We start from the raw sequence: 55,942 nt of genomic DNA, 5'->3' as shown, positions 1-55,942 counted from the left end.
TGCTGATGAACTGGGGCCAGCCGGCGGCGGCCGGTTTTGTGGGTGGGGCGCTGATGGATGTGCTGGTGTCGCTCTACATCCTGGGCTATTTCTGGGCGCGGCCTAGGAGCGTGCGCGGCTGAAATCCATGCCCGCGCCGAGGCGAGTCGCGGCGCCTGGCAAGGCGCGGGCGAGGCGCATGGTCGTCCCCTGCAACGAGCGCGCAACGCCGCCAGGTGCGGCGAATCGCCTCGGCCCTCCGGGTTGGGCCCGCTTGGGCGCCCATGCGTCGTTGCCGCGCTTGCCCGGGCGGCTATCCCGAGCCGCGCACGGCGCCTAGCCTGCGCACCCAAGCGGGCCCAACGCGGGCATGGATTTCAGCCGCGCACGCTCCTAGCGCTTGAGGCCTTCTTGCGGCGCGCCGTTCATCGGCGTGGCTGGCGATGAGTCGGCGCTGCTGTTGATTCGTCGGCTGGGTGCCGGTGCTGTGGCCGGAGCTATTTAACGTAGCCCCATCAAGCCACTCAACACAGGAGCCCAGCATGTCAAGCGCCGTTCAAACCCAGCCTGTTCTGTCTCTTGATGCCCAGCGCGAGGCGTTCGCGCGCCGCCGCTTTCTGGCCATGCCGCTGGCGGGGCTGATCGCCTGGAGCGTGATCGGCCTGGTGGGCAGCGTGGCTTCGCTGACTGTGTCGGTGCTCACGCTGTACGCGGCCACCGGTTCCATCGTTTACCTGGGCATGTTGCTGTCGCGGCTGACGGGTGAGAACCTGATGGACAAGCGCCGGCCCAAGAATGAGTTCGACAAGCTCTTCATGCTGACCGTGGCCATGGCCTTGTTGGTCTACGCCATTGCCTTGCCGTTTGCTGCGCAGGACTACAGCTCTCTGCCCATGAGCGTGGGCATCTTGACCGGGCTGATGTGGTTGCCGGTGTCCTGGTTCATCCAGCATTGGATTGGCATCGCGCATGGCGTGGCGCGCACGGTCTTGGTGCTGGGCGCCTGGTTCGCCTTCCCGGAGCAGCGCTTTGTGATCATCCCCGCCATCATCGTGGCGCTCTATGTGGTGGTGATCGTGGTGCTGGAGCGGCGTTGGCACGCTTTGCAGGCGGCGGAAAAGGGCGAACGCGAAGAGCCCCTGCCGACTACAATCGCGGGCTTGGCTTGAGGTTCATCGCGAGGTGAACCAGCCCAGGGCCAAGGCCCCGGGCGCTTGTTTCCAGCCTCCCCCTTTGTTGTTCGTTCATGCACCGTGCAGCCTCGCTTGGTCGAGGAACCGGTGCATTTGCTCTTTCTTGGCTCATGAGTTCCCTTGTCCAGAAATCCCGGCGTCGCTTGCTGCATGTCGACGCCCTAAAGGCAGTCGCCGCGCAAGCCATCGTGCTGCACCATTTGTCGATTTATGGTCCGATCGCAGTGGCCGTGGAGGAATGGCTGCCGCAAATGATGGCGGTGCTTCAGCACTATGGCCGCATGGCGGTGCAGGTGTTTCTGGTGGTGGGCGGCTTCCTCAGTGCGCGGGGCTTGTCGGTAGCTGGTCAGGCCTTGCAAGGCGCCGTGCCTGAGTTGCTGTGGAAACGCTATCTGCGCCTGGTTCTGCCTTTTATCGCCGCCGTGCTCTTGACGCTGGCCTGCTCCCTGCTGGTGAAGCCCTGGCTGCCGGACCTGGTGCCCAGCGCGGTGAGCCTGCCGCAAATGTTGGCGCATGGCTTGCTGTTGCAGGACTTGCTGGGGTTTGAATCGCTGACCGTGGGCGCCTGGTATGTGGCCATGGACTTGCAATTGTTCGCCCTGCTGCTGGGCCTGATGTGGCTGGCGCGCCGGCTGCAGCCCGCACGCGGTCTGGGCCAAGTGCGGCGCTGGTTGCGCATGGCGATGGCGCCGGCCTTGGTCTTGCTGTTGTGCCTGGCCTCGCTCTTCGTGTTCAACCGCGATGAGCAGTTGGACATCTGGGCGCTGTATTTCTTTGGTGCTTACGGCCTGGGTGCCCTGGTGCATTGGCTGGGCCTGAGCCCGCAGCGCCGCGTGGGCCTGTGGGTGCTGACGGCCCTGGTGCTGGGCGCCTTGGCGGTGGAATTCCGCGAGCGCATTGCGCTGGCCTTGGTGACGGCGCTGGCCCTGGCCTGGTGGCAGGCGCGCCATGATCAAGCGCCCGAGCAGCAGCCCTTGATCCGCTCGCCGCGCCTGGCGCATTGGGTGGCTCAGCTGGGCACGCATTCCTACGCGCTGTTCCTGATCCACTTCCCGGTTTGCTTGCTGCTCAACGCGGTGTTTGAGCATCAAGACATGGCCGGTGGCGGCTGGGGCGTGTTCATGATGCTGGCGGCCTGGGGCTTGAGCAATCTGGCCGCCCTGGCCTTTTACCGCTGGGTGGAAGTGCCCAGCGGCCGGCTGCAACTGGGCAGCTGGCTGCCCCGGCTCTTGCGTGCCTAAACTGCGCGCCTAATGAAGGCCTAGCCCCTCAGGACTTGTCTTTGAGCGAGCAGGTGTTCATGCCGAAGGGCAGGTAGGCTGGGCAGAAGCGGAAGATGCCGGTGAACAACGGCACGATGCCGATATAGCCCCAGGCACCCACGGTGCCGGTGGCCGCCAGGCCCAGCAAGGCCAAGCCGGCGACGATGCGGAAGATGCGGTCGGCTGAACCGACATTAACTTTGAACATGGTGAACTCCTTTTTGGGTGTGAATGCTTCACTGTCGCCGTCGCAGCCCGGCCCGTCTGTGACCTGGGTCACTTAGGGCGTGGTTTGCGCCGCAAACAGGCGCAGCGCCGCCACATTCAGCAACTCGATGCGCTCACGCCCCAGGCTGAGCCAGCCTTCGCGCTCGAAGCGCTTGAGCAGGCGGGTGACGATCTCGCGCACCGTGCCCAGCTCATCGGCCAGGGCTTGATGGGTGATCTGCAAGACCGCGCCATGGCCCAGCAAGGTGCTGGCCAAGCGTTGATCCAGGCGCTGAAAGGCAACGGCCTCGGTCAGGGCCATCAACTCAGTCAGGCGGTCGGCGAAGAGGCCGAACACATAGTTGCGAAAGCCAGCGTCGGCGGCCCAGGCGGCAAAGCCGGCGGGGCTCAGCAGCACCAGCTCACAAGCCTCGGTGCACTGACCCTGCGCGGCCAACTGGTGATGGCCGAACAAGCTGGCCGTGGACGCCACACACAAATCGCCCGGCAAGACCCGGTACAACTCCAGCGAGCGCCCCGTGGCCGCCACCCGGGCCACCCGGATCTCGCCGCTGAGCAGCATGGGAAAGCCCTGGCAAGCCATGCCTTCATTGAAAACCTGGGTGCCGGGCGCGGGCTGCACCCACTGCGCATCCTGGCGCAAGACCGCTTCGCGCATCGCTGCGGGCAGGGCCGCCACGGCGGGGTAGGCCGCCAACAGCCGCGCTTCTTGAATTGGGGTCAGAGTCAATTTGTTCTCTCGTTGCTATTGCTGCGGCCCATCTGCGCGCGCATTTGGCCCAGTCATGCCCATGCAAACTGGCTGAGGTATTGTGTGCCTTAGTTTGCATGTCACTGTTTGGAGTTGCCCATGTTCTTGCAGCAATTGACGCCCGAGTGGCGCGCCTGGCTGGGCGACAACGTGGCGCGCGGCTGCAGCGCCGAGTCCATGCAGGACTTGCTGGTCAAGGGTGGCTATGCCGTGGCCTTGTCAGCGGCGGCGGTGGCCGAGGCGCGTGAGTCGCATCTGAGCCGCGAGCTGCTGCGGGGTCAGGCCTTGCCTGCCGGGCAGACGCTGCAGCGGCCCACCATCGATGTGCAGTCCGCCAATCAGCTGCAGTGCAGCGACGGCCAACAGGTGCGCATCGCCGCCGTGCTCGATCATCCGCAGCTGGTCTTGTTTGAAGACATGCTCAGCGATGAGGAATGCGCCCAGCTGATCGCCCTGGCCGATCAGCGCATGAGCCGCTCCACCGTGGTGGATGAGCAGCTTGGTGAATCGCGCCCGCATGAGGCGCGCACCAGCGCCGGCGGTTGGTTCCAGCGCGGCGAGTTCGCCTTGCTGGCGCGCATCGAAGCCCGCTTGGCCGAGCTGCTGCACTGGCCGGTTGACCATGGCGAGGGCCTGCAAGTGCTGCGTTATGGCGTTGGCGGCGAGTACCGCGCCCACTTCGACTACTTCAACCCCGCGCTGCCGGGCAGCCAGCGCCATCTGCAGGCCGGTGGCCAGCGCGTGGGTACCTGCATTCTTTATCTCGACGAAGTGGCAGCCGGCGGCGGCACCCGCTTTCCCACGCTGGGCTTTGAGGTGCGGCCCAAGCGCGGCGCGGCGCTTTACTTCGCCAGTGTGGATGCGGCAGGCCAGGAAGACCCGGCCACCTTGCATGCCGGTGTGCCGGTGATCGCCGGTGTGAAGTACATCGCCACCAAGTGGCTGCGCCAGCGCGCGTATCAGTGAGGGGAGCAGTGAGCCAGCAAGCGCGCGCTGAATTGATCCATCAATCCAGGCGCGGGCTGAAGTACTGAAAGCTGTTCGGGCAGCTCATGCCGGTGTAGCTGATTGACACGCTGGGTGCTAAGCCGCTGACCTGATGCCACCAGCCCAGCGGCAGGAACAGGGTCTCGCCGGGCTGCACGGTCACGTCCAGCACCCGGGCGCCGCGAAACTGCGGATGGCGGTCCAGCAGGTTTGGCGCGTCCAGATCGATGGGGCTGAAAACATGGTGGCGGTTGTCCATGCGACCCCAATCCAGCGGCGAAATCAGGCGCCAGCGCTTGGCGCCAACGATCTGGGTGTGGAACAACATGCAGCAGTCATGGTGCATGGGCGTATTCGTGCCGCCCGGGCCAATCCACAAATGCGCTTGGCTGGCCAGCTGGGCGCGGTCCACCAAGGGCGGCAGCTCACCCACATCGTCGAGCAGCTCAGCGAACTCGGGCCGGCGCAGCAGATGGTTGTTGGCGGTGAGGTACTGCGCATTGCCCGGCGCGCTGTGCTGGGCGTAGTGCAGGAACTCGGCGAAGCTGACCTGGCGGCGCAAGGCCTCGCTGTTTTCTTCGAAGCGGGCGTCTTGGTCGCGGCCGGATTGGATCTGCACCTCCTGCGCGCCGAAGCGCTCACGCAAGGCCTCGAACTGCCAGCGCTGCAGGGCCGGCCAGTGGCGGGCGTGGCCGCTCAGCAGCAGGGGGCGAAAGCCCTCGATATGGCGGCGCTGAAATTCCTCGGGCTCAATCTGCTCGCGCCGCTCCACCGCCTCGTAATCGGCCGCAGCCTCCCACACCGCCTGCAGATTGCCAACCACCGAGAGCAGCTTTTGATGCTGCTGTTGCAAGCGCCGCGCGGCCGTCAAGATGGGGCTGTGCAGCACCTGCTGGATCAGCGCGGCGGCCGTTGCGGCGTCCTCGCCGGCGCCCACCATGGCCGCTTGCATCGACTCGCTGCTGCAGTCTCGCAAGGCATTGCTGGCGATCCACTCGCCCCAGCGCGGCAGCAGCGAATCGAGGTCGGGAGGGGCAGGCAAGTTCATGCCTCGAGTTTAGGTAGGCGTTATTGTCAAGACGTGACCCTTTTGAGTCAGTGCGCGCCGGGGCTTGGGCACAATCCACCCATGACTTCAAACCGCCTCGCCACCGCGCAACGCTTCACTTTCGACCCAGTGCTGGCTCTGCCATGAGTTGGCGCGCTGAATTGAGCCTGGACCTGAGCCTGGCGCAAGGTCGTAGCGTGGCCCGCTACCGCCACGACGGGCCCTTGCGCATCCTGCAGACCCTCTACCCCGAGGGTGATGCGATCTGCCACAACGTGCTGGTCCATCCGCCTGGCGGCTTGGTGGGTGGCGACACCTTGAGCGTGCAGATGACGGTGGGCGAGGGGGCGCATGGCCTGGTCACCACGCCCGGCGCCACGCGCTTTTACCGCAGCGAGGCCGGCGCCCGAGCGACCCAGCAGGTGAAGGCCAGCCTGGCGCCCGGCGCCCGACTGGAGTGGCTGCCGCTGGAGGCGATTGCCTACCCCGGCTGCGCGGCCCTGAACGAAGCGCGCTTTAGCCTGGCGCCCGGTGCCGAACTGCTGACTTGGGACATCACCGCCCTGGGCCTGCCCGCAGCCGGCGCGCCCTTCGGCCATGGCGAGTTCGCCCAACATCTGGAAGTGGAAGGCGTGTGGTTGGAGCGCGGCCTGATCCGCGCCGACGATGAGTTGTTGATGAACAGCCCCCTGGGCCTGGCCGGCCAGCGCTGCCTGGCCACGCTGGTGTTTGCCGCCGGCGAAGCCATCGCCAAAGAACGCCAGCAGCGTGCGCTGGACGCCGTGCGCGCATTGATCGAGGCCCAGCCGCCCGAGCTGCGCGAGCGCAGCGGCGTGACGGCGGCGCACCCGCAAGTGCTGGTCTTGCGCACGCTCAGCGCCGTGACCGAACCCAGCCTGCTCTTGCTGCGCCAATGCTGGGCCGCGTGGCGGCAAGAGTTGTGGGGCCTGAGCGCGGCGCCGCCACGGCTATGGGCGATGTGAAGCTGCTCTGTCCTTGAACCACTGGACGTAAAAAAGCCCGTGCTGGGCAAGGCCTGCGCGGGCTTTTGTTTTCGCCTTTTGACCAAACCCGTGAGGGCTTGGTTTAGCGAGGCGAGTCGGACTTAGAAGTCCGACTTGCGGCGGCGTGCCACCAGGGCCACGGCACCGATGCCTGCCAGCAGCAGGGCGTAAGTGCTTGGCTCGGGGATGGCGGGGATGGCCGGGCCGGTCAGCGGCGAGCCGGAGACATTGATATTGCCGCCGAAGGAGCCACCCAAGCTGGTGCCGAAAATGGTCAGTGTGTACTGGCCGGGCTTCACATTCAGGGCGCTGAACTCGAAGTTGTCGAAGCCGGAGGGGCGCTTGCTGCCGTCGTCATTGCGCAAGGGGGTGAAGACTTGATCACCCAGGGTGACGCTGCTGATGTCGAAGCCCGTCTTCTTGGCGAAGCTCGAGTACACATTGATGTACAGATCGTTGACATTGCCCAAAGCGGACAGGTCGAGGCTGAACACATTCTGGCCGGTGCTGTTGCCGATGAACGATGCCACGCCGACGCCGTCTTCCCAAGTCAGGGCGATGGGCGAGGCGGCGGCCGAAGCGGCCGTGGCCAGCAAGCTGCTGGCAGCAAATACAGTAGCGATAACTAATTTCATTGACTAAGTTTCTCAGAGAGCACTTCATGACGGGCGAACGCGCAAAGCGCGCGTCTACCCCGGAGGGAGGAGGGCCGACTCTGAGGGGCGCTGCCAGCAGCGTCAAGGATTCAAACGTGGGCCCCCCCGCAGCTTAGGGGGAAGAGTGTTGGCTTAAAGTCCACAAGCCTGCCGCTGCCATGGGTCACAGTTGGTGGCAGATGGCCGCCGCAGATCGGCCCGCCCGCCTGCCAGCGCGCCGTTCAGATCGACACCAGCTGCCGAATGCCTCGCGGCCCCATGTCTGCGCCCTGGCCTTGGGCAATCACCGCGCCGCGCTCCAGCACCAGAAAGTCGTCGGCCAAGTCCTCGGCGAAGTCGTAATACTGCTCGCACAGCAGCACGGCCATGCGCTGGCCGTTCAGGCCCTCGTCGGCCAGTTGGCGAATCACCCGGCCGATGTCTTTGATGATGCTGGGCTGTATGCCCTCGGTGGGTTCATCCAGGATCAGCAGTTTCGGCCCGGCCGCCAGCGCGCGCGCAATGGCCAGTTGCTGCTGCTGGCCGCCCGACAAGTCGCCGCCGCGCCGCTGCAGCATCTGCTTCAGGACCGGGAATAGCTCGAACAAGGCCGGCGGAATGGGCGTGCTGGCGGGCTTGGGCGCCAGGCCCATCAAAAGGTTTTCTTCCACCGTCAGGCGGCCGAAGATTTCGCGGCCCTGCGGCACATAGCCGATGCCCATGCTGGCGCGGGTGAAAGGGGTGGCGCGGGTGATGGTCTGGCCGTCGAAGCGGATCTCGCCGCTTTTGATCGGCACCAGCCCCATCAAGGACTTCAGCAAGGTGGTCTTGCCCACGCCGTTGCGACCCAGCAAGACGGTGACCCGGCCGGCCTGGGCGCTGACCGACACATCGCGCAAGATGTGGGAGCCGCTGTAAAACTGTTGAATATTTTTGGCTTCAAGCATTGTTGTTTTCTCCCATAGCGAGCTGTCTTCGATCTGTCTTCGATCCGGTTTTGGCCGGCTTACCGGGCTGCCCTTTTCCTGGCCTAGCGCCCCAGATAGACCTCGATCACCCGCTCGTCCGCCTGCACCTGCGCCAGCGTGCCTTCGGCCAGCACGCTGCCCTCGCACAGCACGCTCACCTTCTCGGCGATGCGGCCCACAAAGCTCATATCGTGTTCCACCACGATCAGGGTGTGTTGGCCCTTGAGGGTGAGGAAGAGCTCAGCCGTGCGTTCGGTTTCCTGGTCGGTCATGCCGGCCACGGGTTCGTCCAGCAGCAAGAGCTTGGGGTCCTGGCTCAGCAGCATGCCGATCTCCAGCCATTGCTTCTGTCCGTGGCTCAGGAGGCCGGCGGGGCGGTGGCGTTCATCCCCGAGCTGAATCAGCGTCAACAACTCGTCCAGGCGGTCGCGTTGCTGGCCGCTCAGCCGGTGCCACAGCGCGGCGGCTACACCGCGCGGGCCTTTGAGTGCCAGCTCCAGGTTTTCGAACACGCTCAGCGCTTCGAAGACGGTGGGCTTTTGAAACTTGCGGCACAAGCCCATGGCGGCAATCTCGGCCTCGTTGTGGCGCAAGAGGTCGATGGTGCTGCCGAAGAAGACCTGGCCCGAGTCAGGCCGGGTCTTGCCGGTGACGATGTCCATCATGGTGGTCTTGCCCGCGCCATTGGGGCCGATGATGCAGCGCAGCTCACCCGGTGCGATGTCCAGCGAGAGTTTGTTGATGGCGCGAAAGCCATCGAAGGACACGCAGACCTCTTCCAAGTAGAGGATGCGACCGTGGGCCAGATCCAGCGAGCCCGGCTCATGCACGCGCGAGTAGCCGGCGCTGCGGTCGCCGGAGCTTGGCTCGGCGGCGGCGGGCTTGGTTTTTTGCAGGCGCTGCTGGCCTTGCTCCAAGAGTTCGGGGGTCATGCCTTGCCTTTGCGCATTGCCAGCTTGTTGAACAGGCCCGCCAGGCCATCGGGCAGGAACAGGGTCACGGCGATGAAGAGCGCACCCAGGAAGTAAAGCCAGATCTCCGGCGCGCTGACGGTCAGCCAGCTTTTGGCGCCGCCCACCGCAAAGGCGCCGGCTATCGGCCCCAGCAAGGTGCCGCGCCCGCCGACTGCGGCCCACACCGCAATCTCGATGGAATTGGCTGCACTCATTTCGCTGGGGTTGATGATGCCCACCTGCGGCACATACAGCGCCCCGGCCACACCGCACATCACCGCCGACAGGGTCCAGATCGCCAGCTTGTAGGGCAGGGGCGAATAGCCGCAGAACATCAGCCGCGATTCGGCATCGCGCACCGCCTGTAGCACGCGGCCGAACTTGCTGCGGGTGATCCACAAGGCCAGCACATAACAGCCCAGCAAGGCCAGGCCGCTGAGCACGAATAGCGTCATGCGCATGCCCGGGGTGGCGATGGGCAAGCCCAGAATGCGCTTGAAATCGGTGAAGCCGTTATTGCCGCCCAAGCCAGTTTCATTGCGGAAGAACAGCAGCATGGCGGCGTAGGTCAGCGCCTGCGTGATGATGGAAAAGTACACGCCCTTGATGCGCGAGCGAAAGGCGAAGTAGCCGAACAGCCAGGCGATGCAGCCCGGCACCAGCACGATCAGCGCCAGGGTGGCGGCGAAGCTATCGCTCAAGCGCCAGAACCAGGGCAGGGTCTTCCAGTCCAGAAACACCATGAAGTCCGGCAGGGCGCTTTGGTACTGCCCGTCAGCGCCGATCTGGCGCATCAGATACATGCCCATCACATAGCCGCCCAGCGCGAAAAAGAGGCCGTGGCCCAGCGACAAGATGCCGGCAAAGCCCCAGATCAAGTCCATCGCCAGGGCGCAGATGGCGTAGCACATCAGCTTGCCGAGCAAGCCCACGGCGTAGTCGCTGAGGTGGAAGGCGCTGCTGCTGGGCAGCAGCAGGTTCAAGGCCGGCGCCAGGACGCAGACCGCCAGCAAGGCCGCCAGCAGCGTGGCCCAGCCGCGCCAGCTCAGGAGCGAGCGAGAGTGTGTAGTTGTGGGCATGGTGATCATGATTCCGCCGAGCGACCCTTCATCGCGAAGATGCCTTGCGGGCGCTTTTGGATGAAGACGATGATGAAGAGCAGCACCGCAATCTTGGCCAGCACCGCGCCCATCTGCCCTTCCAGCAATTTGTTCACCAAACCGAGGCCCAGCGCGGCGTAGACCGTGCCGGCCAATTGGCCCACGCCGCCCAGCACCACCACCAGGAAGGCGTCGACGATATAGCTCTGCCCCAGGTCAGGGCCGACGTTACCGACCTGGCTGAGCGCGCAGCCGGCCAGCCCGGCGATGCCCGAGCCCAGCGCAAAAGCGTAACGATCCACTCGCGCGGTATTGACCCCGGTGCAGGCGGCCATGCGGCGGTTCTGCGTCACGCCGCGCACGAATAGGCCTAAGCGGGTGCGCTGGATCAGCAGGCTCACGCCCAGCAGCACCAGGCCGGCAAAGAGGATGATGAATAAGCGGTTCCAGGGCAGGCTCAGATTGGGCAGTAGCTGCAGGCCGCCACTCATCCAGGCCGGGTTCTCAACGCCAACGTTCTGCGCACCAAACAGCGAGCGCACGGTTTGCATCAAGACCAGGCTGATGCCCCAGGTGGCCAGCAGCGTTTCCAGCGGGCGGCCATAAAGCCAGCGCAGCACCAGGCCTTCCATCAAGGCGCCCACCGCCGCAGAGGCCGCAAAGGCCAGGGGCAGGGCGGCCAGCAGGTAGTAGTCAAAAAGGCTTGGCGGCAGGTAGTGGCGAAAGCCCAGCTGCACCAGATAGGTGGCGTAGGCGCCAATCATCATCAGCTCGCCGTGGGCCATATTGATCACGCCCATCAGGCCATAGCAAATCGCCAGGCCCAGGGCCACCAGCAGCAAGATGCTGCCCAGGCTCAGGCCGGTGAAGAGCTGGCCCAGGCGCTCGCCCCAGGCCAGGCCCTCGCGCACCTTGCGCAGCGCGGCCTCCAGGGCGGGTTTGACGGCGGGGTCGGTCTCGATGCTGATGCGTTCGTTGAGCAGCAGCTCGGTCGCAGGCGTCTTGGCCAGCGCTAAATCGTGAGCGGCCTGAATGCGTTTGGCCGGCAGCTCGCTGCCCAGCAGGGCGGCGGCGCGGGCCAGTTGCAGGGCGGCTTGGATGGCCGGCACATCTTCTTTGGCCAAGGCCTTGTCCAGCAGGGCCAGGCGGGCTTCGCTGGGCGCTTTGCCCAGTGCCTGGGCGGCGGCCAAGCGGGCGTTGGGGTCGGCGTCGAACAGGCTGAGCGCGGCCAAGGCGGTTTCCAGCTCGCCGCGCAGGCGGTTATTGAGCATCACCTCTTCGGCGTCGGCCGGCAGGGTCAGGTCTTGCCCGCTGACGGCGTTGCGGGCGCGGCTGCCGTCGGCCTGCACCAGCAAGACCTGGCCCCCGGCCAGGCGCACGCTGTCATTGGCCAGGGCTTGCAGCAGGGCGATGCTGGCGGCGTCGGGCGCCAGGATGGTCTGGTTCAGCGCGGCGATGCGCTCATCGGGCTCGCCCTGCACCAGGGCCAGGGCCTCGCTTTGCGTGAGGGCTTGGCTGGCGCTGGTGGCCAAGAGCAGAAGCAGCAGGGCGCAGAGATGTCGGAGCATGGGCGCGTGGAGCCAGGTTGTCAGGAGGGGAGGACAGAGGCCGGGGCCGTGGCCTTGCGTTCGCGGTGCCAACGTCAAGCCACGGCAGCAAGCGAGCAAACAAGCCTGTGCGCTTGCCTGCTTGCTTGATCACTTACTTACTTCTTCACCGGCTCATCGGGCTTTTTGTCATTGCCTTCGATGTACGGGCTCCAGGGCTTGGCCTTGACCGGGGCGGGCGTCTTCCAGACCACATTGAACTGGCCGTCGGCCTTGATCTCGCCGATGAACACCGACTTGTGCAGATGGTGGTTCTTCTCATCCATCTTGGAGGTGATGCCCGAGGGCGCGGTGAAGGTCTGGCCGGCCATGGCGGCAATGACCTTGTCCACATCCGTGCTCTTGGCCTTCTCGACCGCTTGCTTCCACATATGGATGCCGATGTAGGTGGCTTCCATCGGGTCATTGGTCAGCGGCCGGTCCTTGTGGCCGGCAATGCCCTTGGCCTTGGCGTAGTCGCTCCACTGCTTGATGAAGGCGGTGTTGCTGGGGTTCTTCAGCGACATGAAATAGTTCCAGGCCGCCAGGTGGCCTACCAGCGGTTTGGTGTCCACGCCGCGCAATTCTTCTTCACCCACCGAGAAGGCCACCACCGGCACATCCTTGGCCTTCAGCCCGGCATTGCCCAGCTCTTTGTAGAAGGGCACGTTGGAGTCGCCATTGATGGTGGACACCACCGCGGTCTTGCCACCAGCCGAGAACTTCTTGATGTCGGCGACGATGGTTTGGTAGTCGCTGTGGCCAAAGGGCGTGTACTTCTCGTCGATATCGCTGTCCTTCACGCCCTTGGTCTTCAGGTAGGCGCGCAGGATTTTGTTGGTGGTGCGGGGGTAGACGTAGTCGGTGCCCAGCAGCACCCAGCGCTTGGCGCCGCCGCCGTCCTTGCTCATCAAATAGTCCACCGCGGGAATCGCTTGCTGATTGGGCGCGGCGCCGGTGTAGAAGACGTTCTTGCTGAGTTCTTCGCCTTCGTACTGCACGGGGTAGAAGAGCAGGCCGTTCAACTCCTCCACTACCGGCAAAACGGATTTGCGCGACACGCTGGTCCAGCAGCCGAAGATGACGGAGACCTTGTCCTGCGTCAGCAGCTGCTTGGTCTTTTCGGCGAACAGCGGCCAGTTGGAGGCCGGGTCCACCACCACGGGCTCGAGCTTCTTGCCAAGCACGCCGCCCTTGGCGTTGATCTCGTCGATGGCCATCAGCACCGTGTCCTTGAGCACGGTTTCCGAGATGGCCATGGTGCCCGAGAGGCTGTGCAGCACGCCCACCTTGATGGTGTCTGCAGCCTGGGCGCCATGGCTCAGCAGGCTCAGGGCGGCCAGCGCGCTGGCGCTGGCCAAGGCTTTGAGGGTGAAGAAGCGACGGCTTTGCATGGTGACGAACTCCGGTTGACAAGAATGAAAGGCAATGAGGAGGGCGACTTGGTGATTCAACCTACAAATCACCGCTGTGGCCACGACGACAACAGAGAACAACAAAAGACAAGAGAGACAGGCCCATGCTAGGGCGGCCCCAGAAGGAGGGATATACGGCGGATGGCGTATACGGTCTACTGCGCCCGGTCCATGCAGAAGCTGGGCAAACAAAGATGAGTCATCGAGGGTGGGGAATGCACAGAATCTCTGAATCAAAGCAGTTCTTGCGTCTGAAGGCGTCGAGCCTGGCGCTGGGCTTGGCCCTGGGCCTGGCCGCTTGCGGCGGCAGTGGTGGTGGGGGCAGCGGCGGTGGTACGCCTGAGCCCGGGCCTGCGCCCAGCCCCGACTTGTCGAGCCGCAACTTCATGCCCACTACGGTGGGCGCCCGCTGGATTTATCAAGACTCAGACGGCAGCGCCTTGATCACAACGCGGCAGACCGGTACGCGCGCGGTGTCCGGTGGCACGGGCGTCGTGCAGCAGTCCAGCGACCCGGATGAGGGCGAAACCCTGCTGCTGGCCGACAGCAGCGGCGTGCGCCAAATCCCTGGCAACAATGCCGAGGCGCTGGCTGTGGCCGGCGGGCCCTTGCAGATCCTGCGCTATCCGCTGCGGCTGGGCGACAGCCATGTCGTGGTGGACAAGAATCTGGGCGCGGTTTTGGATTTTGATGGCGACGGCGTGTTCGACTCGGTTGCCGCACGCGCCGACACCGTGATGCTGGCGCTGGAATCCATCGACACCCCGGCCGGCCGCTTGGTTGATTGCCTGCACACCCGAACCACGGCGGTGATGACGGTGCAGTCCAGCCGCCTCAAGCGGCCCATCGTGGTCACCACGGTCAGCGATGACTGGTTGGCGCCCGGCATTGGCCCGGTGCGCAATGAAACCACGGCCAGCAGCGAAGGCACTAGCAGCAAGAGCACCCGCATGATCACCGCCTATGGCGTGGGTAGCGTGCGCAGCGAAAGCGTGGCGCCCACCGCCTCAGCTGCAGCCTTGAGTAGCGTCCTGCCGCTAGGCGCCGGCGCCGCGCTGGACATTGCCTTCAGCGAAACCATGGACAGCAGCACGCTGGCGGGCGCCTTGACGGTGCTCGATGCCAATGGACAGCCGGTGGCGGGAACCACCACGGTGGCCGAGCGCAGCCTCAAGTTCGTGCCCAAGAGCGCCTGGCTGAGCGGCAAGTACACCGCCAAGCTGAGCACGGCGGCGCAAGACCTGGTGGGCAATGGCTTGGCTGCGGCGCAGGAATGGAGTTTTGTGGTCGACACCAGCGCGCCGACTTTGCTGAACTCCACCCCAATCGCCGGCGCGGTGGATGTGCCCCTGGCCGCCGCCATCATCCTGAACTTCAGCGAGCCTGTTGACCCGGCCTCGGTCAACGCCGGCAGCATCAGCATTCAGGCGGCCGGTATCTCGCCTTCGCTGACCCAGTTTGCTGTCAGCGGCGCGCAGGTCACGCTCACGCCGGACCGGCCGCTGACACGTGGCAGCACGGTGACCATCAGCATCGACAAGGTTCGGGATCTGGCGGGCAATGCCGCCGCATACCAAAGCCTGAGCTTCTCAGCCGACCCGGGGCGTTTTGGCGCGCCGCAGCTTTTGAAGCCCGCCGTGCCGGACGTGAGATTGGGTCAGTATGTCGTGACGGGCGACTTCAATGGTGATGGGCGGGTGGACCTGGCATCGAGCACCAATAGCTTCATTAGCGCCTGGTCCTACGGCGTGCAGCTCTTCTTTCAACAAACCGATGGCAGCCTGGCAGAAGGTGTGCCGCTCAGCCCGCCTAGCGCTTGTGCCGTGACGGGCCTGGTGGCTGGCGACCTGAATGGCGATGGTCGCCAAGACCTGCTGGTGAACCGGGCCAGTTGTGGGCTTGATATCTACCTGCAAAGCTCGGTTGGCCAGTTGCAATTCGACCGCAATATGGCCAGCCCCTCTTCCGTTGGCGCTGTCGTGCGTCTGGCGGATATGAACGGCGATGGCCGCCTGGACATCGTCACTTTTGGCGCGGACAACGCGGTAGTTCAGGTATGGCGGAATAACGCCGGTAGCTGGCTGTTGAATGACTCGGTGGCGGTGTCCGTCGCTATCGCGGGCGGCTTGGATCTGGCTGTTGGTGACTTGAACGGCGATGGCCGCCCGGATATTGCCGTCACTGCGCAGAGCCTGAGCGGCTACGCTGGCGCCGCGCTGCTTTACCAAGGTGCGGACGGTCATCTCGGCGCCCCTGTCATGCTCATGGTGGCCGACCAGAATGAAACGGCGAACAGTGTGGCCATCGGCGACCTCAACGGCGACGGCCGTGCGGACCTTGTGCTGAGCTACCGCTCCAATGGCCTGGCCTTGTTTGCCCAGGGCAGTGGTGGGCAGTTGGGCGTAATGCAGCGCCTGGGCGAGGGGAGTTCGCCCTTGCTGTTGGCCGACCTCAACGGCGACGGCCGCCTCGATGTGCTGATGGGTGGGGTCTTCACCAGCAGCTTTGTGACCCGCTTGCAAACCAGTGATGGCAATCTAGCGGCCGAGGCCAGCTATCCCGCCAAGTTCAAGGGCGTCTCCGCCTATACCGGCGTGATGGCGCTGGGCGATGTGAATGGCGATGGCCGGCCGGATGTGATTTTCTCGGATGAGGTGTTTGTGCAAAGGCCGGTGCCGCTGATGTCACAAAGCTTGAAGCCCGGCGCGAGCCTGGCGGGTGGCTGGCATCAGCGCCTGCGGGCTGGTGTCGGCGCCGCCCTGGCAGCGCAAGTTCGGCGCTAGTTCGGCCGGGAAATCTCGCGCCAATTCAAAGCTGGCACGGAAGCTGCTAAAGCTAAGTATCTTCAGTTGTCTCCTCCACCGCCTCTGGGTGGATTTCAGGCCTCGGTCCACAAGACCGGGGCCTTTTTTTGTCTTTTTCGGAGGAAGTGGCGGCGAGGCTGGTGCACAAAGGGGCGTGGTGGCGCAAAGCAGTGCGGCGCGTGCACCGAAGCGATGCCTGGGTTTGGCAAGACCTGACCCCCGGTCACGCCCATGGCGGGCGGCTCGGTCCTAAAAACTGACCAGATTTCACGCCAATCGGCAATGGCTTGGCGTGGAATTGGTGCAGAGGGCGGCGGGCTTGAGTTTCGTCAAGGCGTGGCGGGCCAGATGGTGAGAATGTGACAAGATTGTTAATCCCATGCCAACCAAGAAAGTCTTGCGCATCATGAGCACCACCAGCCCACGCCCCGACCGCAATGCCAAGAAGCCCGCCGCCAAGCGCGGCGCCGCGAAATCCGGTCCTGCAGTTGCTGCTGCCGCCGCAGCTGCCCCGGTCGCTGCAGCCGTCAAGCCCCGACGCAGCCGCAGCGGCGACACGGCCGGCAGCTTGGATCAGTCCCGCATCGCGCGCCATGTGGTGAAGGAGTCGGTGGCCAAGGCGCAGGCGCGTGAGCTGGAGGCCTTGAAGGACATCATGCAAAGCAGCGGACCGGAGGCGCTTGCCAGCTCGGTGCGTGCGGTCGTGGCCGGTGCGTCCAAAGATGATGCCGAGGCCTTGCGCCAGGCCTTGCTGAGTGAGCTCAACGGCAGCCTGGCAACCGAGCCGGGGGCAGGTCTTGCCGGTAACCCCGACGAGGAGTTGTCGGCGCAATGGCGCAGCGGCGCCTACCCCTACAAAAACCTGATGTCGCGGCGCAGCTATGAGAAGGAAAAGTACCGGCTGCAGGTTGAGCTGTTGAAGCTGCAGGCCTGGGTCAAGGCCACCGGCGCCAAGGTGCTGATCTTGTTCGAGGGTCGCGACGCGGCGGGCAAGGGCGGCACCATCAAGCGCTTCATGGAGCATTTGAATCCACGCGGCGCCCGTGTGGTGGCGCTGGAAAAGCCCAGCGATGTGGAACGCGGCCAGTGGTACTTCCAGCGCTATGTGCAGCACCTGCCCACCTCGGGCGAGATCGTCATGTTCGACCGCAGCTGGTACAACCGCGCCGGCGTGGAGCGGGTGATGGGCTTTTGCAGCAATGACGAGTATGTGGAGTTCATGCGCCAAGCGCCCGAGTTCGAGCGTAATCTGGTGCGCTCGGGCATGCATGTGATCAAGTTCTGGTTCTCGGTCAGCCGCGCCGAGCAGCGCCGCCGGTTCAAGGAACGCGAGGCCCATCCGCTCAAGCAATGGAAGCTCTCGCCCATTGACAAGGCCTCGATGGATAAATGGGAAACCTATACCAAGGCCAAGGAAGCGATGTTCTTCCACACCGACATCGCCGAGGCACCCTGGACCGTGGTCAAGTCCGACTGCAAGAAGCGCGCGCGCCTGAATGCCATGCGCTATGTGCTGCATCAACTGCCCTATAACAACAAGACGCTGGACAAGGTCGGCCAGCTTGACCCCTTGTTGGTGGGCCGCGCCAATGTGGTGTACGAGCGCGGTGAGGCGCAGGGGCGCAGCATTCAGGACCCCATCTGAGCCCAGACCTGAGCGGGCCGGCCGTGCTGTAGCCGGTCGGCCAAATTGGGCCAGGCTTTGCCACTTTGGGCCCTGATGGGCCGACCGGGTGCCGAGCAGGGCACAATCCGCTGCCCTAGCAAGCGAGGTGGTGGTTTTTGATGATGAATAGCGCGGTGATTGACCATTACGGCCAGTTCTTGCGGCATGGCATCGAGTTTGCCGCCACCCTGGCCTTTGCCACCTCCGGCGTGCTGGCCGGCGCGCGCAAACATCTGGACCCGGTGGGCGTTTGCGTGGTGGCTTTTCTGGCCGCTTTTGGCGGCGGCACCTTGCGCGACTTGTTGCTGGACCGGCGGCCGTTCTACTGGGTTGAAAGCGTCAACGTCGTCTGGCTGATCTTTGCCATCAGCGTGGGCGCGGTGCTGTTCATGCGGGCGCGCCACTTCGAGCCCACGCGGCGCCTGATCCAGATTCCTGACGCGCTGGGGCTCGGCCTGTTCGTGGCCGTGGGCGTGGACGCCGCGCAGGCCGTGGGCATGCCGCCGCTGGTGGCAGTGCTGATGGGTGTGATCACCGGCGTGTTCGGCGGCGTGCTGCGGGACATCGTCTGCAATGAGATTCCGCAGGCCTTCAGCGATCACCAGCCCTATGCCATTCTGGGTTTTCTGGGCGGCTGGCTTTACCTGTTGCTGGAGCATCTGTATGCCCCCGACTGGCTCAGCCTGTTTGCCTGCATTGCCTTCACGGCCGGGGCACGCTTCCTGGCGATCTGGCGCAATTGGCGGCTGCCAGGCTGGCGCAGCTGAAGGCAGACTTAGCCTCCGCTGGCTGCTTCAGTCAGGCTGGTCTGCCCGCCAAACTCTTCGTAAGCGGAGAGCGCTTCCGCCGCGTACATCAGCGAGGGGCCGCCGCCCATATAGATCGCCATGCCCAAGGTTTCCTCCAACTCGGCACGGCTGGTGCCCAGCTTGACCAAAGCCTGGGCGTGAAAGCCCACGCAGGCGTCGCAACGCGCGCCCACGGCCAAGGCCATGGCGATCAACTCCTTGGTCTTCTTGTCCAGCGCGCCTTCGGCGGTTGCAGCTTGGGCCAGGGCCGAGAAGGCGCGGGTGGTTTGCGGGATATCGGCGCGCAGCTTGGCCAGTGAGGCGGAGACGCTGCGGGTGATGTCTTGGTAGCTTTTGCTGCTCATGCGAATCTCCTGCTGGTGGGTGGGGCAATGGTGTGACTATGCGCCGGCCCCACGCCAAGCCATTTGCGCAACATCAATATTTGCGCAATAATGCAAATAAGCAATTAACCAATCAAGCGCCGCGAAGCCTTGCGGCGCTAGGTTTGCCCATCAACCCAGCCGAGAAATTGAGGATCGACATGTCAAACAGCTCTCTTCATCTGACGCCTGTGGATGCCCTGCAGGCTTTGCAGACCGGCGCATGCTGGTTGGTCGATGTGCGCGAAGGCCATGAAGTCGCTCGCCTGGCCTACGACCACCCTCGCGTGATCTGCCTGCCCCTGAGCCAACTCGGCCAAGCCTTGGGGCAGCTGCCGCAAGACGCCGAACTGATCATGGCCTGCGCCGCCGGTGGCCGCAGCCAGCAGGCCATGCAATTCCTTCTGCAGAACGGCCGCGCCGATGTGCGCAATATGAGCGGCGGCATGGGCGCCTGGATGGCGCATGGCTTGCCGGTCAAGCAGGGCGTGGTCTGAGTTTCTGGACCCGAGTCCTCGCTGAACCGGGGCCTGTCGAACGGGCTGCGGCGCCGCTGAAGCGGGCGGCGCACGCAGCCGTCCAGCGTGCACGCTTGTGGGGTGGAAATCGACAGTTTTGAGCAGCTCCCGCCGCACCGCCGTTGCGGTGCGTCAGGGCGGCATCTAGTGTCAACACAGGGTCATCAGCCGGTGGCCCGCATTGACTCAGACAAGGATGCCCATCATGAACTCAATCGTATTGCGCACGCCCTGCGCCGCACTGATCCTGGCGCTGTCCGCACTGACCCCAGCGCTGGCCCAAAACCGCCTGCCCGCCGTTGAAGTTGAAAGTACCCGCAATACACCGCTGCGTTACGACGTCAGCAGTGCCTGCCCCAATATGGGTGAGCAACTGCAAGACTCCCTCGCCCGCAGCGTTCGCTATATCGAGCAAACCAGCGAAATGCGGGTCGAGTTTGACCTGCATGGCCAGGCGCTCGACCAAGTCAGCGCCATGGGCGGCCCGATGGAATTGCGCGCCCCGATGCGCCGTGCCGTACGCTCGCTGCAATGTGCCAATGGCCCCGCCAGCAAGCAGCGTTATGCCTTCCTCGTGATATTCAAGCCCGACGATGGCAGCGGCACAGGCGAGGGCGCGAACCGTCAAGCCCAGGCTGTGACGATTCAGCCTTTGCAGTTGCTGGCACGCAAGGACTGAAGCGCGCAAGCAAGCATGCACGCCGGCTCAGATGTTGAACCAAGGCACGACACGAGGCGAAGACAAGCCAAAGCAATCAGCAGCACCCCAGAACAGAAGAACGCGGCCCCAATGGGGCCGCGTTTCCATTGAAGGGCGAGACGGTCAAGGCCATCAGTGGGGCAATGGTGTGGCGCTGCCCAGCCAGCGCAGCAATTGCATCAAGGAGCTGGCCTGGGTCTTGTCCAGCAAGTGCCGAACATGGGTGCGCAGGGTGCTGACTTGCACGCCCAGTTGACGGGCCACCGCTTCCACCGCCATGCCGTCGGCCAAGAGCATCAGCACATAGCGCTCGGCATTGCTGAGCCGACATTCGCGGCACAAGGCCTCGATGCGCGCGCCATGCGAGAGATCGGGTTGATCGATTTGCAGCGAGAGCAGCAGGCATTCGGTCGGCCATTCGGTGGCGCGAGCCATTTCGCTGCTGAGAGGCGCCACCTGCAGCCAGCCGGTTTGCAGCCCAGGCTTGAACCACAGGGCAGCACGCGCCGTGGCGCCGCGCGCTGCCTGGTGCAATTGCTGTTCGATGGCCGCAGCCTCCATCTGCCCGAGCTGCATCAGATGCTGCGCTCTTTGCACGGCCAGACCTTCGTGGCAAATGCGCTCCGCGGCGAAATTGCAGAACAGCAGCAGCCGGTCACGCCGCAGCACCAGCAGGGGCTGGGGCAGGGCGCGCAGGACTTGAACGCTGCGATTGATAGGGGTGTTGGCTTGATCACTTAGGCACAGCATGATGAGGCTCCCTGTTGCAAGAAACAGGGGGCCAGTCTGCGTATCCTCAGGCGCCGCGGCCATTGGCCAGATGGACGGGCCATCCGGGGTCGCGCGCATGTGGCGCCTCCCTTGGCACCGGTTGCCTAGGCCATTTGGCCTAGCCGTTTGATTGAGCGCCAGCGCTTTGCCTCGACCCAAGTCCTGCGCCGATCTACACCTCCCAGCGCGGATGCAGCGCCCGCAACTGGGTCAGCGCCATGCCGGCCGCAGCCGTGCGGGTTTCAACGCCCAGCTTGGCGAAGACCCGCTCCAGGTGCTTCTTCACCGTGGCTGGGCTGCTGCCCACAATGTCGGCGATGTCGCGGTTGATCTTGCCCTTGATCACCCAGTACAGCACCTCGGCCTCGCGGGCGGTGAGTTTGAAGCTCAGGGCCATGGATTCGATCAGGGCGGCGTCCGAGCTTTCGCGCATCACGATCAGCCAATCGTCGGCCTCATCGGCTTCGCTCTCTTGCGCGGCCAGCTGCCGGTGCAGGCTGAAGGCCAGGCGGCGTGCGCCCAACTCGGCCACCAGGCGCGGCGGCTCGATCTGGCGCTCGCGCGCATCCGCCACATGGCGGCGCAGCCAGTCCAGCACGGGCGCTGGCGTTTGCGGGGCCTGCGTGCCGTAATAGGCCAGCAGCAGCTCGCGGGCCAGCGGCGTTTGCCACATCAAGCGGCCATCGCTGGCGCGCACCGTGATGCTGGCGTGGCCAAAGGCATCCAGGGCCTGGCGGCTTTGCTGGGCCTGGCGGGCGCCTTGCATATGCACTTGCATGCGGGCCAGCACTTCCTTGGGCTTGATCGGCTTGGTGACGTAGTCCACCCCGCCGGCTGCAAGCGCGGCCACCAAGTGCTCGGTCTCGGTCAGGCCGGTCATGAAGATGATGGGGATATGGGCGGTGGCGGGCGCGGCCTTCAGGCGGCGCGCCACCTCGAAGCCGTCCATGCCCGGCATCATCGCGTCCAGCAGCACGATCTCGGGCTGGGCCTGGGCTGCGCGCTGCAGGGCTGCCTCGCCGTTCAAGGCCACCAGCACGGTGTAGCCGGACTCATCCAGCGCGTCATGTAGCACGCTGAGGTTGTCGGGCATGTCATCAACGATCAGCACCACGGCGCTGCCTTGGGTGTCAATGCGCATAGTCGGCATCCAAGAGCTGTTGAATGGTTTCAAACTGGAACTGTTGCGCCAGGCCGCGCAGGCGCTCGCAAAATTCCGCACACTGCGGGGACTGGCTCACCAGCTCATCCAGCGCCTGCTGCACGCCGCGCAAATAGCCCAGTTGCAGGGCCTGGCGCAGGCCGCCCAGCAGCTGGGGGTCAGGTCTTGCCAGGGCGCTGATGGCGGCCGGCGCCGGGCTGGTTACGGCGGGGCGTGCCAGCCACTCCAGCCCTAAGCGCGCGCCCAACCAGTCCAGCAGCTCGGCATGGCGCAGTGGCTTGAGGATGAAGTCCTCGGCGCCTAGGTCGGCGCTATTGGGCTGACCCTTCTCGAAGGCATTGGCCGAGACGATGGCGATCTGCGGCGGCGTGAGCGCCAGCTCGCTGCACAAGCGGCGCAGGCGGGCGATGGTTTCCCAGCCATCGATGCCGGGCATGGCCAGATCCATCAGCACGGCGTGCGGGCGGTAGCCGCTAACGATCAGGTCCAGCGCGTCGTGGCCGCTGGCGGCCTGGCGCAACTCGAAGCCCAGGCCTTGCAGCAGCTCGGCCAGCATCAATCGGTCAGCCTCTTCGTTGTCCACCACCAGCAGGCGGCGGCGCGGCCCGGCATAGCCGCGCCGGGTCTCGGCCACGCGCCGGGGGCGGGCGTGGCCGTCTTCGCGCAGCTGCGGCAGGAACAGGCGCAGGGCGAACACGGCGCCACTGCCCTCAGCCGCCGTTTTGCTGCGCGCACTCATCTCGCCGCCCATCAGATCGGTCAGCATCTTGGCGATGGTCAGCCCAAGGCCGGCGCCTGGCGCGGCCTGGGACGCGGCCATGCCATCGCCGCGGGTGAAGGGCTCGAAGATGCGGCTCAGCTCGGCGGGCGTCAGGCCGGGGCCGCTGTCTTCCACCTCGATCTGGGCCATCTCGCGGGCGTAACGCACGCGCAAGGTGATGCCGCCTTGGCGGGTGAACTTGATGGCGTTGCCGATCAGGTTGATGAGGATTTGCCGCAGCCGCTTGTCGTCGGCGCGCACCCATTCGGGCAAGCTGCCCTGGGGTTCGAAGTGGAAGGCCAGGCCTTTGGCGGCGGCTTGCGGCTCGAACATCTCGGCCAGCTCGTGCAGGGCATCGGCCAGGGCCATGGGCGCGGGGTTCAGCGAGAGCTTGCCGGCTTCGATGCGGGCGATGTCCAGGCTGCCTTCGATCAGCGACATCAAATGCTCGCCGCTGCGCTTGATCACCTGCACGGCCTGGCGGCGCTGCGGCGGGATCTGCCCGTCCTCGGCCATCAATTGCGCATAGCCGAGGATGCTGTTGAGCGGCGTGCGCAGCTCGTGGCTGATGGCGCTGATGTAGCGGCTCTTGGCCTGATTGGCTTGCTCGGCGACCTGGCGCGCGGCCTGCAAAGCCTCGTCGGTCAGGCGGTGTGAGGCAATCTCGCGCATCAGCGCCTGGGTCTGGCGGCGCGATTCTTCTTGCGCGACGGCGCGGCTTTTGTGCGTCAGCACCAGCCACCAGGCGACGACGCCGGCCATCACCGCCAGGGCGATGTAGGCCTGCCAGAAGCCGCTTTGCCGGTACAGCAAGCCCAGCAGCGCCGCCAGCAAGGGCAGGGCCAGCAGCATCAAGCCCAGGAACTGCGCCAGGCCCTGGTCCAGAATCGCCCAGGAACGTTGCGGCGTGATGGCGCGCAGGGCGGCCGCCCATTGCGCCGCCAGCCGCGCCTGCGGTTTGCACAAGTCGCCACAGCGCGCGTCCAGGCTGCAGCACAGCGAGCAGATCGGGCCTTGGTAGGCGGGGCAGTGGGCCATATCGGGGCCTTCATAGGCGGCTTCGCAAACCACACAGCGGCGCGGGCGCAGCGGCGCCCCGTCCTCGCTGGGCGGCGGGTCTTGGCGCGCCAGGTAGTAGCGGCCGCCGGTGGCCCAGGCAATCAGCGGGGCGCTGAGCAAGGCGGTGGCCATGGCGATCAGGGCCGAAAAAGCCTGAGCCATGCTGCCGAACATGCCCAGATGCGCGGCGATGGACAGGCTAGACGCCAGCGCCATCGCGCCCACGCCCACCGGGTTGATGTCGTAGAGGTAGGCGCGCTTGAACTCGATGCCTGGGGGCGAGAGGCCCAGGGGCTTGTTGATCAAAAGATCGGCCACCACCGCCATGATCCATGCGATGGCGATATTGGCGAACAAGCCCAGCACCTCGCCCAGGGCCTCGAACACATTCATCTCCATCACCAGCACGGCGATGCCAATATTGAACAGCACCCACACCACCCGGCCGGGGTGGCTGTGGGTCAGCCGGGAGAAGAAGTTACTCCAGGCCAGTGAGCCGGCATAAGCATTGGTGACATTGATCTTCAGCTGCGAAATCACCACGAAGAGCGCGGTGGCTGCCACCGCCCAGCCATAGTGGCCGGGGAACAGCGCCTCGTAGCCGGCCAGATACATCTGGTTGGGGTCCACCGCCCGTTCCGGCGGCACGGCCTGGCTGATCGCCAGCCAGGCCAGCAAGGCGCCGCCCAGCATCTTGGGCACGCCCATCAGCACCCAGCCCGGCCCGCCCAGCAGTACGGCGGCCCACCAGCGGCGCTGGGTCTGCGGCTTGGCCGCGGGCATGAAGCGCAGATAGTCGGCCTGTTCGCCCATTTGCGTGATCAGGGCCACGCCCACCGTCAGCGCCGCACCAAAGCCGCGCATATCGAAGCCGGCCGAGCCGGTTTGCGAGCCAGCTTGGTGCAGAACGCCCGCAAATGCGGCAGGGTCATGCCACAGCACGCCAGCAAATGGGGCGGCCAGCATCAGCAGCCACAGCGGCAGGGTCCACATCTGCAGGCGGCTGATGGCGGACACGCCGTGCAGCACCAGCGGGATCACCAGCAGGGCGCAGATCAGATAGCCCCAGCGCGGCGGGATGTCCAGCGCGAGCTCCAGGGCATAGGCCATCACCGCGGCCTCGAGCGCGAAGAAGATGAAGGTGAAGCTGGCGTAGATCAGCGAAGTCAGCGTCGAGCCGATATAGCCGAAGCCCGCGCCGCGCGTGAGCAAGTCCATGTCCACCCCGTAGCGAGCGGCGTAAACGCTGATGGGCAGGCCGGCCGCAAAGATGATCAGCCCGGTGGCCAGAATGGCCCACAAGGCATTGCTGAAGCCGTACTGGATCAGCAAGGTGGCGCCCACCGCCTCCAGAATCAAAAAGGACGAGGCGCCAAAAGCCGTGTTGGCCACTCGCCCAGCGGACCAGCGCCGCGCCCGCTGCGGGGTGAAGCGCAGGGCGTAGTCTTCCAGCGTCTCGCTGGCCACCCAGGCGTTGTAGTCCCGCCGCAGCGTGATGACTTGCTGCGGGGCATCGGTGCAAGGCAGGGCGGCGGGGGAACTCATGCCAGTAACGGTGCAGGTTTCGTGCCCGCGGCATGAGGCTTGCTAGGTTGAAGCTATTGCATTGACAAAAGCACTTGTTGACTCAGTGCTGTTATGGAATTGACTCCGCGTGCTCTGCCGCTTCAGCGGCAGCAGGCGTTGGCTAAGGAGCCTTTATGGAATTGACCCCGCGTGAGAAAGACAAGCTGCTGATCTTCACGGCCGCCCTGCTGGCCGAGCGCCGCCGTGCGCGCGGCTTGAAGCTCAACTACCCCGAGGCGGTGGCCTTCATCAGCGCCGCGGTGATGGAAGGCGCGCGTGACGGCAAAACCGTGGCCCAGCTGATGAGCGAGGGCCGCAACGTCCTCAGCCGCGCCGATGTGATGGACGGCGTGGCCGAGATGATTGCCGACATTCAGGTCGAAGCCACCTTCCCCGACGGCACCAAGCTGGTCACCGTGCACCAACCGATTGTTTGATCCCCACCTCGCGATAGCGCTGCAGATTTGAGAAAAGGAATCGAGCCCATGAAACGCATCTTCACCCTGGCCTTTGCGCTCCTCGTGCTGCCCATGCTGGCGAGCGCCCATAGTGGCGAGCCCGGCCATGGCCACAGCCTTGCCCTGCTTGACGGATTCCTGCACCCCTTCAGCGGCGCCGATCACCTGGCCGCCATGCTGGCGGTGGGCTTGTGGAGCGGCCTGGCCATGCGGCGCGTGTGGCTGGCGCCTTTGAGCTTCTCGGCCTTGCTGCTGGTGGGTGCGCTGAGCGGCTGGGGCGGCAATCTGGTGGAACCCATGGTCGCGGCCTCCGTCTTGGTGCTGGGCTTGCTGGCTGCATTTAGGCTGCAATTGCCCGCTGCCGCAGCGGCCACGCTGGTCGGCGGCTTCGCGCTGTTCCACGGCATGGCTCACGGGGCTGAGCTGGGCGCCGGACTGGCCTTGCTGGGCATGGTGCTGGCCACGGCCTTGTTGCATGCGGCGGGCTTGCTGGTCGGCCTGCAGCTGCGCCGCCATTCCCCCGTGGGCTCGCGTCTGCTTGGTGGTGGCATTGCGCTCTTGGGCTTGGGCCTGCTGGCGCGCATGGTGGCCGCATGATCCCCGGCGAACTCTTCACGCCTGAGGGCGAGTTGGCCCTCAACCCCGGCCGCCGCACCATCACCCTGGTGGTGCAAAACCAGGGCGACCGGCCCATCCAGGTTGGTTCGCATTACCACTTCGCCGAGACCAATGCGGCGCTGGGTTTTGATCGCGCAGCCGCACGCGGCATGCGGCTGAACATCGCCTCGGGTCTGGCGGTGCGTTTCGAGCCGGGCCAGCAGCGCACGGTGGAATTGGTTGAATTGGCGGGCGATCGCGTGGTCTACGGCTTTCGCGGCCTGGTGCAAGGGAGTTTGTGATGGCAACCATTGGGCGACGCGCCTATGCCGAGATGTACGGCCCCACGGTCGGTGACCGCCTGCGCCTGGCCGACACGGCGCTGATCATCGAGGTGGAGCAAGACCTGACCCTGCGGGCCGGCGGCTACGGGGAAGAAGTGAAGTTCGGCGGCGGCAAGACCATACGCGACGGCATGGCGCAGTCGCAGCGCACGCGGGACGAAGGTGCGGTCGACACGGTGCTGACCAATGCCCTCATCCTCGACCACTGGGGCATCATCAAGGCCAATATCGGCCTGAAGAACAGCCGCATCGTCGCCATCGGCAAGGCCGGCAATCCTGATACCCAAGACGGTGTGGACATCATCATCGGCCCCGGCACCGAGGTGATTGCCTGCGAGGGCATGATCGTCACCGCAGGTGCGGTGGACACCCATATTCACTTCATCTGCCCGCAGCAGATTGAAGAAGCCTTGAGCAGCGGCGTCACCACCATGCTGGGCGGCGGAACGGGCCCGGCCACCGGCACTTTTGCCACCACCTGCACGCCGGGTGCCTGGCATATCGAGCGCATGCTGCAGGCGGCCGATGCCTTCCCGATGAATCTGGGCTTTCTCGGCAAGGGCAATGCCAGCTTGCCGGCCGCGCTGCATGAGCAGATCTCGGCCGGCGCCATCGGCCTCAAGCTGCATGAAGACTGGGGCACCACGCCGGCGGCCATCGACAACTGCCTGAACGTGGCCGAGGCCACCGACACCCAGGTGGCGATCCACAGCGATACCTTGAACGAAAGCGGCTTTGTCGAAGACACGGTGGCCGCCTTCAAGGGCCGCACCATCCACACCTTCCACACCGAGGGCGCGGGCGGTGGCCACGCGCCGGACATCTTGAAAGTGGTGGGCGAGGCCAATGTGCTGCCCAGCTCCACCAACCCGACCCGGCCCTACACCATCAACACGCTGGACGAGCATGTGGACATGCTGATGGTCTGCCACCACCTTGACCCGGCCATTGCCGAGGACCTGGCCTTTGCCGAAAGCCGTATCCGCCGCGAGACCATCGCCGCTGAGGACATCTTGCATGACCTCGGCGCCATCAGCATGTTCAGCTCTGACTCTCAAGCCATGGGCCGGGTGGGCGAGGTCATCATCCGCTGCTGGCAAACGGCGCACAAGATGAAGACCCAGCGCGGTGCCTTGCCCGGCGATGGCCCGCAAAACGATAACGCGCGAGTGAAGCGTTATGTGGCCAAGCTGGCCATCAACCCGGCGATTGCGCACGGCATCAGCCACGAGGTGGGCAGCATCGAGGTCGGCAAATGGGCCGACATCGTGATCTGGAAGCCCGCATTCTTCGGCGTCAAGCCCTCGCTGATTCTCAAGGGCGGCATGATCGCCATGGCCGCCATGGGTGACCCCAGCGCCTCCATCCCTACGCCACAGCCGGTGCACTACCGGCCGATGTTTGGCGCTTACGGCGGCGCGCTGGCGCGCGGTAGCCTGAGCTTTGTTTCGCAAGCCGCGCTGGCTGCCGATGTGGGCAGACGTTATGGCCTGCACAAATCGCTGGCTGCGGTGCGCGGCATCCGCGGCGTGGGCAAGCGCGACATGATCCTCAACGACTACCTGCCGCGCATGGAGGTGGATCCGCAAACCTATGCCGTGCGGGCCGACGGCCAGTTGTTGACTTGCGAGCCGGCCACCTCGCTGCCAATGGCGCAGCGCTATTTCCTGTTTTGATGAACGACTGATCATGACTGCCGCCCTGACTCCCTCCTTGAGCACTGAACTGAGCATCCGCCTCGACGATTTGCAGGACCCGCGCATTGCCGCCTTCCTGGAGGATCACCTCGCTGATATGCGCCGCACCTCGCCGCCCGAAAGCGTGCATGCCCTGGATCTGGCGGCCCTGCGCCGGCCCGAGATTCAGTTCTGGACCGTCTGGCAAGGCGAAGAACTGCTGGGCACTGGCGCCATCAAGCTGTTGGGTGAGCAGCATGCCGAGCTGAAGTCCATGCGCACGGCACCGGCTGCGCGCGGCCGTGGCGTGGCGCGCGCCTTGCTGCAGCACATCCTCGGCCAGGCGCGTGCCCAAGGACTCGCGCGCCTGAGCCTGGAAACCGGCAGCACCCCCGACTTCGCCCCCGCCCACGCGCTCTACCTGAGCAGCGGCTTTGTGCCTTGCGAGCCTTTTGGCAGCTATGTGCTCGACCCCTTCAGCCGCTACATGACCTTGGCGCTGTAGTCCCCACTGCAGGCCAGACCAAGCGTGCTGCCGGGGTGGCGCCGATAATTCGGGCTCATTCCGTTCACCAGCGCCAAACCACACCATGCTGCAAGTTTCCAAACTCCTTCCTCAAGGCCAGGGCCTGGCTCCTGTTCTGCTCAAGCGTGCCGGCACGGTCGAGCTGGACTGGGATACGCGCCAGAAAAGCCGCTTCTCGGCGCACGACGATGCGGGCCGCGAGCTGGGCGTGTTTCTGCCACGCGGCAGCTTGGTGCGCGGCGGCGATGTGCTGGTGGCCGAAGATGGCTCGCTTTTGCGCGTCATCGCCAAGCCGCAGCCCTTGCTGCGCATCACACCTTGCAGCGCGCATGGCTCGCCCTTTGACCTGACGCGCGCCGCTTATCACTTGGGCAACCGTCATGTGGCGCTGGCCCTGCGGCCCGACCATTTGATGATTGAGCCCGACCATGTGCTGGCCGATATGTTGCGTGCCATGCATCTGACCGTTACCGAGGTCAACGAAGGTTTCGACCCCGAGGCTGGCGCTTATGCGGCGGAAACCACCGGGCACGGCCATGGCCACAGCCATGCGGCCCCCGCGCCGGCTCCTGCCCATGTGCACGGCCCCGGCTGCGGGCATGACCATGCGCATGCACCCGCTGCGCCCAAGCCGGTGAGCATCCCCGTCAAGATCGCGGTGAATGCTGCCGCGCCCGCACCGCATGTGCATGGCCCGGGCTGCAACCACGGTCATGACCACGGACATGAGCACAGCTGATGTCGGTCGCCGCCCCCAGTAGCGCGTTTTTGCAATTGCTCTGGCTGGCCTCGCCGGCCTTGCCGGTGGGCGGCTTTTCCTATTCCGAGGGCCTGGAGGCGGCGGTGGCCCATGGCCAGGTGCGCGACGAGGCCTCGGCTGCACAGTGGCTGTCGGCTCAGCTGGGCCTGAGCCTGGCGCGTGGCGATCTGGCTCTGGTGGCGCAGGCCCATGCCGCCTGGCTTGCCGCTGATGTGGCGCGTTTGCAGCGCCTCAACGATTGGGTGCTGCAGACCCGCGAGAGCCTGGAGTTCCGCCTGCAAACCGAGCAGATGGGCCGCTCCCTGCTGGCTTGGCTGCGCAATCACACCACCGCCACGCCGGCGCAACTGCAGCATTGCGCCGAGTTGGGCGGTACGCCCAGCTATCCGGTGGTAATGGCCTTGGCCCTGGCCGCCAGCGGCGCGCCCGCCCAAGACGGCTTGCTGGCCTATGCCTTCGGCTGGGCCGAGAACATGGTGCAGGCCGCCATCAAATCGGTGCCGCTGGGGCAGAGCGCCGGCCAGCGCGTGCTCAGCCGCCTGGCGGCCGAAATCCCGGCGGCGGTGGCCCAGGCCATCAGCCTGCCAGACGCCGAGCGACAAGTCTTTTCGCCCATGCTGGCCATTCTCTCGGCCCGGCATGAAACCCAGTACTCTCGCCTGTTCCGATCCTGATCATGAGTCTCTCCAGCACCACGCCTCTGCACCACATCCCGAACCGCCGCAAGAAGCTGCCGCCGCTGCGCGTTGGCATCGGCGGCCCGGTCGGCTCCGGCAAGACCACCTTGCTGGAAATGCTGTGCAAGGCCATGCGCGAGCGCTGGGATTTGGTTGCCATCACCAACGACATTTACACCAAGGAAGATCAGCGCATCCTGACCGTTAGCGGCGCGCTGCCGGCCGAACGCATCATGGGCGTGGAAACCGGTGGCTGCCCGCACACCGCCATCCGTGAGGATGCTTCCATCAATCTGGAAGCCATCGACCGCATGCTGGCCCAGTTCCCCGACGCCGATGTGGTGTTCATCGAATCCGGTGGCGACAACCTGGCCGCCACCTTCAGCCCCGAGCTGAGTGATCTGACCATTTACGTCATCGACGTGGCGGCCGGCGAGAAGATTCCCCGCAAGGGCGGCCCCGGCATCACCAAGAGCGATCTGTTCGTGATCAACAAGACCGATTTGGCGCCCCATGTCGGCGCCGACCTGGCCGTGATGGCGGCCGACACCTTGCGTATGCGCGGCGCGGACAAGCCGTTTGTGATGACCAATCTGAAGACTCTGAGCGGCTTGGATCAGGTGGTGAGCTTCATCGAAACCAAGGGCATGTTGCTGTCGGCTCAGGTTGATTGATCAGGGATTGAGGTTTGGCGGCGCTAGCCCGCCAGCTCAATTGAGTGCGCGCTTGCCAGCTTGGCTGGCCCTGCCGGCCGGCCCGGCTTGCAGCAGGCGCTCAAAGTCCGCCACAGCAAGGGCTGGCGAGAACAAATAGCCCTGCCCGAAGTCGCAGCCCATGCGGCTGAGCAGCTGGCCCTGTGCCTCGGTTTCCACGCCCTCGGCAATCACCTTGATGCCCAGCTTGTGGGCCATCACCACAATCGCCTCGCACAGGGCAAATTCGGTGGAGTCCTCGCGCAGATTGTGGGTGAAGGACTGATCGATCTTGAGGAAGTCGATGTCGAACTTCTTCAAGTAGGACAGCGAGGAGTAGCCGGTGCCGAAGTCGTCGATGGCCACGGCAACGCCGGCATCGCGGAACTGCAGCAGGCTCTTGGCCACACGGGCGTCATTGCCCATCAGCACGCCCTCGGTGATCTCGATGGCGATGCTGCGGCCCGGCACGCCGTGCTCGCTCAGCAGGTCGATCCAGTCACGGTGGTCGGGGCGCTCGCTGCTGAATTGCACGGGCGATTTGTTGATGCTGATCTGGAAGGCGGGGTCGAAAGTGCGCGTCCAGTGCCGCACCTGCAGCACCGCTTGATGGAAGACCCAATCGCCCAGTTCGTGGATGAGGCCGGTCTCTTCGGCCACCGGGATGAAGTCGGCCGGCGAGATCAGCCCCTTGTCCGGGTGGCGCCAGCGCAGCAGGGTTTCGGCCTTGCGGATATGGCCGGTGGTGAGGTCAACAATCGGTTGGTAATGCAGTTCGATCTGTCCGCTGCCCAGGGCGCGGCGCAGATCGGTGGCCATGTGCATGCGCAGCATGGCGGCCTCTTGCATCGGCTTGGTGAAAAAGCGGAAGCATTGCCGGCCGCTGCTCTTGGCCGCATACATGGCTTGGTCGGCGTTCTTGGTCAGCTCGATCTGGTTGCTGCCATCGTCGGGATAGAGCGCGATGCCGATGCTGGCGGACACATAGGACTCGATGTCGCGCAGCAAATAGGGCTCGGACACCCGATTGATGATCTTCTCGGCCACCTGGGCGACCGCCTCGGTTTCGTGCAGCTCGGTGAGGATGACGGTGAACTCATCGCCGCCCAGGCGGGCGACGGTATCGTAGTCACGCACCGTGGCGCGGATGCGCTGGGCGGCCTCGATCAGCAACTGGTCGCCGACATCGTGACCCATGGTGTCGTTAATCTCCTTGAAGTGATCAAGGTCGATGAAGAGCAGGGCGAAGCGGTTGTGGTCGCGGTGCGATTGCTTGATGGCTTGGCCGATCCGGTCCTGGAACAGACGGCGGTTGGGCAGCTTGGTCAGCGCGTCGAAATTGGCCTCGTTCCAGACTCGCGACTCGGCGTTTTTCATCTCGGTGATGTCATGAAAGTTCACCACCACATGCTGGATGGTTTCGGCCTCGTCCCGCTCGGCAAAGGCGCTGATCATGACCCAGCGCAGCTCGGTCTCACCCGGCACCCGCACGCCCATGACCATGTCGACAAAGGCCTGACCGCTGGCCAACACCAGGTTCACTGGATAGGCCTCGGGTACCAAGGCTTGGCCCTCGCAGTCAACAAAACACCAGCTCGGATCGATGGCTTGCTTGCCCAACATCTGTTCTTGGCTGAGCCCGAGGATGGTGGCCGCCGCAGGGTTGCAAAACAGGATGCGGGTGTCCGTGGCGTGCACCACGATGCCGGTGTGCAAGCTGGTCAATAGCAGGCGCTGTTGTTCTTCTTTGCCGGCGAGTTCCTGGTGCTGCTGTGCCAGCTGCGCGGTGTGGGCGCGCAGCTGCAGGATCAAGCGATCCTGGGTTCGCCACGAATGATCGATCTGGCGTGCCAAGACAGCCAAGGCCAGTGCGAACATGCCGACCAGCGCGCCCACGCCAAGCGCATTGGGCATCCAGGCCTGGGCCATGGTATCGGTGGAGGTGCCGACAGTGACCAAAAAGCCGTACTTCAGGCTGCGGTGGTAGCTATGGCGTCGTCTGACCGAATCGAGGCTGCTGGAGTCGGCAACAAAAGCGCCTTCATCGGGATTGCTTGCCAAGGCTTGGCGAAAGTTATTGGACAGCACCCGGCTGCCAATCGGGATCGGGTTGCTGAGCTCGAAGGTTTGCCGCGCGATCAGCCCGAGGTCGCGGTCGCGCAGGGCGATGGAGCCCCCGCGCCCGAGCTGAATATGGCTGAGCAGGTGCTCGATGTCATCGATGTAAATGGAGGCGTAGACGGTGCCGTCGAAACGGCCCTCAGGCCCATTGATGCGGCGTGCGAAGGTCCAGACCCAGCGCTTGCTGACTTTGGAAAGCACTGGATTGGCCACCACCAGCCCGACATTGGGTGAGGCGGCGTCGCGTAGCTGCTTGAAGAATTCCCGGTCGGCCATATTGACCGGTGCCGCTGATGGCTCCAGGCCGTAGATCACTTGCCCCTGTGCATCGGTGACCCGCAAGAAGGACACATTGGGCAGGCGATTTTTGACCTTGATCAGGTAGCGATTGACGAACAGCGCATCGACCTGGCGCTGGTTGCGCTGGCTCGTCAATTCGTCCACCGTGTCCTGCAGCGCCAGGTCGAGCATATCGATCATGCCGTCGAAGGTCTGGACCAGCGAGCGAGCCAAATATTGCGTCGAGCTTTGCGCCCGCTGCTCGGCATCGCGCTTCAGGTAGAACAGGGCGGCCAAGGCCATGATGCAGGCCAGGGCGATGATGGCGCCGACACCCGCAAAGAGTTGCCTGCGCTTGCTCGCGTAGTCGGCTTGCGCAGGGCTGGCGGCGTGGGGAGCGTTCCGGGAACCTGACATGGATGGCTTCGGCAAATCACTCGGTCACTGCCCGGGGAGGCGGTGCTCAGAACATTCCACCCGGTCTACCTGCCGCTGTCAATCGGCGTCTGCCGCTGGATGCATGGCGGGATTTGCGCGTCCCCCCATGCGAGGGTGGCGCGTTTGATCACTTGGGTGCCAGGCCCATATCGTCCAGGCGCAGCAGGGCCTCGCTGCGGCGCTGCCGGGCGATGTCGCGCCAGTCACGGTCTTCCTGGGCGCCCATCAAGGCGTAGAGCAAATTGAGGTTGGCGGCCGGCCATTGCGCCTTGAGGCGGGCATAGAGCGCGTAGGCATCTTGCTGGCGCAGCTGGGCGAGGTCGTGAATGCCCAGCTGCGCCAGCTGGGCGCGACTCTTGGGCCCGAGCCCCCGCATTAGCCCATCGGCGTGCACAGTTCCACCAAGGTGCCGTCGGGGCAGCGCACATAGGCCACCGTCTGACCCCAGGGTTTGGTCAGCGGTGCTTTGAGCGCGGTGGCGCCGGCGGCCACGGCGCGTTCGAAGGCAGCGGCCACGTCGGCGCAGGCGAAACCGATCTCAATCCCCAGCGGCGCGGCGCTGCTGGCCGCCACCACATAGTCGCAACCCACGCTGTCGCGGGCGGTTTCATGATCGACAAAGGCCAGGGCAGTGGCGCCGGTGTCGAGCTCGCCGTAGGCGCCCGACTCATGCAGAAAGCGGCGCTTCAAGCCGAAGGCTTGCTCAAAAAAAGCCAGGGAAGCGGCCACATCGGCCACATAAACAATGGTGTAGGCGAATTGCATGAAATTTGTCGCAGATGCGGGAGTTGGATCTCATAGCCTAAGGGATGCGGCCCGGCGCGCGCGCGGCCAAGGCAAGGGGCTAGGGTAAACTCTGGCCTGTCATTGGGGAGTAGCCGCCGCCCGGATTTGATCCGGCGGGCCCGCGTCAACACACTTGGTCCACATGACCATGGCGCGCGCAGTACCGAAGTTCCAACACCTGGCAAGACCTTTGACCACATCGACCTGCATCGCGGCTGGTCTCGGTGTGGTCAATGGTTTTTCGTGTTGAGCAACAAGCACCGGCCGCAGAAGAAAGAAGTCGCATCGCCTTATGGAAGCCTTCCTCGTCTCTACCGGTGTCGTCGCCCTGGCCGAAATCGGTGACAAAACCCAGTTGCTGGCCTTTTTGCTGGCCGCCCGTTTCCGCAAACCTCTGCCGATCTGCCTCGGCATCTTCATTGCCACCGTGGTCAACCATGCCGGCGCCGGTGCGCTCGGCGCCTGGATCACCTCCCAGGTCAGCCCCATGACCATGCGCTGGGTCTTGGGCTTAGGCTTCATCGCCATGGCGGTGTGGACGCTGATCCCGGACAAGATCGATGAAGAAGTGGAAGGTGGCGGCAAGCTCAAGCTAGGCGTGCTGGGCACCACCATCGTGGCCTTTTTCATGGCCGAGATGGGTGACAAGACGCAGATCGCTACCGTTGCCCTGGCGGCCCAGTTCAACGCCTTTGTAGCGGTGGTGGCGGGCACGACGCTGGGCATGATGATCGCGAATGTGCCGGCCGTCTTCTTGGGTGACCGCATGGCCGGCAAGATCCCCGTGCGCCTGGTCCATGGCATTGCAGCGCTGATCTTCGCCGCCTTGGGCGTGGCGACTTTGGCGGGTGTGGGCCAGAGCTTGGGCTTCTGACCGGGCCAGCTTCCTAGGCCGCCCGGCCCACCGCCATCCATCGCAATCAGGTGCGCCCCTTGCCTCGCAGGCGGGGGCGCTGTTGCCTTGAGGTCAAAATTTCCCCTGTTGCACAGGTTTGGCGCGGGCCGGGCCTATGCGATGATCAACTGCCATTTGTCGTAGTCATCAGGGGGCCCCCTATGCCTGGATCTTCACGCGTTTTGCTGGTGGACGATGACGAGCTAACGCTCCAAATGTTGGAAGCCACGCTAGAGGGCGCGTATCAAGTGACGTGCGTCACCGGTGGCGAGGAGGCCTTAGCGCGCTGCGCGACCGAGGTCTTCGACCTGATCGTGCTCGATGTGGACATGCCGGGGCTGGACGGCTACGAGACCTGCCGCCGCCTCAAGGCTGACTGGCAGCTGGCGGAGATCCCGGTGATCTTCCACTCGGCGCGCACCAGCATCGAAGAACGCTTGCAGGGCTATGCGGCCGGTGGCGCCGACTATCTGCCCAAACCCTTTGACGCTGCCGAGCTGCAGGCCAAGATTGGCTTGGTGCTGGCCGGCCGCGACAAGCAGCGCGAATTGGCGGGCCAGCTCGATGAGGTGATGAGCGCCGTGCTCTCCACCGCCGATATGGTGGGTGAGGCCGGTGTGGTGCTGGAATATCAGCGTCAGCTGGGTGTGTGCAAAGACTATGCCGGCGTGGCCAAGGCCTTCTTCGACGCCTTGGAACGCTATGCCTTGCAGGGCTGCCTGCGCATCCGCGGCCGCGGTGAGAACCTGTCGGTCAATCCACGCGGGCTGTGCAGCGCCTTGGAAAACTCGATTCTTGACCATCTGCAAACCCAGACCGATGGCGCGCGCATTCGCGCCCTGGGCGCGCACACCAGTTTCAGCTATGGCAATGTGATCGTGTTTGTGCGCGACCTGCGCATGGATCGCAGCGCGATCGAGATGGACAAGGCCGAGTCCGAGCGCATGGGCCGCGCCATCGATAACGTGGCCATGTTGGTGGAGGGCGCCTTGGTGCGCGTGGCCGCGCTGGACACCGAGATGGCCGCGCGTGAATTGGCCGATGTGCGTCATTTGGTGGCCATGACCCGCAATGCCCTGGCTGACATCTCGGCCCGCAATCACAAGCAGATCGAGGAGGTCAAGGCGACCTTCGAGAGCCTGGCGTCTCAGGTTGAGAGCAGCTTTATGCACCTGGGCCTGACGCACTCGCAAGAGGACCATCTCAGCACCATCATCAAACAGCATATGGATGCGGTGATGACCACCTTCAGCCAAAGCCATGAGGTGGAGCAGTTCCTGGCGCGGGTGATCGACAAGCTGAGCGAGCAAGTCTGAGCGACCGCGCCACGCAGGTGAGGAGCAGCGCTTGCAAGCCCCGCCCCCCGATCCCAGCAGCACGCCCAAACTCGAAGCGGGTGGTGCCAAGGCGTGGCGACGCCGTCAGCAAACGCTGAGGGACTTCGAGCTCAGGCTGGAAGATCGGGTCAAGCGCAGCGCCAGCGTCTTTTTGCTGCTGGTGGTCTTGGGGGTGCTGGCCTTTCTGGCCTCCAAGCTGATGCTGACGGAGCTGAGCTGGGCGGCACGCCTGCAGCGCATGGCCGCTGGCTTGCTGTACCTGGGGGCGGCGCTGGTGTCGCTGGGCCTGCTCCACCGCGTCAGTGTGCGCGCAGGCACCTTGTTTTTCTGTTGGTCGGCGCTGGTCCTGCAATTGGGGGCGGCTGCCTATTACGGCACTGGCTTGTACTCCTCCGGCATGGCTACCTTGGTGGCCTTGCTGGCGGTGGTGGGCCTGCTGGTGGGGCCGGGTGCGGCAGTGCGTGGCACCGTTCTGACGGTGCTGGGCATTCTGGGCCTGTGGTTTATGCAGGAGCAGGATTTGCTGGGCAAGGTGGAGCCCAACACCTTCCCTCCGCTGGCCAGCTTTGCGGTGGTGCTGGTGATGTGCGCGCTGGTGGTGGGTTGGCTAGCGCTGCGCCATGGCACCTTGTTCCGAGAGGTCATGCTGTCGCTGGACAGCTCGCGCCAGCTGCTGGCTGACACGCTGCGCGCGCAGCAAACCGCGGTGGAGGAATTGCGCGCCAGCGATGACCGCATGCGCGTACTGCTGGACCATTCTCTTTCCTGCACCCTGATCCTGGACGGCGACAGCGGCCAGCTGCGCTTCGCCAATGCGCAAACTCTGCTCAAGCACGGCTGCGAACGCATCAGTGAGCTGGATGCCAGCTTGTTCTTTCCGGGCGACCCCTTTTCGCGCGAGCAAGGGCTGACGCATATGCGTGAGGTCTTGTCGCATGGGGCGCAGTACTTCGAATGGCAAACCCGCCACCGTGACGGCACACCGATCTGGTGGGACATCAAGCTCGAGCGATTACACGTTTGTGGCGAGACCATCGTGGTGGCCTTCGCCCATGACATCACCGAGCGCCTGCGCGCCGAGAACGAGTTGCGTGTGCAGCGCGCCCGCTTGGAAGAGCAGGTGAATGAGCGCACGCACGAGCTGATCTCCGAAAAGCAGCGCCTGCAAGACATCATCGAGGCCTTGCCCATCACCCTGAGCATCCGCGACTGCCAGGGCCGCTACACCTTGCTCAACCGCAGCTTTGAGCTGGCCACCGGCCACGGGCGCGAGCAGGTGCTGGGCCTGAGTGCCCGCCACTTCATGCCCGCCGAAATTGCGGCCGAAATCGCCGATACCGACGCCCAGCTCATCGCCGGCAAGGCCAGCATGACCACCGAGCGCCAAATCATGCATCCGGTCGACGGCATGCACGACTATCTGGTCACCACCGTGCCGCTGCTGGATGCACGCAAGCGCACATACGCCCTGCTCAATCTGGGCACCGATGTGACCTCGCTCAAGCGCTTGCAGCGCGAGCTAAGCCTGGCCAAAGACGAGGCCGAGCATCTGGCCCGGGTGAAGAGCGAATTCCTGGCCAATATGAGCCATGAGATCCGCACGCCTTTGAATGCTGTGCTGGGCCTGGCCCAGCTGGGGGTGGGCCGTGCCGGCGACCCGGCGGCGGCGCGCAGCGGCTTCGAGCGAATCACTCGCTCGGGCCGCCATTTGCTCAGCGTCATCAACGACATCCTCGACTATTCCAAGGTCGAAAGCGGCAAGCTTGAAATTGACCCGCTGCCCTGCAACCTCAGCCACTTGGCCAGGGAAGTGCTGGACCTGGTGGCCGAACGCGCCGAGGCCAAGCATCTGCGCCTGCGCTTGGACTACGAGGTCGCCGAGGATTGGGTGGCCATCGACGCCTTGCGGGTCACGCAGATCCTCGTCAACTTGCTGGCCAATGCGATCAAGTTCACCGACAAGGGCCGGGTCACGCTGGGCGTGACGCAAGCGGCCGATGGTCTGCGCCTGAGCGTCACCGACACCGGCGTGGGCATCGCACCGGAGCAGCAGGCACGCATTTTCAAAGCCTTCGAGCAGGCCGACAGTTCAGTAACGCGCCAGTTCGGCGGCACCGGCCTGGGCCTGTCCATCAGCAGCCGCCTGGCCGAGGCCATGGGGGGCGAGATCACCGTCAGCAGCGAAGTGGGCAAGGGCTCTTGCTTCACCCTGCGTCTGCCCTGTGTGGTGGTGAGTGGCGAAGCGCATGAGCAGCCACTGATCAATGCGGCGGTGCCGCCCGACTTGCTGCGCGGCTTGCGCATCTTGATCGTGGACGATGTGGACATCAACCGCGAGATTCTGCAAGACCTGCTGTGCCTGGCCGGTGCCGAGGTGATGAGCGCCGACAGCGGCGAGCAGGCCTTGGCCCGCCTTGGCGAGGCCGGGCCCGAGGGCTATGACTTGGTGCTGATGGATGTGCAGATGCCAGAGATGGATGGCTACGAGACCACGCGCCGCCTGCACCAGATGGCGCCACGGCTGCGCGTGATTGCCCTGACTGCCCATGCCCTGCCGGAGGAGCGCCGCAAATGCGTGGCAGCGGGCATGCTGGGCCATGTCACCAAACCGATCGACCAGGCCGAGCTGATGCAGGCCTTGCTTGAGCACAGCCACGACCTGCCGCGCCGCGCCGCCGATGCGACCAGCCCATCGCAGTTGGTGCCCTTGGATGCGGCATCAGCTGTGCAGCCCAGGCCGCCGGTCATGGCGCCGGCCAGCGTGTCGACCGAGGCGCAAGACTCGGGCGCTCCTACAGCATCTACAGCGCCTACCGAGCTGGCGGCGCGCGCCAGCTTCTGGCCTGATCTGCCGGGCTGCGACTTCGAAGCCGCGCTGACCCGCTGCGCCGGCCGGCAGGAATTGCTGGCCAAATTGTTGGGCACTTTCGCCAAGCAGTATGCGCAGTACCAAAGCGTGTTTGAGGAAGCGCGCATCTCCGGCATGCCCGCATTGGCCAGCGCGGCGCACCGGCTCAAGGGCTTGTCAGGCAATCTCGGTCTTTCTCGGCTGGCGCAAAGTGCCGAGATTTTGGAGACGGCGGCAGGCGGCCGTGGCGACCCCGCGCAAGTGCCTGCTGCCTTGACCGCCCTGATCCGCGAGATCGCCCCCCTGGTCAGCAGCATCGCGGCCTGGCATGAGGCCTATACGGCCAGGGCCAGAGTCTGAGGCCCGGCACGGCACGGCCTTCTCGCTTCAGGCGGCGATCAACCAGCCGGTGATGGCGGTGCGCTCGCCTTGGGCAAAAGGCGGCACATAGGACACGAAGTGGCTCTGCGGCACGCGGAACAGCGAGAGAGAGTTGAAATGCGGAAAAAAGCTCTCACTGATGCTGCCGTCGGGCGCGCAAAAACTCAGCGCGCCGCCCCAGTCCGCCCGCCAGTGCCGGGTCAGATTGATCACATAGGCCAGGCGGCGATCTTCGTTGTCCACGTGGTCGTCATGGACCACCAGAAAGCTGCCGCGGGTGTACATGGTGGCCTGGGCGTAGACGCGGTTGATCTCTTGCACCCCGCTGATCTCGCGAATCTTGACCATGAACTGCTCATCGGCCATCCAGCGCATGAAGCGCGCCAGTAAATCCGAATCCCCGCGTTTGGCCGCCGCCACCAAAGAGTCGGTATAGAAGGAAAACTGGAACTCCTGGCCGGCCAGCTTGTGTATGCCATCGGCCAGGGCGGCGCGCTGCTCGGGGTTCAGCTGGCTCAGTTGCTCACCCGACAGCAGACGGTCGCCCCCAGCATCGCGAAAGCTCAGTGACCAGTCGATGCCATCGACCGCGCGCGCGAGTGCATCGATGACCACAGGCTCAAAGAAGTCGCGAATCAAGACCCGACCTTCGCGCTGAAAAGTCGCGGACAAGCTTGCCGTGTCCAAGTCTGGGTTGATGTAGTGCATGCCGTTCCTATCGATCAAAAAAAGCAGGCCCGAAGGCCTGCTTGCTTACTTTCTTTCGTGGAAAAAAGCCGTCAGAACTTGTAATTCGCCCGCAGGTAATAAGTGCGGCCCTTCACATCGGCGTAGGTGGGGTCGAAGCCGACCTGGAAGTAGTCTTCCTGCACGGAGACAGGCGGCTTGTTGTCCATCAGATTGCGCACGCCCGCGGTGAAGTTCAGATTCTTGAAGCCCTTGTACTGAGCTTGCAGGCTCCACAAATCGTAGGCGCTGACTTGCTTGACGCGGTCATAGTCTTCATAACCACTTTGGCGGAAGTAGTTGAGTCCGGCAGCCCAGGCACCACCATCCCAGTCCAAGGAGATGTTTTGCTTGAACTTGGGGATAGGGCCGCCCTTGTCGTACTTGCCCAGGTTCTCCACCAATTCACCGGTAACCACATTGGTCTTGTTGCTGCGTGTCAGCAGGGTGGCCTCCCAACCCGGGGTGAAGCTGCCCACGTCGGTTTTGAAACGGTACTTGGCGCTGAGGTCAAAGCCTGAAACGCGCTGCTTGCTGACGTTCTCGATCGACGCATTGACGTAGTCCAGATAGCCCTGGGCATTCAAGACCAAGCGAGAGGCGTAACCCGAGCTGCTCGTGGTGGGGCCGGTCTGGTTCTTGTACCAGTCCTTCATGATGTCGTCGCCGGTCACACTGCTGATACCGTCGGTGAGCTTGATATCGAAATAGTCCACGCCCAGCGACAAGTCTTTGACCGGCTCGAACACCATGCCCAGCGCCAGAGTCTGCGACTTCTCAGGCTTGAGCTTGGGGTTGCTATTGTTGTAAGCCGTCAGCTGCGTGTCACAGTAGTTGGGGTTGGGTGTGACGCTGCAGCCCACCAGGGTGTTGTAGTAGGGGTCATTGAAATTGCCACCCAGATTGGTACCAGCCCTGGGCTTGTAGAGATTGTCCAGCGCGGGCATGCGGAATCCCTTGCCCACCGAGGCCCGGAACAGCAAGGTCTGGAGCGGGTTCCAGCGCACACTCAGCTTGGGGCTGGTGGATGAGGCATCGGCAGTGTCAAACTTGCCATCTCGCGATTCGCCCTTGGAGCCGCTGTAGCGGTCATGGCGCAAGGCCAGATTCAATTCCACCGCCTTCAGAACCGGCATGTTCAGCTCAGCATAAAAGCCTTGTGAAGCGCGCTCGGCCTGAACTCTGCCTGCATTTCCGGAGCCGCCGACGATGTCGCCCGAGCCTGCGATCTCGGAGTAACCGTCCAGGTACTTTTCCTTGCGCAGATCCATGCCTACAGCCAGGGCGGCGTTGCCGCCGGAAAGGGCAAACAACTCCTTGGTGAGGGAGAAGTCAAAGCCATCGGTGGTGGTTTCCGAACGGCGATTCTCACCTGACAGCTCCGCAGTCTTCAACAAGGCCAGGCCGGCCGCGTCATTGGGGCCGAAAGGGTTGACATTGCCGGTCTTCAAGACCTTGACCAGCTCGGTGTCAGAAAAATTGCCGGTCAGGAATGTCTCCACTGCCTTGGCCTTGGCCTTCATCAGGCCAAGCTTGTAGTCGAAGCCTGCAACGCTGCCCTCGGCACCGATGAGGAAACGCGTCATGTCATTGGTGGTCTTGGTCAGGCGCTGGCCACCATCCACCATGCGCCAGGCGATCACCAGGTCACCGCGGTAGCCAGGGAAGGTGGCGTCCACGGCGGCAGTGGGGTAGTACTTGCCGCCTGCCGGGTAGAGATAGTCGGGCCGCCCGGTCGTGCTGGACGGCGTTTGCGATGAGCCGAAGGTGATCTCGTTCTTGGAGTAGGCGAATTCGGCGAACAAAGTGTGGTCGTTCGCTGCCTGGACAGTCGCGCGGGCCAGTCCACCCAGCCGCTCGGAGGCGGGCGAAATGTCGATTTTGCTGGTGTAGTCGTAGCGGCAGTTTGAGCCGCCCTTGAAGGCGTCCGGCGGGTTGCAGGTGGGGAAGCCAGAGACGCCTGGCACAAAAGAGCCGGCCTTGTCCTTGCCCGTCACGGGGTCGATATAGCTGTCGTTGAGATAGGAGTTCGCCGGGAAGCTATTGCCCGAGGACTTGACCACGCCCAGGTCAGGGCGGTTGCCGGTCTTGGCGAAATCACGGTCGGCCGCACGAATCACATCGTATTTCTCGTAGCTCAGCGTGCCCAGGACATTGAACTTGTCCTTGCTCAAGTCGCCAAAGCCAAAGCCGCCGTTGATGCCACGTACTTTGCCGCCCTTCTCAGCGGGTGATTCGTAGGAGAGCGTGATGTCGCCGCCTTGAAAGTCTCTGCGGGTGATGAAGTTGATCACACCGCCGATGGCGTCGGAACCGTAGATGGCCGAGGCTCCGTCACGCAGCACTTCGATGCGCTCGATGGCTGCCAGTGGAATGGCGTTCAAGTCCACGCCTTGCCCAGAGAAAGGGTAGGGGGTGAGGCGGCGGCCGTTCAGCAGCACCAGGGTACGTTCGCGGCCCAGGCCGCGCATGGAGGCGCCGGCCTGACCGGTGGCGTCACTATCACCGATGGACTCGCCCATGGAGCGGCCGCCGCCGCTATTGGAGCTGAGCCCGTTGACCAACTCTTGCACATTGGACGCGCCGGACTTGTCGATGGCGGCGCGGTTGATGACGGTGACAGGGACCGAGGTCTCGGCGTCAATTCGTTTGATCGAAGAGCCGGTCACTTCTACCCGCTCCAGCGTGGTTTGCGCGACGGCAGCGCTGCCCATCAGCGTTAGCCCGCTCGCGTAGATGAGTCCCAAGGCACGGCAAAGTCGTGTTCGTTCAATCATCAAAAGCTCCAGTCAAGTTTGGTCAACGGTGTTGAGTTGGGCTGGCGATGTCGCGTTGACCGCCGCCCAGGAGTATCCGGACCGTAAAGTTCGGTCCTTGATTCTTCACTCGGGCTCCACCAAACAAGCACAGGGATAAACCCTTCGAGTTGTCTTTTCGCATCGAGGGTCTGTCCGCCAGAGAGGGGACATGCCGGCCATGGTTGAAGGACTTTTCCGGCTGCCAAGAACCTTCCGCCTTGCATGTCATGGGCCGTGCGCCACTGCCTATTGCCCACATGCACCTGCCGCTCCAAAGGCACACCCGCGCTCAGCGTGGAGCGCTCGGTTTGGCTTGGCTAGGAATCGCCTTCGGGCCATTCGATCAACAGTCACACGGGTGCACGCATCTCGGTGCGCTGATCGTCCCCATGCGCTTGCATCGCTTCATTGGCTGATGGGGCGCACTCGACGTGATTTAGAGATCAAGCTCCAATCCTGACCCGCCGCTGGGCAAGCGGCGGGGGTCTTTTTTGGGGGGGACGTGGGTTCAGCTGGCGCAGACCTGGCGCACCGCGCGCTCCCAGTTGGCCATCAGCTCTTGCGCTTGCTCGCGCCCCATGGCGGGCTGGAATACCCGCTCGGCGCGCCAATTGCCCGCCAGGTCAGACAAGCCGCCGTAGACCCCGCAGCTCAGGCCCGCCAGATAGGCCGCGCCCAAGGCTGTGGTTTCGATCACCTGGGGCCGAACCACCGGAATGCCCAGCAGATCGGCCTGGAACTGCATCAGCAAATCGTTGGCGCAAGCGCCGCCGTCCACCCGCAGCTCTGACACTGCCATGCCCCCCTTGGCCACCGCGTCGCGGCTCATGGCTTGCAGCAGCGCGGCGCTTTGGAAGGCAATGCTTTCCAGCGCCGCGCGGGCGATATGGGCGCTGGTGCTGCCGCGTGTCAGGCCCAGGATGGCACCGCGCGCATCGGCGTTCCAGTACGGCGCGCCCAGGCCAGTGAAGGCGGGCACAAACATCACGCCGCCGCTGTCGGGCACGCTGGCGGCCAGGGCCTGCACCGCGCCGCTGGACTCAATCACCTGCAAGCCGTCACGCAGCCACTGCACCACCGCGCCGCCGATGAAGACGCTGCCCTCCAGTGCGTAGCGCGGCTTGGCGTCAATCTGGGCCGCACTGGTACTGATCAGGCCATTGGCCGAGGTCTGGAATTGCCCGCCGGTGTGCATCAGCATGAAGCAGCCGGTGCCGTAGGTGTTCTTGGCCATGCCGGCTTCAAAACACGCCTGGCCGAACAGGGCACTTTGCTGATCGCCGGCCACGCCGCCGATGGCAATCTCGCCGCCCAAATGCGCTGCGGCCACCTGGCCGTAGTGGTGGGAGGAGGGGTGCACCGCCGGCAGCACCTCGCGCGGGATGTCCAGCAGGCGCAGCAGCTCATCGTCCCAATCATTGCGGTGCACATTGAAGAGCATGGTGCGCGAGGCATTGGTGACGTCGGTGGCGTGCACGCGGCCTTCGGTCAGGCGCCACAGCAGCCAGCTGTCGATGGTGCCGAAGGCCAACTCGCCGCGCGCGGCCTGCTCGCGTGCGCCGGGCACATGGTCCAGCAGCCATTTCAGCTTGCTGCCGGAGAAGTAGGCGTCGATCACCAGGCCGGTCTTTTCTTGCACCACGGGGGTCAGGCCTTGCGCGCGCAAGTCGGCGCACAGCGCGGCGGTGCGGCGGTCTTGCCAGACGATGGCCGGGTGCAGGGGCAGGCCGGTTTGGCGGTTCCACAGCACGGTGGTTTCGCGCTGATTGGTCAGGCCCAGGGCGCTGATGTCGGCGGCCACCAGGCCGGCCTTGGCCAGGGCCTCGCGTGCGGTGGCGAGCTGGCTGTCCCAGATCTCCATGGCGTCATGCTCGACCCAGCCGGGCTGGGGGAAGTGCTGGCGGAATTCGCGCTGCGCCTGCGCCTTGATCTGCCCCTGCGCGTCAAAAACAATCGCGCGTGAGCTGGAAGTCCCTTGATCGAGTGCGAGCAGAAAAGTGGTCATGAGGAAGGGCGCAACCGTAGGCGCTAGGATGGCGTGATGAATGATTTTGACGTATTGGTGGTGGGTGGTGGTATCAACGGCGTGGGTATTGCACGCGATCTCGCCGGGCGCGGCTGGCGGGTGCTGCTGGCCGAGGCGCAGGACTTCGCCTCGCACACCTCTTCTTCGTCCACCAAGCTGATCCACGGCGGCCTGCGCTACTTGGAGTACTACGAGTTTTCGCTGGTGCGCAAGGCCTTGCAAGAGCGCGAGGTGCTGCTCAAAAGCGCCCCCCACATCATGCATGCCCTGCGCTTTGTGATGCCGCATGACGCGGCCATGCGCCCGGCCTGGATGATTCGCATGGGCCTGTTCCTCTACGACCACCTGGCGCGGCGCGAGTGGCTGCCCGGCTCCAGCGGCGTCAATCTGCGGCGCAGCAAATTGGGCACGCCGCTGAAGACCCAGTACCGGCGCGGCTTTGTCTATTCCGACGGCTGGGTGGACGACGCCCGGCTGGTCATCCTCAACGCCATGGACGCGCGCGACAAAGGCGCTGAGTTGCTCAGCCGCAGCCCGGTGACGTCCGTGCAGCGCGGGCCCCAAGGCTGGACGGCACGCATCCAAACCCCGCAGGGCGAACGCGTGGTGCAAGCGCGTGCCCTGGTCAACGCGGCCGGCCCCTGGGCTGAACGCTTTTTGCGCGAAGTGGCCCTGCCGGCCGCGGGCGAACCCCTGGCCACCAAGAGCCTGCGCCTGGTCAAGGGCAGCCATATCGTGGTCAAGCGCTGCTTCGAGCATGACCATGCCTACATCTTTCAGAACCCCGATAGGCGCATCGTCTTTGCGATTCCCTACGAGGGCGACTTCACCCTGATCGGCACCACCGATGTGGAGGTGCCCGGCAGCACCCTGGACGGCTTCGCCAAGGCGCAGATCGAGGACGCTGAGGTGGCGTATTTGTGCGAGCAAGCCAGCCGTTACTTCACCAAGCCGGTCACGCAGGCCGATGTGGTGTGGACTTATGCCGGCGTGCGCCCGCTGCTGGATGATGCCTCGGGCGACCCATCCGCCGTGACGCGCGACTATCTGCTGGAAACCCATCGCGACGGCGCGCCCCTGCTGACCGTGTGGGGCGGCAAGATCACCACCTTCCGCAAGCTGGCGGAGGACGCGGCCGATCTGGTCGGCAAGATGCTGGGTGGCGCGCCGCGCCCCGCTTGGACCGAGCAGGCCTTTTTGCCCGGCGGTGATTTCTCGGAATGGATCTCGCGCCAGCAGATCAAACCGCAAACGCCCAGCCCGCGCCTGGACCCCAAGCTGGAGTACGAGGCCTTGGTGGCCGCACTGCGCCTGCGCCATGCCTATCTGCCAGTGGCGCAGGCGCGGCGCCTGGCGCGTGCTTACGGTGCGCGCCTGACGCAGTTGCTGGGCTCGGCGACCCAGCTCAGCGACCTGGGCGCGGAAGTGGCGCCGGGCCTGTTCGAGGCCGAGCTGCGCTATCTGCAGCAGCATGAGTGGGCCAGCTGCGCCGACGATGTGCTGTGGCGCCGCAGCAAGCTGGGCCTGCACTACACGCCGGCGCAGCGTGAGCAGGTGGCGGCCTGGTTCACCGCCCAAGCCCCGGCGGCCTGAGGGTTAAAAAGGCGCGCTGACTTCGCAGCAGCAATACCAGCCAGGCAGCTGGCGCTGCTGCTGATGAAAGCCCAGGCAAACGCCCCCTGGCGGTGCAGCCTGCGCTACCTCGGCCAAGGGCTTTGCGCGGCGGCTTCTCCGCAGGGAGACTGCGCCGCGTTGCACTTTGTTGCAGCCCCAGACCATGCGGGAGGCATGGCTGCAAGCCCCGAGAGTTGTCATGAAAATTCGCGCCCATCGAACCCGCCCCTGCCTGGCGCCCGCCTTGTTGCTGGCCTTGCTGCAGGCCGCCCATGCTGAGCCGGCCGCCGAGCCTGCTGCCGAACGCAGCGCAGAACGTGCATCAGAAGGCAATGCCGAAAAGCTCGCGCCGGTCACCGTCAGCGCCGCCCGCCCGCAGGCCAGCAAGCAGGTGCTGACGCGGGAAGAACTCAGCAAGCTGCCCGGCGGCGGCAACGATCCGATGCGGGCCATGCAGACCTTGCCCGGCGTGGTGGCCACCAGCGATGGCAATGCCGCGCCGGCCATTCGTGGCTCGCGCCCCGGCGACAACAGCTACTACATCGACTTTCTGCCGGTGGGCTATGTCTTCCACCTCGGCGGCTTTGTCAGCACCGTGCATGCCGATCTGGTGCAGCAGTTCGACCTCTACACCGGCGCCTTCGGCCCCGAGTACGACGATGTGCATGGCGGCATCGTTGATGTGCAGCTGCGCAAGCCGCGAACGGACAAATTCGGCGGCAGCATCAGCACCAGTCTGACCGGTGCCGACCTGCTGCTTGAAGGCCCGGTCAATGACACGCAGAGCTTCTATTTCGCCGCCAAGCGCAGCTATTTCGACCTCTTCATTCGCGGCAAGAAAACCGATGAAGAAAGCGGCCTGATCTACGCCGCACCCAAGTACCACGACTACCAGGGCCGCTACCTCTGGAAGCTCAACCCCGACAACGAGCTGAGCTTCTACGTCCTGGGCGCGGCGGACGAAATCAACTACTCGGTGCCGGCCGACACGCGGCTGGGCCAGCAGCAGCCGGCGCTGGTGGGCGACTCTTCCGCCAAGTACGGCAGCAATACCCAGGCCCTGGTGTGGGACAGCCGCATCAGCCCGCAAATCAGCAACAAGCTGGCCGTGGGCCATTGGTCTTCCAGCAACCGCAGCAAGGCTGGGTTGGCGGCCGATGTGGACATCAAGACCGAGAACCTCTTTGTGCGCGAGCAGCTGCGCTTGCGCGTGGCCGAGGATCATGAGCTGACCCTGGGGGCGATTCTGTTCTCGCAAAAATACCAGCTGGGCCTGGACATGCTGGATGCGCGCTGCACCGAGTTCGACCCCAACTGCGACATCAGCAGTGGCCAGCGCGTCAAGCTGCAAGAAAAGCTGACCGTCAACTACGTCAATCTCTATGCCAAGGACCGCTGGCAGATCAGCCCCGACTTGGCCGCCACCCTGGGTGTTCATTTCACCCGTGACGGCTATCTCAAGCAGAACTATGCGGAACCGCGCTTGGGCCTGGAATGGCGTGCAATGAAGAACACGACGCTGACCTTGGCTTTGGGCAAACACAATCAGTTCCCGGATGGCTCGCAGGTCCTGCCCGGCATCGGCAACCCCAAGCTGGAACATGTGCGGGCCAAGGCGGCGGTTGTAGGCGTCAATCAGCGCCTGCCCGAGGGCTGGTCCGTCAAGGCCGAGGCCTATGTCAAGAAGCTCAACGGCTTTGGCATCAGCGACCCCGCGCTGAACTACATCAACGGCGGCAGCGGTGATGCCACCGGCCTGGAGTTGTTCGTCAAGAAGGACGCGATCAACAACAGCAAGTTCTCCGGCTGGGCCTCGGTGAGCCTGTCACGCTCGCAGCGTAAGAACGATTTGACCGGCCAGCAGTTCCGCTTCGAATACGACCAGCCGGTGGTGGTCAATCTGGTAGGCCAGTACAAATACTCCGACAGCTGGCAGTTCGGCGCTAAGTGGAGTTATCACAGCGGCAATCGAACCACCCCGGTGGTGGGCAGCCGCACGGGTGCCGGCGGCCGCATCCTGCCGGTCTACGGCGAGATCAACTCCGAGCGCCTGCCGGCCTATCACCGCCTGGATCTGCGCGCCGACTGGATCGTCACGCCGCGCCTGAGCTACTCCTTCGAGCTGATCAATGCCTACGGTCACGAGAATGTGGAGGGCTATCAGTACTCGGCCGACTACAAGACGCGCAAGAAGGAAGTGGGCTTCGGCCTGATGCCCAATGTGGGGCTGAACTACAAGTTCTGAACGCGAGAGGCATTCAGCGCAGCCCAGCTCAATCCCTGAACGGCCGGGTCGGGAACACCATGCTCTGGCTGGTGCGCAGCACCGTGCCGTTCTGGAAATGCACATTGAAACGCATGGGGTAGCCCGTTTGGTCGGGTTCGATATTCCAGTCCCACACATCCTCATTGCTATTGCTGAAGTAGACGCGGCTGCGCTCGCGGCCGAGGATGCGGCTGACTTGCTCGGGCTTCATGCCCATCTCAATGCGGGCGCGCTGCGGCGGCGACAAGCCGTCCAGCACGCTCAGCACCTTGTCGTTCGCATCCACGGTAATCATCATGCAGCGGGTGCCGAAGGGCTGCTGCGGGTACTCCAGCGTTTGCGTGCCATCGGCATTGGGCCAGACCCGGCCCGGTTGGCCCTGTGCCGCGCGCAGCTGGGCGCCGGTGCTGAGGCCCGGCTGCACGCCGCTGAAATTGCCGGGTAGCTGGGCGCAGGCGCTGAGCAGCCCGGTCAACAGGGCAGCCCGCAGCAGGGCCGAGGCAGGGCGGGCATTGCGTTGGGTGTGAGCTTGGGCGTTCATGGCGGGCCTTCGCAGTGGCTGAGGGAATGAATACTGCTGTCATTCTGAAGCATGCGGCGTGCTCGCGCACTGCCGTGTGTCACCCCGCAAAGGGTCACACAAATGCAGGCTTGCGGGCATACTCGAATGCATCATCGACGGCCCCCGGGAGTCTTCATGCCACGCAGCAGCCCCGTCACGCGCAAGTCCACAGCCACGGTCATGGCCAAGCCCAAAGCGATCAATCTCGCCCTGCAAGGCGGCGGCTCGCATGGCGCTTTCACCTGGGGCGTGCTGGATGCTTTGCTGGCGGATGGCGGCTTGCACATCGATGCCGTCAGCGCCACCAGCGCCGGCAGCCTCAACGCCGTGGCCCTGGCGGATGGCCTGCGGCGTGGCGGCCCGGATGGTGCGCGCCAGGCCCTGCATGAATTGTGGTCAGCCGTGGCCCAGGCCGGGCGCGTCAATCCGCTGCTGCCGGCGCCTTGGCTGGAGACCTTTATGCATGGCCTGTCCCATGCGCTGCCGCCCGAATGGTCGCCGCTGCAGATGTGGGCCTCGGCCATGACGCAGCTGCTCTCGCCCTACCAATTCAACCCGCTCAATATCAACCCCTTGCGCGCCATTGTGCAAAGCCAGTTCGACTTTGAGGTCTTGCAGCAGGACGCGCCCTTCAAGCTCTTTCTCAGCGCCACCAATGTCGAGACCGGCAAGATCCGCGTCTTCACCGGCAGCGGCATCACCCCCGACGCGGTGCTGGCCAGCGCCTGCCTGCCCACGCTGTTCCAGGCGGTGGAGATCGAGGGTGAGTTTTTCTGGGACGGCGGCTTCATGGGCAACCCGGCCATCTTCCCGTTGATCTATGCCGATGTGGCGGCCGATGTGCTGATCGTGCACGTCAACCCGGTGCTGCGCAAAGGCGTGCCGCGCAGCGCGGCCGAGATTGCCAACCGGGTCAATGAGATCAGCTTCAACTCCTCGCTGATGCGCGAGATGCGCGCCATCGCCTTCGTCACCGGCCTGATCGACCGTGGCCGGCTCGACCCGCATGACGCCCGCCGCATGCGCATCCACTCCATCCGCTGTGATGCGCTGATGGCCGCCCAAGGCGTCACCACCAAGATGGACACCGACTGGGCCTTTCTGTGCCGCCTGCGGGATGCCGGCCGGGCGCAAGCGCAAGCCTGGCTGGCCCAGCATCTGAACGAGGTGGGCCAGCAGTCCAGCGTGGACATCCGCGCTGAGTTTCTCTAGGGTTTTCTAGCTGGCGGTGACAGCGCGGCGCAGTGCGTGCAATGCGCTACGCTTGCGCCAAATTTCAAAGCCAGCACCTGCCGTGAACACAGCGCCCCCCGCCTCTGAATCCTTGCCCGCCGCCTTCGACGCGCGTGCCTGGGTCACGCCCGAAGACCTGAATGTGACTCCCAGCCTGCTGGGCCTGCCCTTGGCCACGCCCAAACAGCGCGCTTTGGCCATGGGCATTGATCTGGCCGTGCTGGTGCCCTTTTCCAATCTGGGCAATTTCTTTTTGCTGATGGCGATCGGCGCGGGCTTTTTGCTGCTTCTGCGGCACCGCGCCGCGCAGGCGAATCCCGCAGCGCCGAAGCGGCGGTCAGTGGGCTTGTGGATCTTGCTGGCCATCAGCTTGAGCCTGGGCCTGCCGCAAGCCTGGGACGATTTGCATGAACCCGAGCCGGTCAAGTACGGCAAAGCGCTGCCAGGTGCGAGCGGCGGCGATGAGAGCGAAGACGCGCCGGCCAGTGGCGCTCAAGTTGCTGCCACTGAGGGGAGCGCTGATTCGGCAACGCCGGGTGCTTCAGTTCCTGGTTCACTCGCGGCTTCGGCTCCAGCGCTGATGGCGCAGCAGCAAGAGCAACAGAAGCAAGCCGAGCGCATCGCCCGCCTGGAGGCGCAGGTCAAGGCCCAGCAAGCGGAGATCCAAGCACATCACTTTGACCCGCGCGCCGAGTTCAAGCGCATCATCAACGAGGTGGGTCTGAGCTACTTCTGGGCGCTGCTGTACTTCTCCATCCTGCCGGTCTTGTGGCCCGGTCAGACCCTGGGCAAGAAGTTGCTGGGCCTGAAGGTGGTGGAGCTGACCGGCAAGACGCTGACGCCGATGATTTGCTTCAAGCGCTACGGGGGCTACGCCGCCGGTATGGCGACGGGCATGACCGGTTTTGTTCAGCTGTTCTGGGACAGCAATCGCCAGGCGATTCAGGACAAGACGGCGCACACGGTGGTGATTGATGCGCGGAGCAGCAAGCGGTTGGCGTTGCCTCAGGTGGCTTGAGGCTTGGTTGACTTAGAGCGGTTTAGCATTCGGCTTGAAGTCGGGCGAGGTGCTTGGTCGAAGGGTGGTGCCGGGAATTCGCCCCGGCAGGCGACTCACTTTTCTTGCTTCGCCAAGAAAAGTAAGCAAAAGAAGGCGACCCGACGCCTGGCCCCTTCGGGGTTCGTTGCGGTGCTCAGGTCCCTTGGGCCGCGCAGAACTCGCTTCGTTCGCTGTGCTCACTCCGCTCAAACAGCTGCGCGAAGTCAGTCGACGAAGTCGCTCCGCGACGCCCAAGGAACCTTCCGCTCCTCACCCAGGCTCAACGGGACTGAATACAGTCACGCCTCGCTACGCATCGGCTTGAGGGGCGCGCGCTAAACGCGCTGCGCCGATGGCTACGGCTACGGATTTGGCTTGGATTCCGACCGAGGCGACGCGCAGCGAGCCGTGTGGGGCTCCCCGTGTTGCCTGGGCGAGGCCCGGCGAAGCCGAGCACCGCAGCGGACCCCGCAGGGGCCAGGCATTCGGGGCGGCTTCTTTGCCTTCTTTCTTGGGCGCCCAAGAAAGAAGGTCGCCCGCCGGGGCGAAATCCCGGCTGGGCCTTGGCACTAGCTCGACTTACGCGAATAGCCCGCAACCCAAGCTTCGAGCAAATCGCCGGATCGACTAGCGACCCACTACTGCTTCAACACTTCAAACTCAGAACGCCGGCACCACCGCGCCCTTGTACTTCGTCTCAATGAACTTCTTCACCTCGGCCGATTGCAAGGCAGCGGCCAGCTTCTTGATGCTGTCGCTGTTTTGCTTCTCAGCACGCGTCACCAAGACATTGGCGTAAGGCGACTGTGCGCCCTCAATCGCCAGGGCGTCCTTGGCCGGGGTCAGCTTGGCTTCCAAAGCGTAGTTGGTGTTGATCAGGGCCAAGTCCACCTGGGGCAGGATGCGGGGCAGGGTGGCGGCTTCGATCTCGCGGAACTTCAGCTTCTTGCTGTTCTCCACGATGTCCTTGGGCGTGGCCAGAATGTTGTTGATGTCCTTCAGCTTGATCACGCCGGCACGCGCCAGCAGCACCAGGGCGCGGCCGCCGTTGGTCGGGTCATTGGGCAGGGCCACGGTGGCGCCCACGGGCAAATCGGCCAGGCTCTTGTGTTTGGTCGAGTAGGCGCCGAAAGGCTCTACATGCACGGCAGCCACGGGCACCAAGTTCGTGCCCTTGCCCTTGTTGAACTCGGCCAGATAAGGCTTGTGCTGGAAGAAGTTGGCGTCCAGGCGCTTCTCGGCCACTTGCACATTGGGCTGCACATAGTCGGTGAAGACCTTGATCTCCAGCTCCACGCCTTGCTGGGCCAGGCCGGGCTTGACGAACTCCAGCAGCTCCGCATGCGGCACGGCGGTGGCGGCGATGCTCAGCTTCTCGGCCCAGGCGCTGGCGCCCACGCTCAAGAGGGCGGCGCTCAGAACGGCGGTGAGCAGGGTCGATGGGGTCTTGCGCTTCATGTTGGTGTTCCCTTTGGATGTGGGTGAGAGAAAGGAAAAGAAGGAAAAGGAAAAAATGAGCTTGTGGCTCGGTGGAAATTGAATGCTTGGTGTGAAACAGATTGGCCAATCAGCTCAACGGCGATTCAGCCGCCTAACCGCCCAATCCCCCAGCATCTGCAGCAGCTGCACCAGGACCAAGAGCAGGGCCACGGTGACCAGCATCACCTCGGTCTGGAAGCGTTGGTAGCCGAAGCGAATCGCCAGGTCGCCCAGGCCGCCGCCGCCGATCACGCCTGACATGGCGGTGTAGCCCACCAGGGTGATGGCTGTGACGGTCAGCGCCGACAAAATGCCGGGCAGGGCTTCGGGCAAAAGCGCTTGGGTGACGATCTGGCGCGGGCTGGCGCCCATGGCAAGGCCGGCTTCGACAATGCCGCGATCCACCCCGCGCAAAGCGGCTTCCACCAAGCGGGCGAAGAAGGGCGTGGCCCCCACCACCAGCGGCGGAATGGCCCCGGCCACGCCCAGCGAGGTGCCCGTCACCAGCAAGGTAAAAGGGATCAGCAAAATCAGCAGAATCACAAAGGGCAGCGAGCGCAGAACGTTCACCACCAGCGAGAGCAGGCCGTAGGCGCGCGGCGAGTCCAGCAACTGGCCGCGGTCCAGCAAGAACAGCAGCACGCCCAGGGGCAGGCCCAGCAGGGCGGTGAAGAGCAGGGCGCCGCCCAGCATCAGCAAGGTGTCGACGCTGGCCGTGCCGATTTCGGCCCAGTCCATGGTCAGCAGAATTTCGGTCATGGTTCTTACTTCTTCTTATTGTTGTCAGGGCAATCAGCGCAGCACTTCAACGCGCACACCGCGCTCGGCCAGCAGCGCTTGCGCGCCGGCGAGGTCACCGCCCGTGACGGCAATCGTCAGCTGACCGTAGGGCGTACTTTTGATGCGGTCGATGCGGCCATGCAAGATGCCAAAGTCGATGCCGCTGCGCCGCGCCACCTCGCCCAGCAAGGGCTCGTAGGTGCGCTCGCCCTGGAAGGTCAGGCGCAGCAGGCTGCCTGGCACATGGGCGTAGTCTTCGTTCAGCTCGTTCTCGTCGATCTTTTCCGCTTCCTGCACAAAGCGGCGCGTCACCGCATGCTGGGGGTGCAAGAAGACCTCGGCCACCGGGCCAATCTCCACCACCCGCCCGGCCTCCAGCACCGCCACCCGGTCGCAGATGCGGCGCACCACATCCATCTCGTGGGTGATCAGCACAATGGCCAGGCCCAGCTCGCGGTTCAGCTGGGCCAGCAGGTCCAGGATGGCGCGGGTGGTTTGCGGGTCCAGCGCGCTGGTGGCTTCGTCGCACAGCAGCAGCTCCGGGCCGGTGGCCAGGGCGCGGGCAATGCCCACGCGTTGCTTTTGTCCGCCCGAGAGCTGGGCCGGATATTTGTGGCCTTGGTCGGCTAGGCCCACGCGGGCCAGCAGTTCCGCCACACGCGGGGCGATCTGCTCGGCCGGCCAGTGGGCAATGCGCAGCGGCCAGGCGATGTTCTCGGCCACGGTGCGCGAGCCCAGCAAATTGAAGTGCTGAAAAATCATGCCGATGCGCTGGCGGGCGCTGCGCAGCTGCGCGTCGTCCAGGCTCAGCAGGTCTTGGCCGGCAACGCGCACGCTGCCGCTGTCGGGCCGCTCCAGCAGATTGAGCACGCGCAGCAAGGTGGATTTGCCCGCGCCCGAGTGGCCGATGATGCCGAACACTTCGCCCGCTTTGACGCTGAGGCTGATGCCGTCCAGCGCGGTGACGACTTGTTTTGCATTGCTGTCGCCGCCTTTTTTGTTGGCGCCGAAGCTTTTATGAATGTCTTGGAGTTCGATCACGGGGGGATGAGTGGGCGTTCAGGTGGGTGGGGCGCCCGACCTTTTTGGGCTAAGGCCGCCATCCTAGTGAAAACCCTCGATTCCCCAAGAATTCATTGGTAATAAGCAAATTCTGGGCGATTGGTGGTGGTGCTTGAGCTTGCTGCGGTGAGGTGGTGCTGGCTCGAAGGCCCAGCCGGGAATTCGCCCCGGCAGGCGACTCACTTTTCTTGCTTCGCCAAGAAAAGTAAGCAAAAGAAGGCGACCCGACGCCTGGCCCCTTCGGGGTTCGTTGCGG

General features: G+C 64.5%; 48 protein-coding genes and 1 riboswitch (1 of these 49 cut by a window edge). Of the genes, 25 read left to right on the top strand and 23 right to left on the bottom strand.

Annotated features, from left to right (window positions below):
• The 3 genes from AABB87_RS09530 to AABB87_RS09520 form a co-directional block, all read left to right on the top strand.
• Positions 1-122 carry the 3' end of a hypothetical protein gene (locus AABB87_RS09530; protein ID WP_341971012.1) on the top strand. 274 nt of this gene lie to the left of the window's left edge, so only the last 122 of its 396 coding nucleotides appear in the window; the start codon falls outside the window, past its left edge; the stop codon is at positions 120-122.
• Positions 123-521: 399 nt separating this feature from the next.
• Positions 522-1,148, top strand: a complete 627-nt coding sequence (locus AABB87_RS09525; RefSeq protein WP_341971011.1) for a DUF7010 family protein — start codon at positions 522-524, stop codon at positions 1,146-1,148.
• A 134-nt stretch (positions 1,149-1,282) separates the two neighbouring features.
• Positions 1,283-2,413, top strand: coding sequence for an acyltransferase family protein (locus AABB87_RS09520; RefSeq protein WP_341971010.1), 1,131 nt, complete (start codon positions 1,283-1,285; stop codon positions 2,411-2,413).
• Positions 2,414-2,441: 28 nt separating this feature from the next.
• Here AABB87_RS09520 and AABB87_RS09515 read toward each other — a convergent pair whose 3' ends face one another.
• Together AABB87_RS09515 and AABB87_RS09510 are read right to left on the bottom strand one after the other, a co-directional pair.
• Positions 2,442-2,642 carry a YgaP family membrane protein gene (locus tag AABB87_RS09515; RefSeq protein WP_058722499.1) on the bottom strand — a complete coding sequence of 67 codons (201 nt, stop codon included), beginning with the start codon at positions 2,640-2,642 and terminating at the stop codon, positions 2,442-2,444.
• A gap of 72 nt (positions 2,643-2,714) precedes the next feature.
• On the bottom strand, positions 2,715-3,392 hold the full coding sequence (locus AABB87_RS09510) for a Crp/Fnr family transcriptional regulator (protein ID WP_341971008.1): 678 nt from the start codon (positions 3,390-3,392) through the stop codon (positions 2,715-2,717).
• Between the two features lie 120 nt (positions 3,393-3,512).
• On the opposite strand from AABB87_RS09510, the gene AABB87_RS09505 reads away from it, so the two are divergent.
• Positions 3,513-4,379: a 2OG-Fe(II) oxygenase gene (locus tag AABB87_RS09505; protein WP_341971007.1), complete on the top strand. Its 867-nt coding sequence runs from the start codon at positions 3,513-3,515 to the stop codon at positions 4,377-4,379.
• 40 nt (positions 4,380-4,419) lie between these two features.
• Here AABB87_RS09505 and AABB87_RS09500 read toward each other — a convergent pair whose 3' ends face one another.
• On the bottom strand, positions 4,420-5,448 hold the full coding sequence (locus AABB87_RS09500) for a cupin-like domain-containing protein (protein WP_341971006.1): 1,029 nt from the start codon (positions 5,446-5,448) through the stop codon (positions 4,420-4,422).
• A gap of 143 nt (positions 5,449-5,591) precedes the next feature.
• Here AABB87_RS09500 and AABB87_RS09495 point away from each other — a divergent pair, with 143 nt between their 5' ends.
• Entirely contained in the window at positions 5,592-6,431 is an 840-nt protein-coding gene (locus tag AABB87_RS09495; RefSeq protein WP_341971005.1) for an urease accessory protein UreD, read from the top strand.
• A gap of 122 nt (positions 6,432-6,553) precedes the next feature.
• On the opposite strand, the gene AABB87_RS09490 is transcribed toward AABB87_RS09495, so the two are convergent.
• From AABB87_RS09490 to urtA, 6 genes are all read right to left on the bottom strand, one after another.
• A complete protein-coding gene (locus AABB87_RS09490; RefSeq protein ID WP_341971004.1) occupies positions 6,554-7,087 on the bottom strand; it encodes an FxDxF family PEP-CTERM protein in 534 nt (177 codons plus the stop codon).
• Between the two features lie 242 nt (positions 7,088-7,329).
• Positions 7,330-8,034 carry an urea ABC transporter ATP-binding subunit UrtE gene (gene urtE, locus AABB87_RS09485; protein ID WP_058721673.1) on the bottom strand — a complete coding sequence of 235 codons (705 nt, stop codon included), beginning with the start codon at positions 8,032-8,034 and terminating at the stop codon, positions 7,330-7,332.
• Between the two features lie 83 nt (positions 8,035-8,117).
• On the bottom strand, positions 8,118-8,987 hold the full coding sequence (gene urtD, locus AABB87_RS09480) for an urea ABC transporter ATP-binding protein UrtD (protein WP_341971003.1): 870 nt from the start codon (positions 8,985-8,987) through the stop codon (positions 8,118-8,120).
• Positions 8,984-10,096, bottom strand: a complete 1,113-nt coding sequence (gene urtC, locus AABB87_RS09475) for an urea ABC transporter permease subunit UrtC (protein WP_341971002.1) — start codon at positions 10,094-10,096, stop codon at positions 8,984-8,986. Before urtC ends, urtD begins: the two co-directional genes overlap by 4 nt.
• Positions 10,093-11,676 (bottom strand): urea ABC transporter permease subunit UrtB, encoded by a 1,584-nt coding sequence (gene urtB, locus AABB87_RS09470; protein WP_341971001.1) that lies wholly within the window; start codon positions 11,674-11,676, stop codon positions 10,093-10,095. Before urtB ends, urtC begins: the two co-directional genes overlap by 4 nt.
• Before the next feature lie 137 nt (positions 11,677-11,813).
• The gene (urtA, locus tag AABB87_RS09465) at positions 11,814-13,088 is read right to left on the bottom strand and encodes an urea ABC transporter substrate-binding protein (protein ID WP_058721677.1); all 1,275 of its coding nucleotides are present in this window, start codon (positions 13,086-13,088) and stop codon (positions 11,814-11,816) included.
• A 236-nt stretch (positions 13,089-13,324) separates the two neighbouring features.
• Here urtA and AABB87_RS09460 point away from each other — a divergent pair, with 236 nt between their 5' ends.
• The 3 genes from AABB87_RS09460 to AABB87_RS09450 all read left to right on the top strand — a co-directional run bounded on the left by AABB87_RS09460 (position 13,325) and on the right by AABB87_RS09450 (position 18,346).
• A complete protein-coding gene (locus AABB87_RS09460; RefSeq protein WP_341971000.1) occupies positions 13,325-15,892 on the top strand; it encodes an FG-GAP-like repeat-containing protein in 2,568 nt (855 codons plus the stop codon).
• A gap of 400 nt (positions 15,893-16,292) precedes the next feature.
• Positions 16,293-17,558: a polyphosphate kinase 2 gene (gene ppk2, locus AABB87_RS09455; RefSeq protein WP_341970999.1), complete on the top strand. Its 1,266-nt coding sequence runs from the start codon at positions 16,293-16,295 to the stop codon at positions 17,556-17,558.
• A 143-nt stretch (positions 17,559-17,701) separates the two neighbouring features.
• Positions 17,702-18,346: a trimeric intracellular cation channel family protein gene (locus AABB87_RS09450; RefSeq protein ID WP_341971265.1), complete on the top strand. Its 645-nt coding sequence runs from the start codon at positions 17,702-17,704 to the stop codon at positions 18,344-18,346.
• Positions 18,347-18,354: 8 nt separating this feature from the next.
• Here the strand turns inward: AABB87_RS09450 and AABB87_RS09445 are convergent, their stop codons facing one another.
• Entirely contained in the window at positions 18,355-18,732 is a 378-nt protein-coding gene (locus tag AABB87_RS09445) for a carboxymuconolactone decarboxylase family protein (protein WP_341970998.1), read from the bottom strand.
• 179 nt (positions 18,733-18,911) lie between these two features.
• Here AABB87_RS09445 and AABB87_RS09440 point away from each other — a divergent pair, with 179 nt between their 5' ends.
• Together AABB87_RS09440 and AABB87_RS09435 are read left to right on the top strand one after the other, a co-directional pair.
• Entirely contained in the window at positions 18,912-19,247 is a 336-nt protein-coding gene (locus tag AABB87_RS09440) for a rhodanese-like domain-containing protein (RefSeq protein WP_341970997.1), read from the top strand.
• Positions 19,248-19,473: 226 nt separating this feature from the next.
• Positions 19,474-19,947: a hypothetical protein gene (locus AABB87_RS09435; protein WP_341970996.1), complete on the top strand. Its 474-nt coding sequence runs from the start codon at positions 19,474-19,476 to the stop codon at positions 19,945-19,947.
• Between the two features lie 153 nt (positions 19,948-20,100).
• Here the strand turns inward: AABB87_RS09435 and AABB87_RS09430 are convergent, their stop codons facing one another.
• The 3 genes from AABB87_RS09430 to AABB87_RS09420 all read right to left on the bottom strand — a co-directional run bounded on the left by AABB87_RS09430 (position 20,101) and on the right by AABB87_RS09420 (position 25,265).
• Positions 20,101-20,718, bottom strand: a complete 618-nt coding sequence (locus tag AABB87_RS09430) for a helix-turn-helix transcriptional regulator (protein ID WP_341970995.1) — start codon at positions 20,716-20,718, stop codon at positions 20,101-20,103.
• Positions 20,719-20,911: 193 nt separating this feature from the next.
• Positions 20,912-21,889: a response regulator gene (locus AABB87_RS09425; RefSeq protein WP_445944853.1), complete on the bottom strand. Its 978-nt coding sequence runs from the start codon at positions 21,887-21,889 to the stop codon at positions 20,912-20,914.
• Positions 21,870-25,265 carry a hybrid sensor histidine kinase/response regulator gene (locus AABB87_RS09420; protein ID WP_341970993.1) on the bottom strand — a complete coding sequence of 1,132 codons (3,396 nt, stop codon included), beginning with the start codon at positions 25,263-25,265 and terminating at the stop codon, positions 21,870-21,872. Before AABB87_RS09420 ends, AABB87_RS09425 begins: the two co-directional genes overlap by 20 nt.
• A 155-nt stretch (positions 25,266-25,420) precedes the next feature.
• Between AABB87_RS09420 and AABB87_RS09415 the strand changes: the two genes are divergently transcribed.
• From AABB87_RS09415 to ureG, 8 genes are all read left to right on the top strand, one after another.
• The gene (locus tag AABB87_RS09415; protein ID WP_058721684.1) at positions 25,421-25,723 is read left to right on the top strand and encodes an urease subunit gamma; all 303 of its coding nucleotides are present in this window, start codon (positions 25,421-25,423) and stop codon (positions 25,721-25,723) included.
• Positions 25,724-25,771: 48 nt separating this feature from the next.
• Positions 25,772-26,341, top strand: a complete 570-nt coding sequence (locus tag AABB87_RS09410; RefSeq protein WP_341970992.1) for a HupE/UreJ family protein — start codon at positions 25,772-25,774, stop codon at positions 26,339-26,341.
• Entirely contained in the window at positions 26,338-26,643 is a 306-nt protein-coding gene (locus AABB87_RS09405) for an urease subunit beta (protein ID WP_341970991.1), read from the top strand. The genes AABB87_RS09410 and AABB87_RS09405 overlap by 4 nt, the downstream gene beginning before the upstream one ends.
• The gene (gene ureC / locus AABB87_RS09400; protein ID WP_341970990.1) at positions 26,643-28,361 is read left to right on the top strand and encodes an urease subunit alpha; all 1,719 of its coding nucleotides are present in this window, start codon (positions 26,643-26,645) and stop codon (positions 28,359-28,361) included. Before AABB87_RS09405 ends, ureC begins: the two co-directional genes overlap by 1 nt.
• Positions 28,362-28,374: 13 nt before the next feature.
• Entirely contained in the window at positions 28,375-28,866 is a 492-nt protein-coding gene (locus AABB87_RS09395) for a GNAT family N-acetyltransferase (protein ID WP_058722502.1), read from the top strand.
• Between the two features lie 85 nt (positions 28,867-28,951).
• A complete protein-coding gene (ureE, locus tag AABB87_RS09390; RefSeq protein WP_341970989.1) occupies positions 28,952-29,626 on the top strand; it encodes an urease accessory protein UreE in 675 nt (224 codons plus the stop codon).
• The gene (locus AABB87_RS09385; RefSeq protein WP_341970988.1) at positions 29,626-30,321 is read left to right on the top strand and encodes an urease accessory protein UreF; all 696 of its coding nucleotides are present in this window, start codon (positions 29,626-29,628) and stop codon (positions 30,319-30,321) included. Before ureE ends, AABB87_RS09385 begins: the two co-directional genes overlap by 1 nt.
• A 2-nt stretch (positions 30,322-30,323) precedes the next feature.
• Positions 30,324-30,998 (top strand): urease accessory protein UreG, encoded by a 675-nt coding sequence (gene ureG / locus AABB87_RS09380; RefSeq protein ID WP_341970987.1) that lies wholly within the window; start codon positions 30,324-30,326, stop codon positions 30,996-30,998.
• A 36-nt stretch (positions 30,999-31,034) separates the two neighbouring features.
• Here ureG and AABB87_RS09375 read toward each other — a convergent pair whose 3' ends face one another.
• The 3 genes from AABB87_RS09375 to AABB87_RS09365 form a co-directional block, all read right to left on the bottom strand.
• Positions 31,035-33,833, bottom strand: coding sequence for a bifunctional diguanylate cyclase/phosphodiesterase (locus AABB87_RS09375; RefSeq protein ID WP_341970986.1), 2,799 nt, complete (start codon positions 33,831-33,833; stop codon positions 31,035-31,037).
• A 148-nt stretch (positions 33,834-33,981) separates the two neighbouring features.
• Positions 33,982-34,230, bottom strand: a complete 249-nt coding sequence (locus tag AABB87_RS09370; RefSeq protein ID WP_341970985.1) for a TfoX/Sxy family DNA transformation protein — start codon at positions 34,228-34,230, stop codon at positions 33,982-33,984.
• Positions 34,230-34,619, bottom strand: coding sequence for a VOC family protein (locus tag AABB87_RS09365; RefSeq protein WP_058721693.1), 390 nt, complete (start codon positions 34,617-34,619; stop codon positions 34,230-34,232). The genes AABB87_RS09370 and AABB87_RS09365 overlap by 1 nt, the downstream gene beginning before the upstream one ends.
• 88 nt (positions 34,620-34,707) lie before the next feature.
• Positions 34,708-34,882: riboswitch (yybP-ykoY riboswitch) on the top strand.
• 50 nt (positions 34,883-34,932) lie between these two features.
• Between AABB87_RS09365 and AABB87_RS09360 the strand changes: the two genes are divergently transcribed.
• The 3 genes from AABB87_RS09360 to AABB87_RS09350 all read left to right on the top strand — a co-directional run bounded on the left by AABB87_RS09360 (position 34,933) and on the right by AABB87_RS09350 (position 40,080).
• Entirely contained in the window at positions 34,933-35,514 is a 582-nt protein-coding gene (locus AABB87_RS09360) for a TMEM165/GDT1 family protein (protein ID WP_058721694.1), read from the top strand.
• A 182-nt stretch (positions 35,515-35,696) separates the two neighbouring features.
• A complete protein-coding gene (locus tag AABB87_RS09355) occupies positions 35,697-36,851 on the top strand; it encodes a response regulator (protein ID WP_341970983.1) in 1,155 nt (384 codons plus the stop codon).
• A 31-nt stretch (positions 36,852-36,882) separates the two neighbouring features.
• The gene (locus AABB87_RS09350) at positions 36,883-40,080 is read left to right on the top strand and encodes an ATP-binding protein (protein WP_341970982.1); all 3,198 of its coding nucleotides are present in this window, start codon (positions 36,883-36,885) and stop codon (positions 40,078-40,080) included.
• 27 nt (positions 40,081-40,107) lie between these two features.
• On the opposite strand, the gene AABB87_RS09345 is transcribed toward AABB87_RS09350, so the two are convergent.
• The 3 genes from AABB87_RS09345 to glpK all read right to left on the bottom strand — a co-directional run bounded on the left by AABB87_RS09345 (position 40,108) and on the right by glpK (position 45,630).
• The gene (locus AABB87_RS09345; protein WP_341970981.1) at positions 40,108-40,809 is read right to left on the bottom strand and encodes a 2OG-Fe(II) oxygenase; all 702 of its coding nucleotides are present in this window, start codon (positions 40,807-40,809) and stop codon (positions 40,108-40,110) included.
• Between the two features lie 71 nt (positions 40,810-40,880).
• Positions 40,881-43,604: a TonB-dependent receptor plug domain-containing protein gene (locus tag AABB87_RS09340; RefSeq protein WP_341970980.1), complete on the bottom strand. Its 2,724-nt coding sequence runs from the start codon at positions 43,602-43,604 to the stop codon at positions 40,881-40,883.
• A 529-nt stretch (positions 43,605-44,133) separates the two neighbouring features.
• Positions 44,134-45,630, bottom strand: coding sequence for a glycerol kinase GlpK (glpK, locus tag AABB87_RS09335; protein WP_341970979.1), 1,497 nt, complete (start codon positions 45,628-45,630; stop codon positions 44,134-44,136).
• Positions 45,631-45,666: 36 nt separating this feature from the next.
• On the opposite strand from glpK, the gene glpD reads away from it, so the two are divergent.
• Both glpD and AABB87_RS09325 read left to right on the top strand, forming a co-directional pair.
• Positions 45,667-47,244 (top strand): glycerol-3-phosphate dehydrogenase, encoded by a 1,578-nt coding sequence (gene glpD, locus AABB87_RS09330; RefSeq protein WP_341970978.1) that lies wholly within the window; start codon positions 45,667-45,669, stop codon positions 47,242-47,244.
• Positions 47,245-47,464: 220 nt separating this feature from the next.
• Positions 47,465-49,510, top strand: a complete 2,046-nt coding sequence (locus tag AABB87_RS09325; RefSeq protein ID WP_341970977.1) for a TonB-dependent receptor plug domain-containing protein — start codon at positions 47,465-47,467, stop codon at positions 49,508-49,510.
• Positions 49,511-49,538: 28 nt separating this feature from the next.
• Here AABB87_RS09325 and AABB87_RS09320 read toward each other — a convergent pair whose 3' ends face one another.
• A complete protein-coding gene (locus AABB87_RS09320) occupies positions 49,539-50,072 on the bottom strand; it encodes a hypothetical protein (protein ID WP_341970976.1) in 534 nt (177 codons plus the stop codon).
• A 156-nt stretch (positions 50,073-50,228) separates the two neighbouring features.
• Here AABB87_RS09320 and AABB87_RS09315 point away from each other — a divergent pair, with 156 nt between their 5' ends.
• Both AABB87_RS09315 and AABB87_RS09310 read left to right on the top strand, forming a co-directional pair.
• The gene (locus tag AABB87_RS09315) at positions 50,229-51,305 is read left to right on the top strand and encodes a patatin-like phospholipase family protein (protein WP_341970975.1); all 1,077 of its coding nucleotides are present in this window, start codon (positions 50,229-50,231) and stop codon (positions 51,303-51,305) included.
• Positions 51,306-51,387: 82 nt separating this feature from the next.
• Positions 51,388-52,344: an RDD family protein gene (locus tag AABB87_RS09310; RefSeq protein WP_341970974.1), complete on the top strand. Its 957-nt coding sequence runs from the start codon at positions 51,388-51,390 to the stop codon at positions 52,342-52,344.
• Between the two features lie 681 nt (positions 52,345-53,025).
• Here the strand turns inward: AABB87_RS09310 and AABB87_RS09305 are convergent.
• The 3 genes from AABB87_RS09305 to AABB87_RS09295 form a co-directional block, all read right to left on the bottom strand.
• Positions 53,026-53,823, bottom strand: a complete 798-nt coding sequence (locus AABB87_RS09305) for a MetQ/NlpA family ABC transporter substrate-binding protein (protein WP_058721704.1) — start codon at positions 53,821-53,823, stop codon at positions 53,026-53,028.
• 114 nt (positions 53,824-53,937) lie between these two features.
• The gene (locus AABB87_RS09300) at positions 53,938-54,603 is read right to left on the bottom strand and encodes a methionine ABC transporter permease (RefSeq protein WP_341970973.1); all 666 of its coding nucleotides are present in this window, start codon (positions 54,601-54,603) and stop codon (positions 53,938-53,940) included.
• Between the two features lie 33 nt (positions 54,604-54,636).
• On the bottom strand, positions 54,637-55,665 hold the full coding sequence (locus tag AABB87_RS09295) for a methionine ABC transporter ATP-binding protein (protein WP_341970972.1): 1,029 nt from the start codon (positions 55,663-55,665) through the stop codon (positions 54,637-54,639).
• Positions 55,666-55,942: the final 277 nt, after the last annotated feature.

This window comes from Roseateles sp. PN1 (assembly GCF_038419725.1).
In the GTDB taxonomy this organism is placed as follows: domain Bacteria; phylum Pseudomonadota; class Gammaproteobacteria; order Burkholderiales; family Burkholderiaceae_C; genus Paucibacter_A.
This window is presented reverse-complemented; position numbering and strand designations above follow the sequence as displayed.

What these genes read in the sequence shown, in the direction of transcription:
- AABB87_RS09525 (WP_341971011.1), top strand. Translation starts at nt 522, where the DNA reads ATGTCAAGCGCCGTTCAAACCCAGCCTGTTCTGTCTCTTGATGCCCAG.
- AABB87_RS09520 (WP_341971010.1), top strand. Translation starts at nt 1,283, where the DNA reads ATGAGTTCCCTTGTCCAGAAATCCCGGCGTCGCTTGCTGCATGTCGAC.
- AABB87_RS09515 (WP_058722499.1), bottom strand. Translation starts at nt 2,642, where the DNA reads ATGTTCAAAGTTAATGTCGGTTCAGCCGACCGCATCTTCCGCATCGTC.
- AABB87_RS09505 (WP_341971007.1), top strand. Translation starts at nt 3,513, where the DNA reads ATGTTCTTGCAGCAATTGACGCCCGAGTGGCGCGCCTGGCTGGGCGAC.
- AABB87_RS09500 (WP_341971006.1), bottom strand. Translation starts at nt 5,448, where the DNA reads ATGAACTTGCCTGCCCCTCCCGACCTCGATTCGCTGCTGCCGCGCTGG.
- AABB87_RS09495 (WP_341971005.1), top strand. Translation starts at nt 5,592, where the DNA reads ATGAGTTGGCGCGCTGAATTGAGCCTGGACCTGAGCCTGGCGCAAGGT.
- AABB87_RS09490 (WP_341971004.1), bottom strand. Translation starts at nt 7,087, where the DNA reads ATGAAATTAGTTATCGCTACTGTATTTGCTGCCAGCAGCTTGCTGGCC.
- urtE (WP_058721673.1), bottom strand. Translation starts at nt 8,034, where the DNA reads ATGCTTGAAGCCAAAAATATTCAACAGTTTTACAGCGGCTCCCACATC.
- urtD (WP_341971003.1), bottom strand. Translation starts at nt 8,987, where the DNA reads ATGACCCCCGAACTCTTGGAGCAAGGCCAGCAGCGCCTGCAAAAAACC.
- urtC (WP_341971002.1), bottom strand. Translation starts at nt 10,096, where the DNA reads ATGATCACCATGCCCACAACTACACACTCTCGCTCGCTCCTGAGCTGG.
- urtB (WP_341971001.1), bottom strand. Translation starts at nt 11,676, where the DNA reads ATGCTCCGACATCTCTGCGCCCTGCTGCTTCTGCTCTTGGCCACCAGC.
- urtA (WP_058721677.1), bottom strand. Translation starts at nt 13,088, where the DNA reads ATGCAAAGCCGTCGCTTCTTCACCCTCAAAGCCTTGGCCAGCGCCAGC.
- AABB87_RS09460 (WP_341971000.1), top strand. Translation starts at nt 13,325, where the DNA reads ATGCACAGAATCTCTGAATCAAAGCAGTTCTTGCGTCTGAAGGCGTCG.
- ppk2 (WP_341970999.1), top strand. Translation starts at nt 16,293, where the DNA reads ATGCCAACCAAGAAAGTCTTGCGCATCATGAGCACCACCAGCCCACGC.
- AABB87_RS09450 (WP_341971265.1), top strand. Translation starts at nt 17,702, where the DNA reads ATGAATAGCGCGGTGATTGACCATTACGGCCAGTTCTTGCGGCATGGC.
- AABB87_RS09445 (WP_341970998.1), bottom strand. Translation starts at nt 18,732, where the DNA reads ATGAGCAGCAAAAGCTACCAAGACATCACCCGCAGCGTCTCCGCCTCA.
- AABB87_RS09440 (WP_341970997.1), top strand. Translation starts at nt 18,912, where the DNA reads ATGTCAAACAGCTCTCTTCATCTGACGCCTGTGGATGCCCTGCAGGCT.
- AABB87_RS09435 (WP_341970996.1), top strand. Translation starts at nt 19,474, where the DNA reads ATGAACTCAATCGTATTGCGCACGCCCTGCGCCGCACTGATCCTGGCG.
- AABB87_RS09430 (WP_341970995.1), bottom strand. Translation starts at nt 20,718, where the DNA reads ATGCTGTGCCTAAGTGATCAAGCCAACACCCCTATCAATCGCAGCGTT.
- AABB87_RS09425 (WP_445944853.1), bottom strand. Translation starts at nt 21,889, where the DNA reads ATGCCGACTATGCGCATTGACACCCAAGGCAGCGCCGTGGTGCTGATC.
- AABB87_RS09420 (WP_341970993.1), bottom strand. Translation starts at nt 25,265, where the DNA reads ATGAGTTCCCCCGCCGCCCTGCCTTGCACCGATGCCCCGCAGCAAGTC.
- AABB87_RS09415 (WP_058721684.1), top strand. Translation starts at nt 25,421, where the DNA reads ATGGAATTGACCCCGCGTGAGAAAGACAAGCTGCTGATCTTCACGGCC.
- AABB87_RS09410 (WP_341970992.1), top strand. Translation starts at nt 25,772, where the DNA reads ATGAAACGCATCTTCACCCTGGCCTTTGCGCTCCTCGTGCTGCCCATG.
- AABB87_RS09405 (WP_341970991.1), top strand. Translation starts at nt 26,338, where the DNA reads ATGATCCCCGGCGAACTCTTCACGCCTGAGGGCGAGTTGGCCCTCAAC.
- ureC (WP_341970990.1), top strand. Translation starts at nt 26,643, where the DNA reads ATGGCAACCATTGGGCGACGCGCCTATGCCGAGATGTACGGCCCCACG.
- AABB87_RS09395 (WP_058722502.1), top strand. Translation starts at nt 28,375, where the DNA reads ATGACTGCCGCCCTGACTCCCTCCTTGAGCACTGAACTGAGCATCCGC.
- ureE (WP_341970989.1), top strand. Translation starts at nt 28,952, where the DNA reads ATGCTGCAAGTTTCCAAACTCCTTCCTCAAGGCCAGGGCCTGGCTCCT.
- AABB87_RS09385 (WP_341970988.1), top strand. Translation starts at nt 29,626, where the DNA reads ATGTCGGTCGCCGCCCCCAGTAGCGCGTTTTTGCAATTGCTCTGGCTG.
- ureG (WP_341970987.1), top strand. Translation starts at nt 30,324, where the DNA reads ATGAGTCTCTCCAGCACCACGCCTCTGCACCACATCCCGAACCGCCGC.
- AABB87_RS09375 (WP_341970986.1), bottom strand. Translation starts at nt 33,833, where the DNA reads ATGTCAGGTTCCCGGAACGCTCCCCACGCCGCCAGCCCTGCGCAAGCC.
- AABB87_RS09370 (WP_341970985.1), bottom strand. Translation starts at nt 34,230, where the DNA reads ATGCGGGGGCTCGGGCCCAAGAGTCGCGCCCAGCTGGCGCAGCTGGGC.
- AABB87_RS09365 (WP_058721693.1), bottom strand. Translation starts at nt 34,619, where the DNA reads ATGCAATTCGCCTACACCATTGTTTATGTGGCCGATGTGGCCGCTTCC.
- AABB87_RS09360 (WP_058721694.1), top strand. Translation starts at nt 34,933, where the DNA reads ATGGAAGCCTTCCTCGTCTCTACCGGTGTCGTCGCCCTGGCCGAAATC.
- AABB87_RS09355 (WP_341970983.1), top strand. Translation starts at nt 35,697, where the DNA reads ATGCCTGGATCTTCACGCGTTTTGCTGGTGGACGATGACGAGCTAACG.
- AABB87_RS09345 (WP_341970981.1), bottom strand. Translation starts at nt 40,809, where the DNA reads ATGCACTACATCAACCCAGACTTGGACACGGCAAGCTTGTCCGCGACT.
- AABB87_RS09340 (WP_341970980.1), bottom strand. Translation starts at nt 43,604, where the DNA reads ATGATTGAACGAACACGACTTTGCCGTGCCTTGGGACTCATCTACGCG.
- glpK (WP_341970979.1), bottom strand. Translation starts at nt 45,630, where the DNA reads ATGACCACTTTTCTGCTCGCACTCGATCAAGGGACTTCCAGCTCACGC.
- glpD (WP_341970978.1), top strand. Translation starts at nt 45,667, where the DNA reads ATGAATGATTTTGACGTATTGGTGGTGGGTGGTGGTATCAACGGCGTG.
- AABB87_RS09325 (WP_341970977.1), top strand. Translation starts at nt 47,465, where the DNA reads ATGAAAATTCGCGCCCATCGAACCCGCCCCTGCCTGGCGCCCGCCTTG.
- AABB87_RS09320 (WP_341970976.1), bottom strand. Translation starts at nt 50,072, where the DNA reads ATGAACGCCCAAGCTCACACCCAACGCAATGCCCGCCCTGCCTCGGCC.
- AABB87_RS09315 (WP_341970975.1), top strand. Translation starts at nt 50,229, where the DNA reads ATGCCACGCAGCAGCCCCGTCACGCGCAAGTCCACAGCCACGGTCATG.
- AABB87_RS09305 (WP_058721704.1), bottom strand. Translation starts at nt 53,823, where the DNA reads ATGAAGCGCAAGACCCCATCGACCCTGCTCACCGCCGTTCTGAGCGCC.
- AABB87_RS09300 (WP_341970973.1), bottom strand. Translation starts at nt 54,603, where the DNA reads ATGACCGAAATTCTGCTGACCATGGACTGGGCCGAAATCGGCACGGCC.